This window comes from Hyphomonas sp., assembly GCF_013823385.1.
In the GTDB taxonomy this organism is placed as follows: domain Bacteria; phylum Pseudomonadota; class Alphaproteobacteria; order Caulobacterales; family Hyphomonadaceae; genus Hyphomonas.
In genome coordinates this window covers 1-54804 of the sequence record NZ_PNMA01000008.1, presented here as the reverse complement: position 1 = coordinate 54804, position 54804 = coordinate 1, and the positions used below count along the sequence as shown (strand labels likewise).

Sequence of the window (54804 nt, the reverse complement as noted above, 5' to 3'; positions counted from 1 at the left end):
GCTCCTGGGCTTCACATCGCCGCTACATTCGGGGTCTAAGGCGGAAAGATGTTTACCGATGGCGTGAAGGAGCAGGGCATGGGACGGTTGAGGACAGGGATAGTGTCGGCGCTTGCGGCGGTCCTGATGACGGCGTGCCAGTCGGCGCAGAATGAGGTGCCCCCGCCCGCGTCGCTCCTGTCGCCGCAGATTGTCGAGACAGACACCGCTGCCCCGGCTGCGGAGGCGCCGCTGGTGCTGATGATCGGGCTGGACGGCCTCAACCCGCCGATGATCGACCGCTGGGAGGCGCCAAATCTCAAGGCGCTGGCCGCGCGCGGCGTGCGCGCCGAAGCCATGCGCCCGGTGATGCCGAGCGTGACCTTTGTGAACTTCTACTCTCTGGCGACCGGGCTTTACCCCAAGCATCACGGGATGGTGGAGAACTATCCCTATGACAAGGCCGCCAATGAGCAGTTTGACCGCGCCACCGGCCCGCAGGAAGAGCGCTGGTGGCAGGGCGAGCCGATCTGGATCACCGCCGAGAAGCAGGGCCTGCCGACCTCGATCATGTTCTGGCTGGGCTCGGAAGTGCCCCATGACGGTGTGCGTCCGACCCGCTGGACGCCCTACGAACACAACAAGCCCTATCAGGACCGGGTAGACGAAGTGCTCGGCTGGTATGACGCGCCCGAAGCAGAGCTGCCCCGCTTTGCCGCGATCTATTTCGACCGCGTGGACACGGCCGCGCATTATTTCGGGCCGAGGTCTGAAAAAGCCAAGGAAGCGGTGGCCGAGGTGGACGGCTATGTCGGACAGCTGGTCGATGGGCTGAAGACGCGCGGCCTGCTGGAGCGCACGACGATCATTGTTGTGTCAGACCACGGCATGGAATGGATCGACCCGGAAAAGGTGCTCGATATCGGCGCCCATCTGGACCTGAAGGAACTGACGGTGCCGCAATTCAATGGCCCGTATGGTGGATCGAACCACACCTTCCTGCATATCTATGGCGAAGGCGCAGCGCTGGAGGCGGCGTATCAGGGCCTGAAGGATTTCGACGAGCACATCCATGTCTACAAGCGCGGCGAAATGCCCGCGCACTACCATTTCGACCACCCGACGCGCGGGCCGGACCTGTTCCTGGTGGCTGATCCGGGCTGGTCGGTGCGCAATGCCAATCTGGGCGGCTGGCGCGCGCCGATCCCCGGCCAGCATGGCTACGACAATCTCGACCCCACCATGGCGGCCACCTTCATCGCGGCGGGGCCGATCTTTCCGGAAGGGGAGATGGCCGCGCCGTTCGAGAATGTGAACGTCTATCTGATGATCGCCTGCGCGCTCGGCATCGAGCCGGCAGAGACCGATGGCGATCCGGCCGTGGTGGAGCAGGTGACGGGCGGGCGCTGCCCGGCGGCGCGCGCTCCGCAGTGAAGCGCGCCGGGCGGGGGCCTATTGCCCCAGCCGGTCTGTTTCCTCGCCGATGATTTCCATCAGCTCAGGATGCTCAGCCTGCAGCTGGGTGAGGGCTGTCATCATCCGCAGCTGGGCGTCGGCCAGTTGCTGATAGTTGCTGCCGAAGATCTGCATTGCCTTTATTCCGGAGATTTCTCCGCCCAGTTCTTCTTCCATATTCTTGAGGCCGTCGGCTGCCTTGCGGATGTCCGCGGCAGCGGCGCGGGCGCTGGCTTCATCTTCCACGGTTTCCAGCGCGTCGGCGATCCGGGTCAGCTCGGCGACATACGCTTTGCCGATATCCTTGGCCGATGATGAGGCGGAGATATCCTTGCCCTCAACTTTGCCCTGGCCGCATCCGGCAAGCAGGATCATGGCGCCGAAGAAAGCTGCGGCAACGGTTGCGTGTTTCATCTTGTGTCCTCCCATAAGGCGCCGTCCCCCAGCGCGCCTTCATGAGCGCAGTGGACCATGGACGAATGCGCAACGCAACGCTTAACGCCTCAGGAGTAGCGCGCCTCCACTTTCGGCGCCGTGTTGCCCGCCTTTACCGCCTCCAGACACGCGGCGAGGTCTCTGAGATAGTCATCGGCCACTTCGGCATGTTTGGGCGAGAGCATCAGGTGCAGGCTTGGCGGTTCGACCGTGAAAGAGGTGAACCAGCCGCGCTGGCGCATCGCGCTGTAGAGGGCGAGGGTGTCGGCGTCCGGATGGCGAAAGGCCACAAGGCCGAGGAGCGGCTTGCCCAGAACTTCAAAGCCCAGCGCCCTCACGCCTGCTTCGATCTTCTCGCGTGTCGCGCAGACGAGGCCCTGCTTCTCACGGTAGCCCGACACGCCGAGCACATTCATCACCGCCCAGGCTGCCGAGATCGCGCCGCCGGGGCGTGTGCCCGCCAGCGTCGGCGTTTTCATCGGCGCGCCGGACCAGTCGCTGAGGGAAAACGGCATGTGCTTGTAGAGATCAGCCGACCGGAAGAGGACGGTGGAGGCGCCTTTGGCGCAGTAGCCGTATTTGTGCAGGTCGGCGCTCATGGATTTGACCGCTGGAACGGCAAAGTCGAAATCCGGAACCGGCACGCCGTTCATCCGCGCAAAGGGCGCGAAGTATCCGCCCACGCAGGCATCGACATGCAGCCAGACGCCCTTGGCCTCAGCGACTTTGCCGAGATCGGCAATCGGGTCGATGATGCCATGAGGGAAGTTCGGCGCCGAGCCGACCATCATGATCGTGGCGTCATCGATTGCTGCCGCCATGGCGGCCGGATCGGCCTCATAACTGCCATCGGTCTTCAACGGCACGCTGCGGATATCGATGTCCATCAGCAGGGCCGCCTTGTGGAAGGCAAGGTGGCCGGAGCGGGGGATGACGATGTTGGCGCGGTCCTTGGGCCAGCCATGGGCGCGGGCATAGTCGCGTGCCGTCTTGATCGCCATGGTGATCGAATCGGTGCCGCCCGAAGTCATTGCGCCCGTCGACCCTTCCGGGCCGTGCAGCAGGCCGAGCGCCATGGAGATTACATCCTTCTCCATCTGTGCCAGCGAGGGAAAGGCGAGGGGGCCCAGGCCATTCTCCGCCATGAACAGGCCATAGGCCTCATGCTGGAGGGCGTGCACATCTTCCCCGGCATTGAAGACATAGACGGCCGTCTTGCCCTCCCTCCAGGCCACATCCCCTGCGCCGCGAGAGAGCATTTCGGCGCGTACATCACCCCAGGGGCGTCCTTCGGCGGGCATCTGCATGGCGGTCCTCCTCTGTTTTCAGGCAAGAGTAGAGGCGAAGTCCCCCGCTGGCCAGACGGGTGCAGGCTACCGGTTCGTGTCACCCGAAAAGCGCTGGGGAAAAGAAAAACCTCGCCCGTTGTGCGAAGCCCGTTGCGAGGCTAAAGCCACCGCCTTAGTTTGTACCTGAAACGAAAAATTAACGGGGATGCAGAGCGCCAGCATGACGGACTATATCGGTTACGAAGCGCTTTCCCAGGCTGCCATGCGCGGTGTCGTGCGCGAAGCGCTGCGCCGCGGGAAGACCAATGGCGGCCTGCCGGGCGAACATCATTTCTACATTTCCTTCCGCACCCGCGCGCCGGGCGTGAAGATCCCGCCGCAACTCGTGCAGCGTTTTCCAGAAGAGATGACCATCGTGATCCAGCACCAGTATTGGGATCTGGAAGTGCATGACGGGCATTTTGAGGTTGTGCTGAAATTCTCCGGCGTGCCGCAGCACCTGTCGATCCCGCTGGCGGCGATCACGCGCTTCGTTGACCCGTCCGTGAATTTCGGCATCGCGTTTGAAACGCAGGCCAAGGATGCCGGCGTCATTGCCCCGGCCACGGCTGCGCCGGTTGAAGAGCCTGCGCCGGCGCAGAAGGCCGCCGGTGAAACGGTCGTCAGCCTCGACGCTTTCCGGCGCAAGTAAAGCCGGGCGCGCGCGTTGAGCACTGAAGAAAAACCCCGCGTAACCGACGCCGAAATGCTGGCGCGGTTCCAGAACTCCAAGAAACGCCCGCCCTGTTCGGAAACCCTCGGCATGCGCCTGGCGAATCTGAACCAGGATCAGCAATGGGTGAAGATGGAGTTTGATGTCTCGCCGAGCTTCGCCAACCCCACTGGCGCGGTGCAGGGCGGCTTCATCGCGGCGATGCTGGACGAGGCCATGAGCACGGCGGTGATCATCGCCTCCAACGTGACCATGACGGCGCCAACGCTGGAGATGAAAACCAGCTATCTCAAGCGCCTGATGCCCGGCAAGGCGAGCGTCGAGGCGCGCATCCTGAAGCTCGGCAAATCCGCTGCCTTCATGGAAGCCGACTGTTTCGATGCAGACGGCGAACTGGTTGCGCGCGCCACAGCCACAGCGATTCCCATGGCGTTCAAGCGGCTCTGAGGCGCGCTGGCCGCTGACGCCGGGGCAGGGGCGAAATTCCTGATCATCGATGCTAGGTATTCCTCATAATTGCCGGCGCCAGACCGGCAGGGAGGAACATATGCCAGACGATCAGCGCCCCGCCGGCGCGGTGCAATCCGTGCTCGAGCTTTCAGCCTTCAATCCCGCCGCGCGGGCAGATCCGCATCCGATGCTGAAAACGCTGCGCGAGGACTGCCCGGTATTCCGCGATGAGGCGGCGAAGGTCTGGTTTCTTTCCCGCTACAGGGATGTGCGCGAAACGGTGAACGACCGCACATTCGTCCGCCATCCGACGAAAGCGGAGGAGGGCTCGCTCTCGGCGCGCTTCGTCGAGCAGCGCCAGGAGCGGGGCACGAGCATTCTCTTTCTCGACGATCCCGATCATGCCCGCATTCGCCAGCCGCTGGCCAAGGCGTTCTACGCCCGTATCAACCGGATGCGGCCCGAAATCGAGGCAATGATCGATGCGATCATTGATAAGGCGCCGGCTTCGGGCCCGTTCGACCTGATGGCTGAGATCGCTGTGCCGGTGCCCGTGCTAGTGATTGCGCGCATACTGGGCGTCGACGAGGCGCGCCTTGATGATTTCCGGCAATGGTCGGAGGACGTGATCCTCGGCCTCAACCCCGTGCGCACGCCTGAGGAAGACGAGGCGCTGATCCGGGGCGCATATGCGCTGGACGCGTATTTTGCCGAGCTGATGGAAGCCCGCCGCAAGGCGCCGCAGGATGATCTGGTCTCCGACATGGTGCAGCTGCAGGCCTCGGGCGAGGCGGAGATTTCCGATGGCGAACTGCGCAACAATCTCGAGGCGCTGCTCGTCGGCGGAAACCTCACAACCACGGACCTTATCGGCAATGGCGTGTGGCTGTTCCTGACTCATCCGGAACAAAAACAGTCACTCATGGACAATCCCGGCCTCGCCGCGCAGGCGGTGGAGGAAGTGCTGCGCTATGAGGCGCCCGTTTCGATCACCTCGCGCATCCTGCCGGATGACCGCGCCGTGGGCGGCTGCCCGATGAAGGCGCGCCAGCCGGTGTGGATGTCGCTGGCGGGCGCCAACCGCGACCCCGACGTGTTCGAGGACGCCGAAGCCTTTGACATCACCCGCAAGCGGGCAAGCCATGTCGCCTTTGGCGGCGGCCCGCACATCTGTATCGGCGCGCCGCTCGCCCGGATCGAGGCGCGGCATGTGTACCTGAAACTGTTCGAGCGCTATCCGGACCTGAAGCTGCCGGAACAGGAGATGGCCTGGCGCACGCTGCCGTTTTTCAGGGGGCTGGAAAAGCTGATCGTGGAGGGGTGAGCGCGGCTAGCGCTCGATCGCTTCGGCCAGCATCCAGATGCCATCGCGTTCGGCGCTGCGCCGCTCGACCAGCAGGCGGGCGACCTGATGGTCGTCCTCGAAGACATTGCCGCAGAGGCTGTCGAGCAGGGCCTTGGCCAGATTGTCGAGGTCCATCCAGGGCGCAGTGCCGGCATACTCCATCACGATATGCACGCTGTAATCACCATAGCCCGGCCGCAGGCGCGGGAAGTCCTTGCGGAAGAACTCCTTCAGCAGCGTCTTGTAATACTTCGTCTGCGTGGTGAGCCCGGTACACGTCACCTCCAGCGCGCCAGCCTCGGTAATGCGCGCGCGGACTTTGCCCGATTGGATCCAGTCTGAGATCATTCCGCCGCGCTCTCATCTTCAGGCGGGTATTTCTGGCGCGCGTCGAGAACGCGCTCGACATCCAGGTGGTAGGCGTCCGGCAGGGTGTAGATCAGGATCAGCGAGGTGCGCGGCACGACAAGTTCCCGTGTGCCGTCAACGCGGCCTTCCTTGCCAAGGAGCGGAAACCCTTCCAATTGCGCGATTGTTGTAAAGATGGCGGTCAAAAGCCGATCAAGCCCTTGCGGACTGCGCGGCCTGACCCATTCAGCAAGACGTTCCAGATCAGCTTCGGCGTCAGCCGAAAGCCTAATGTGCATCTGGGAGAAACCTGCGGGCCACGTCTTCCAGCGACCTGTAGGTCATCTGCCCCTCTGCCTTTGCCTTCAGCGTTTTGCCGATTTCAGCGCGCATCCACGTGTCATGTTCAGGCGCCACCGTGAAATCCGGCTCCAGGGCCTGGAAGGCAATCAGCGGATCATTCGAGGGAGAGGAAGTGTCAGCCATAGGGGCAGAATAGCTTTTAACCGCGGCGATGCCTAGCTACCCGCTTTGCGGGCCCTTTGGCGGCTTGATGGGGCGAGGTTCGGGGGCTACACCGCCCGGCGACATTGCTTCAGCTGAGCTTCAGGAGCCACCCCATGACCAATACCCGGACAGAATCGGACACTTTCGGCCCTATCGAGGTCGAGGCGGACAAGTATTGGGGCGCGCAGGCGCAGCGCTCGCTCGGGAACTTCAAGATCGGCTGGGAGAAGCAGCCCGCCCCGATCATCCGCGCGCTCGGCATCGTCAAGAAGGCCGCCGCCGAGGCCAATATGGCGCTGGGCAAGATGGACCCCGAGCTGGGCAAGGTCATCGTCAAGGCTGCCGAGGAAGTGATCGAGGGCAAGCTCGACGCGCATTTCCCCCTGGTCGTCTGGCAGACGGGCTCGGGCACGCAGTCCAACATGAACGCCAATGAGGTGATCTCCAACCGCGCCATCGAGATGCTGGGCGGCGAGATGGGCTCCAAGAAGCCGGTCCACCCCAATGATCACGTCAACATGTCCCAGTCGTCCAACGACACTTTCCCGACCGCGATGCACATCGCCTGCGCCGAAGAAGTGGTCCACCGCCTCATCCCGGCGCTGCAGGTGCTGCGCAATGCGCTGAACGACAAGGCGAACGCCTGGAAAGACATCATCAAGATCGGCCGCACGCATACGCAGGACGCAACCCCGGTCACCCTCGGCCAGGAATTCTCCGGCTATGCCCAGCAGATCGAGAACGGCATCAAGCGCATCGAGATGACGCTCCCGATGCTGATGGAGCTCGCCCAGGGCGGCACGGCGGTCGGCACGGGCCTTGCCTCGCCGGCCGGCTTTGCGGAAGCCGTGGCCCAGAAAATCGCCCAGATCACCGGCCTGAAATTCACCTCTGCCCCCAACAAGTTCGAGGCGCTCGCCGCCCATGACGCGATGGTGTTCACCCATGGCGCGATTACCACCGTCGCCATGAGCTGCTTCAAGATCGCCAATGACATCCGCTTCCTCGGCTCGGGTCCACGTTCTGGCCTTGGCGAACTCGCCCTGCCGGAGAACGAGCCAGGCTCGTCGATCATGCCGGGCAAGGTGAACCCCACCCAGTGCGAGGCGATCACCCAGGTCGCCGCTCACATCGCCGGCAACAACACCGCCATCGCCTTTGCCGGATCGCAGGGCCATTTCGAACTCAACGTGTTCAACCCGATGATGGCCTACAACTTCCTCCAGTCGGTCCGCCTGCTGGCAGACGCGGCGGTCTCCTTCACGGACAACTGCGTGGTCGGCATCGAGCCGCGCCTCGACAATATCCAGCGCGGCCTTGAGAACTCGCTGATGCTGGTGACCCCGCTGAAGGAGAAGTATGGCTACGACCTCGCCGCGAAAGTGGCGAAGACCGCTCACAAGAACGGCACCACGCTGAAAGTCGAAGCCCTCGCCCTCGGTATCTCCGAGGCTGACTTCGACGCCATCGTGCGCCCGGAGAAGATGATCGGGCCTGATCCGGCCTGAGCGGGCGAGGGCGGGCTTTCTGCGTATAGAAAATGCGTGTATATTATGCGCATTGCTTTGCGCAGAGGCCCACCATGACCCGTAAAACCCGCGTCAGTGTGACGATCGATGAGGCGCTGGTCGCCAAGGCCAAGGCCGCGGGCATAAACCTGTCGGCCGTGGCCGAAGAAGCCATCCGCTTCGAGACGCGCGCCGAGGAAATGCGGCGTTGGGCCGAGGAGAACCGGGCGGCATTGCAGGCCAAAGCCCGTTTGGTTGAAGATGAGGGCCTATGGTCTGATGGCCTCCGGCTGTTCTGACGCATGGATTACCTGGCGGTGTTCACCCTGAAGAACCGGCCCGAGCAGTTGGTGCTGGTCCTGAGCCATCCCCTGATCGCGGAGGCCGGCTCGGTTGTCGCGGCGCCCTTGCTGGATACGGCCAGGTTCGCGGTTGCGTCGACCTTGAATCCCGTCTTCGACTTCGGCGGTAGGCAGGTCGCGCTGGCGACCGAGCAACTCGCGGCAATTCCCTTGAAAGAGCTTGGCCAGCAGGTCACCTCGCTTGAGACCCACGAATACCCCATCGCCAACGCCATCAACCGCCTCTTTTTTGGCATCTGAGGAAGCGTGGATCGCCGCCGGGACTTATTGCAGCCCGGCTGTCCTTTGTTCATCCGCCGTTTGGCCCCGCGCTGATAAGAGGGGGCTGAAACTCGGGAGGACTTTGTCATGTCCAGGCTCCGGATACTTCTCGCAGCCCTTCTCATTGCGTCCAGTTCGGCCATGCCGGCGACTGCCCAGCGCGGCGGCGATGACCGGTCCTTTGCCGGATTTCAGGTCTCCCGCGCGACGGCGGTGGATATTGCCCGGGCGCAAGGCGTGCAGGATGTGCTGCGCGTGGAAGCCCGCCGGGGCGTCTGGCGCGTTGAAGGCCGCACCGCCCAGGGCCAGAAGATGACCGTCGAAGTGGACGGCATGACCGGCGCCGTCGTGCGCGTAGACCGGTCTGGCCGCTGAGGCGGCGGTATGTCCGGGCTGACGGGGCGCCGGGCCGGGGGTAGGATGCGGGAATAGAATCACCTGCGTCCAGAAAGGCCCAGCCATGTCCAAGTCGCCCGTCGGCTCGAAGTCCAATCCCTCCCAGTTCGATGTGCTGGGCAAGCTGGCCGAGGATGAGCCCTATTTCGTCATCCGCGCACACGACCCGCTCTCCTCCGCGCTGGTGGAGCTGCACGCCTATATCGGGGCAGGGCAGTCCGGCGCGGCGCACAACAAGCTGGCCGAGATCATGGCGATGACGGCAGTGCGCCCGCCGCGCCCCGCCTCCAGCCCGAAATACCGGGAAACCTTCGCCATTTCCCTGGCCATGGAACAATGGCGGGAAAGCCACAAGGAATGAACCTTGGCGCGCTGACGCTGGAAAACCGGTTCGTCCGCCTGCGGCCTTTTTCGGCCGGGGCGGACGGGCAGGCGCTTTACGGGCTGGCAGAGCGCGCGCCGGAAATCTTCCGGCTCTGGTCGTATCGGGGCCCCGGAGACTGGGTTGGCGGGTGGATCGCTTCCATCCGCCAGCGGACGGAAGCCGGCACAATGATCCCCTTCGCCGTGACCCGGCCAGAGGACGGCGCCTTCCTCGGCATCACCAGCTTCCTGGATCCTCACGAGGGCAACAAGAGTGTCGAGGTCGGCATGACCTGCTATGCCCCGGAAGCTCAGGGTACGGTCATCAATCCCTCCTGCAAGCGGCTGCTGATGGGCCATGCCTTCGAGGATTGGGGCGCGCGGCGGGTTCAGTATCAGGTTGATAACCGGAATGAACGCTCCAAAGCCGCCGTGCTGAAACTGGGCGCAAAGCTGGAAGGCGTGCTGCGCAACCACAAGACATTGGCCGACGGATTTGTGCGCGATACGGCCTTCTTCTCCATTCTGGATACGGAATGGCCAGAGGTGAAAGCCCGGCTGGACGCGCGCCTCATCGCAGGTGAGGCAGCGCGGGCATGAGCGATCCAGTCAACCTCAACAAGGTCCGCAAAGCCAGGGAGAAGGCCGAAAAGGAACAGCGCGCGAAGGAAAACCGCGCCAAATTCGGCCGCACGAAGGCTGAGAAATCGCTGGACAAGGCCCGCGCCGAGAAGCTGAAAAAGTTAACGGACGGGCACCAGCGGCAAGATCCTGGAAAGGATGGTTAAAAAAGCGTTGACAGGCCCGGAACTTGCACTGAAATCACCGGCTGTATCAGTGCGGGAGTGCCGTCCATGTTCAAGCGTGTCATGCTCAAGACGGCCTTTGCGCTTACGGCCTTTGGTTCAGGCGTGCTGTGGGGCATCGCCGCCGAAGCCAGCGCCGCCGGTATCCCGCTGATCGGTCTCTTCCAGGGCTGATCCTTTTCGGGAACCGGCCGGGGCCCGCTCAATATCTGCGCGGCTCCTTTACCTGATCAATCAGGCTGTTTTCATACCGTCCCTGCGAGATGCGCCCGAGCGCGTCGAAGATCGGCTGAGCATCCTTGTCCTTGAGCAGGGGAATGCCGCGCGCGATTTCGGCGGCCTGCGCATAGAGCAGATGCGCCTCGGCCAGATCGCCGCGCGCCTCGGTGCAGGCGGCAAGATTGTGCAGGATGCCGGGCGCCTTCGGATAAGCCGTGGCAAGCTCCTGCCACTGCGCGCAGGCGCCGATATACTCCCCGCGCCGGGTGGCTTTCACGGCCGCGGCAAAGCGCGGATCGCCGGCTTCTTCGGGCACCAGCGGCTTCTCGACGATCTCCGCCCGCAGCGTGGTTGTGTAGGGGGCGATGTCACGGCGGAAGCCGGGAATGGCCGCGGCGACAGCCTCGGCGATCATGCCGATCGGCGCGTCCCATTGGGGAAGGACCTCGCGGATGACCTCTCCGAAGGGGCCGGTGGATTGATCCGTATCGGGATATTCGGCCACATCATAGCAGTCTTCCCGCTCGGTGGCGCCGCCCTGCGCGGAGGTGAACACGGCCCGGCCCGTGTCAAAGTCCACCAGCGTGGCGCGGACGGTCACATCCACAACATCTTTCGGGCAGCGCATCTCGATCACGACATGGCGTTCGCAGTTGAACAGGCCCTTGTACTTGTCGCAGCGCCGCTCCCGCTTGAAGCTGGTCTCGCGGTGGAAGCCGGTGATCAGCACTTCGCCCTCATAGGTGCCCTGGGGGCGGCCCGGATCGATCACCGCAAACCAGGGCGCGCCGTCCAGCCAGGTATTGTCGATCAGCGCCTGGAACTCGGCCTCGGCAACATCCCCCGCCGGTCCCCGGAACCGGCCTACGCCTACATCGGTATAGTTCAGCGCTTCGGCATAGTTTGGCGCGGCGCGGGCGGCATAGTCATATCCCGGCGTCTGGCAGGCGGCCGCAGCGCCCAGAACTCCGGCCAGCAAAAACAGATGGCGCATTGTTATCCCCCCTAAACGGTCCCTTCAGGCGTGCCTGCGCATTCCCTTAACGTCAATGGTTGACGCAGACCGGACACTTCCCCAACTCATCGCCTGCAAAAGCGCAAGGATATAGCTGATGACCCGGACCCTGTTCACGCCCTTCCGGCTGAAAAACCTGGAACTGCCCAACCGTATCGTGATGGCACCGATGACGCGCTCCAGGTCTCCGGGCGGTGTTCCCGGCGAAGATGTGGCCGATTACTACGCCCGCCGCGCCGCTGCCGATGTCGGCCTGATCGTCACCGAAGGCACCACGGTGCGCCGGGGCGGTTCTTCCAACGACCCCAATGTTCCCAATTTTTACAAGGCTGACGCTCTGGATGGCTGGTCGCGCGTTGTCTCCAAGGTCCACGCCAACGGCGGCAAGATTGCCCCGCAGATCTGGCACCAGGGCATGGTGCGCAAGGCCGGCACCGGCCCGGAACCGGACGCCCCCACCGACAGCCCCTCCGGCGTCACCCATACCGGCAAGCAGATCCTTCCCGAGCCGACGACCGCAGAGGTCGAAGACATGGTGATGGCTTATGCCGATGCCGCCGCCGACGCCAAGCGCCTCGGCTTTGATACGCTGGAGATTCACGGCGCCCATGGCTATCTGATCGACCAGTTCTTCTGGGACGCGATGAACAAGCGCTCCGACAAGTATGGTGGCAGCCTCACCGATCGCGCCAGCTTTGGCGGCGACATCATCCGCGAAATCCGCAAGAAGGTCGGTCCGGACTATCCGATCATCCTGCGCTATTCCCAGTGGAAGCAGCAGGATTATACCGCCCGCCTCGCGCCTACGCCGCAGGAGCTGGAAGCTTTCCTGAAGGTCTTTGTGGATGCCGGCGTTGACTGTCTCCACGTTTCCCAGCGCCGCTATTGGGAGCCTGAATTCCCGGAAATCGATGGCGAAAACGGTCTCAATGGCGCCGGCTGGGCCAAGAAACTGACCGGCCTGCCCACCATCACGGTCGGCTCTGTCGGCCTCAACGGTGACTTCGAGAAATCCTTCGCCGGGGAAGGCGCGCCGCAGCGCTCGCTCGACGATCTGGAAGCGCGCCTCGACAAGGGCGAGTTCGATCTCGTCGCCGTCGGCCGCGCCGTCCTTCAGGACCCCGAATGGGCCAGGAAGGTCAAGGAAGGCCGCTTCGCCGACCTGCGCGACTATGACGGCAAGTCGCTCGCCACGCTTTACTGAGGCGGCTGCGCTGCTCTGACATCCAGTCCGGTCCGGTCTGCGTAAGGGAAGAACAAGTTCAACCCCGCAGACCGGACCTGACCCATGCCAAATGCCCGCCGTGTTGCGAATGTGCTGGCTGCCGGCGTTGCTTCGGCAACGGCCGCAGCCTGCGCCTCTTCCTCCTCCCTTGAGCAGTTTCAGGCCGCCCCCCGCCAGCTCGTGCTGGAGGAATACTTCCTCGGTGAGACAACCGCCTACGGCCTGTTCGAGGACCGGTTCGGCAAGGTCCGCCGCCAGTTCAAGGTGGACATTGTGGGCGAGCTGGAAGGCGACCGGCTGACACTCACCGAAGAGTTCTTCTATGATGATGGTGAGCGGGAAACCCGCATCTGGGAAATCGATGTGCTGGGCAATGGCCGTTATCGCGGCACGGCAGGGGACGTTATGGGCGTCGCCGAAGGGCAGGTCTCCGGCAACGCCTTCAACTGGAAATACAAGGTAGACCTGAAAGTCGGCGGCAGCACCTGGAATGTCGGCTTCAATGACTGGATGTTCCTGATGCCGGACGACGTGCTCCTCAACCGCGCCTATGTCACCCGCTACGGCATCGAGATCGGCCAGGTAACCATTGCGTTCAAGAAAGGCTGATCCTTTCAATCCCAGGGCTTGCAGGCAGGTCCGCTGCTGTTCTACTGCTTTCCGAGGCTGAAGGGGGCAGTATGTCGAGACGACCAAGATTTCGCAGCAGCGATGAAGCTGGCGCGGCAAGCACGCCGCGGGCGCGCACAATCGATGATGTTCTGGAAGACATCTCTCACGAACTGAAGCTTATCGACATAAAGCGGCGCATGATCGCGGACACCACGGCTCGCCTGCCATGGCTCTATATAGCCACTGCGGTCCTCGGCTTTTTCCTCTTGGGCTCCATTCTTTCTCTGAGCATTTTTTTCATCTTCATTTTCGGTTCCCTGTTTTCGGGCGCACTTGCCAACATCATCGGCCCCCTGGGTGCGCTCACGGCGCGCAAGCGGGCCTATCGCGAGGTGGCGGATATCAAGGAGAGGCTCTTTCCAAAGTTGCTGCACCTGACACCAGAAGTATCCACTGTGCTTGTCGGCGTATCCCATGTCGGCAAGGACGGTGTGCGGTTCAGCCAAAATAAGGTGAGTGTCACGGCGCTTCGCGAAGAAGACTTCGACATGCGCGGCGCTATGGCCTTTGGATACTACAAATATCTCGCCTTCCTGTTCAGGAACACAGCAGGAAGTATTGATCTGACGCATCCCGCAATCCGCCAGCAATACTGGTTGACTGAGGCAAGGCGGCGGGGGCTGGGAACGGACGCGCTTTCGCGTGCGGTCGCCGAGGTGGTTTGATCGCGCAGTTCTCAGGAGTTCGACGTTTTAGTTGGGCCAGTTAGTTGCTTGAGTTTCGGGCCACTCCGGACGGCTGGCGCCCCAGAGTGTCAGAAAGCCGCCGTCTCCTTGGGCGGCCTGCAACTGGCGCACAGGCACGCCGGCCGCCCTGGCCAGCGTATGGGCGGCCTCTTCCATCAGCGTGGTGTAGCTGGTTGTCTTCGGGATCGGCCGGTCTTCGCCCAGAAGGATCACGCCGCCGGCCATCAACCGCACGCCATAGACGCGGTTGATGGTCGTCAGCCCCAGGCTGGAGGTAATTTCCTCGCGCCATTCCAGCTGACGGATGGCGCCATAGCTCAGCGTCTCCGCCACGGCGGGGGCAGGTCCGAACAGCAGGCGTCCGGGCGGCAGAAACAGCGCCGCTTCCGCCTCGCCCAGTACAATCCGCCAGCGCCATCTCATCGTGCAGTCCCGCAGGATGATGGTGCCGAGCAGCACGAACAGGGCGGCCGCCACGCCGAGGGTGAGCGCCGCTGCCCCTTCGCCGCTGAGCAGGAGGACGGTCGCGGCCCATGCCATTCCCACCAGCATCAGCCAGATGAGCCCGGTGGCGAGCGCAATGCCCAGCCGGCCCGCGAGGCTGAAGCGGAAGTCTGTCCGGGAAGGGGAAGCATGCATCGCGCGGCCTGTGGGGTTGTTACCTCTACAAGCGTCCCATCTGCCGCAAAGAGGTCAATTCCCCTGAACGAGGGGGCAAGGCTCGCCGAAGGCTTTACTCCCTCGTCTCTTCCGCGCGGGCGATAATATCCGTACACGGCGCATCCGAGGCTTCGCCCAGTTCAATGAAAGGCAGGGCCGCCAAGCCTCCGGTGATACTCCCCAGAACAGCCGCCACCCCAATCTGCAACACGGTTTCCGGGCCAAGGGCGGAAAGCTCCGGCGACCGGAACGTGCCCCCCACCTTCACATCCACCGCAAGCGTCGCGAAAGACGGGTTCTTGGAGTCAGATTGCACGCTGAGATCGATGGTTTCGTTGCCGAGGTTCACGTCCCCGGTCACCACCACCAGCCGCTTCTCGGTATCAAAGAGCACCGGATCGGCCCGCCCGATGCCGTCCTGAAGGACGAGGGAGGCGACCGCGCAGCTTGTCGGCGCATAGGTCTTCTCGCCTTCGTTTTCATCCAGCAGGGCAAGCGTATTGGGAATGTCGAGGGCGGACGCTTCGGCGACCAGCGCCAGCAGCTGCGCGTCCTGCGACCAGAGCGATATGCGTCCGTCCAGGCTGGCCGCGGTCTCGCGGAAACCATCCCCGCGCCCTTCCAGCTTGAACTCCCCGAAGGCTGTGCCGCGCACATAAGGATCGGCGGCAAGATTGCTGAACGGCACACTGGTAAGCTCGCCCTCGGCAGTGGTCATCGCGGGCGATTGCGACCCGTCCAGCGTCACATAGGCGGCCAGCTGGCCTTCGGCGAAATTCAGCTCCAGCACCGGCGCGCGCACCACCCGGCCTTCGATCTCGAATTCCAGCTTCAGGCCCCGAATGTCAAAGATTGCGTCACTCACCTCATCGGCCACAAAAGTGACCGTGCCATCCACCGCGTCCAGCCGGGTGAAGTCGATGGTCGCGTCGGGGATCAGCCGCCCGCTGGCGTCGAGCGCGGCGCGGGCTTCTGCCTGTTCCTCATTCGCCGTCTCGTTCGCTCCCACGCCGATGGGGATGCCGAAGAGGATGCCCAGATCATCAAAATCGAGATTGGCAGAGCGCAGATCGGCCTCGATCACCGGCGTATCCCGGCCTGTGCGCACGGTCAGCGGCCCGGCAAGGTCGCTATCCCCGATGCGGGTTTCGGGCAGGAAATCGATGGTCCAGAGGTTCCGCTCGATGCGGATATCGGCCACCGCGTCATAGGGCGGGGTGCTCGGCGCGGCGAAGCCGGCCACCCAGGCGAAATCGGCAAAATTCTCGCCCCGCAGCCGCAACCGGCCAGCCAGGGCGTTCAAGGTGGAGGCTTCGGCGCTACCTGCAAACTCCAGCTCGGAACGGCCCCCGGACGCTTTCAGCTGCACAGAACCGGCGCGAAGCGAACCGGCCGCCTCACTTATGCCGATCACGCTGGTTTCGCCGCGCCGGGTGTAGCGCACATCAATATCGCTCAGCGCCACCTCATCGATCAGCCGCCGCACCTGCGGGATCGTGAGGCCCTCATTCCGGTCCGGCCCGCGCTCTACCGCGATGAACCCGTCGCCCGCCTCGGCACGGGAAATCCAAGCGACGGCAGGCAAAAACCCGAAGAAATTCAGCCGTACAGACCCCGACGCAATCTCGGCCCGGTCCGCTTCCAGCCCCTGAAAGACAACAGTGTTAACCCCCGGAAACCGCGTATGGGCGCGGCTCACCGAAGCCCCATCCGGCCCGGTGATGCGCAGTGCCAGATTGGTCACCGGCGTGCCGACGGCCGGAAAGGTCATCAACACCAGCAACAGCGCCAACGCCCCTGTCAGGGTAACGATCACGGAAAACGCAGCGGTAACGGCGCGGGGGAGCTTCAGGTCCGGCATCCTTCCCTAACGCGTCACATACAATCGGGTTCACAAAATGCAGTCCGGCCTGCCCATTATGTCAGGGCCTGCTATATGTTCCTGATGAGTTCCAATCCGAATCGTCTTTCGATCAGCCAGATGGCCGCCGCCCGTCCGCCCGCAGCGGCGGGGGAGGGCGCCGCCTATCTGAAAGGGCTGAACCCGGAGCAGCGCGAGGCCGTTCTGCACACCGATGGCCCGCTGCTCGTGCTCGCAGGCGCGGGCACCGGCAAGACGCGCGTGCTGACCACCCGCCTTGCCCATATCATCGCCACCCGGCTTGCCTTCCCCTCCCAGACGCTGACGGTGACCTTCACCAACAAGGCCGCGCGCGAAATGCGCGAACGCGCGCTCCACCTTCTGGGAGACGCCGGCGAGGGGCTGAGATGGCTCGGCACGTTCCACTCCATCTCGGCCCAGATCCTGCGCAAACATGCAGAGCTTGTTGGCCTCAAATCCAGCTTCACCATCCTCGATACCGACGATCAGATCCGCCTCTGCAAACAGATCGTCCAGGCCGAAAATCTCGATCCCAAACGCTGGACCCCGCGCTATCTGGCCGGCCTCATCGATGGCTGGAAGAACCGCGCGCTGACGCCGTCCAAAGTGCCGCCCGAAGAGGCCGAGCTTTTCGGCAATGGCAAGGCGATCAAATGCTACGAGATCTATCAGGCCCGCCTGAAGGTGCTGAACGCCTGCGATTTCGGCGATCTCCTCATCCACAACATCACGATCTTCCAGGAAAACCCTGATATTCTTAAGGAATATCACGACCGTTTCCGCTACATCCTGGTCGACGAGTATCAGGATACCAACGTCGCCCAGTATCTCTGGCTGCGCCTTCTGGCGCAGGGCTCGCGCAACATCTGCTGCGTGGGCGATGACGACCAGTCGATCTATGGCTGGCGCGGGGCGGAGGTCGACAACATCCTGCGCTTCGAGAAGGACTTCCCCGGCGCGAAGGTGGTCCGCCTTGAGCGCAACTACCGCTCCACCCGGCATATCCTGGCCGCCGCCTCCAGCATCATCGCGCATAATAAGGGCCGCCTCGGCAAGGCGCTCTATGTCGGCAATGACAGCGCGGTGAACGAGGATACGGACGCGCCCAAGGTCAAGGTGCGCGGCCTCTGGGATGGGGAGGCGGAAAGCCGCCTGATCGCCGATGACATCGAAAGCTGGGTCCGCGCGGGCGGCAAGCATGATGACTGCGCCGTGCTGGTGCGCGCCTCCTGGCAGATGCGCGCCTTCGAGGAACGGTTCATCCTCTTGGGCATCCCTTACCGCGTGATCGGCGGCCCGCGCTTCTTCGAGCGCGCCGAGATCCGCGACGCCCTCGCTTATCTGCGCCTCATCCGCTCGCCCGATGATGACCTGGCGTTTGAGCGCGTGGTCAACGAGCCCAAGCGCGGCGTGGGCGACGCCAGCCTCGCCAAGCTGCAATCCTACGCCCGCGCCGATGGGCGAAGCCTCTTCACCCTAACCCCGATGGTGCTGCAGACCGACGAGATCAAAGGCGCGGCCAAGCGCGGCCTCACCCAGTTCATCGACCAGATCAATATGTGGCGCGGCAAGCTCGCCGGCGGCATGCCTCATACCGAACTTGCCGAGATGATCCTGGAAGAGTCCGGCTATACCGACATGCTTCAGAAGGACCGCAGCCCGCAGGCGCAGGGCCGCCTCGACAACCTCAAGGAACTCGTCCGCGCGATGGGCGAGTTTGATTCGCTCGCCGGCTTCCTCGAACATATCGAGCTGGTGATGGACGCTGCCGCCGGCGGCAGCGGCGAGGATCAGGTGCAGATCCTCACCCTCCACGGCGCCAAGGGCCTTGAATGGCCGATGGTGTTCCTGCCCGGCTGGGAAGAGGAAGTCTTCCCCTCCCGCCGCAGCCTGGATGAAAGCGGCCTCAAGGGCCTTGAGGAAGAACGCCGCCTTGCCTATGTCGGCATCACGCGTGCCAGGCAGCGCTGCTACATCTCCTTCGTCGCCAACCGGCAGATCTATGGCCGCTGGCAGGCGGTGATGCCCAGCCGCTTCATTGACGAACTGCCGCCCGAACATGTCGATGCCGTCTCCGAAACCGGCTATTCCGGCCTCCCGGCAGGCGCAGACGCCTTCACCGGCACGATCGAGGATCTGGGCGAGCGGTCGGATTATCAGAGCCCCGGCTGGAAGCGCCTGAAGGAAAACGCCGGCAAACCCACCGGCGCCCCCCCGCGTGACGCCGCCGGTCTCACCGCCACGGCGTCGGGCACCTCCGGCTTCACCACCGGCGCCCGCGTCTTTCATGACAAGTTCGGCTATGGCCGCGTCGCCTTCTCCGAGGGCAACAAGCTCACCGTCGACTTCGACAAGACCGGCCGCAAGAAGGTCATCGCAACCTTCGTCACGAAGGCCTGATCCAAAGCTACAGGAAGTTTGCAGCGCCGGGAGGCTGAAGCCGGCGCCCGGGTCAGGGGCAGGGGGCGTCCGGCGATCACTCGCATTCCGGCTGGGAGAGGGGTTGAAGCGTGGTGCGCTTGCCTTCTCCGGCGCTGCAGGATCACCCTCCCACAGGCTGGGCAAACCGGACCCGAACGCGCCGTTCATCTTCCGCTCAGCTGACGAGACCCTCTGGCCGGCGGCCGCCAGAGGTTAACAGAACCGTGAAAACTGTTTACATTTGATGTACGGTTCGTTCCGTGCCTGCCCTTCAGGCACCGGGCAAATCAGCCGCCCGCGCCTTTGGAATCAGCGCAAGCCGAATGCAAGTACGGTTCGTTCCGATTATATGACGAGCGGACCTTGCTTTAAAGCGGCGTTAACGGCACATGATGTATGGGGCTGATATCAGGAATGCGCGCGTTGTCGGACGGAACGATCCGATCCGTTTCAGAAAGAGCTTGAGAACAGCATGATCGGTAGCCTCCTCGGCCTGTTGTCCACAGACATGGCCATTGACCTCGGGACCGCAAACACACTCGTCTATGTGAAGGGCCAGGGCGTTCAGCTCGATGAGCCTTCCGTCGTCGCCTACATGACACAAGGCGGACGAAAGATCGTTTATGCGGTCGGCGAGCAGGCGAAGAACATGCTCGGCAAGACGCCCGTGAACATGGAGGCCATCCGCCCCATGCGCGACGGGGTGATCGCCGACTTTGAAGTCGCCGAGGAAATGATCAAGCACTTCATCCGGAAGGTTCATAACCGCCGGGCGTTCGTGTCTCCCCTCATCATCATCTGCGTGCCCAGCTCCGCCACCAGCGTCGAGCGCCGCGCCATCCACCAGTCGGCCCTGGCCGCCGGCGCCCGTCATGTCGAGCTGATCGAGGAGCCCATGGCCGCTGCCATCGGCGCCGGCCTGCCGATTGACGATCCGGCCGGCTCCATGGTCGTGGATATCGGCGGGGGCACCTCGGAAGTGGCCGTCCTCTCCCTTGGCGGCATCGTCTATTCGCGCTCCGTGCGCGTGGGCGGCGACAAGATGGACCAGGCCATCGTCAACTATCTGCGCCGCGAGCAGAAAATCCTCATCGGCGAAATGTCGGCCGAGCGGATCAAGAAAGAGATCGGCACCGCCATGCCCCCGGAAAACGGCACCGGCATGGCGCTAACCGTGCGCGGCCGCGGCACGCTGGACGGCGTTCCGAAAGAAACCGAAATCACCGAAGCCATGATCGCCGAAGCGCTGAAGGAACCCGTCACCGACATCGTCGACGCGGTGAAGATCGCGCTCGAAGCCATGCCGCCGGAGCTCGCCGCTGACATCGTGGACCGGGGCATCGTGCTGACCGGCGGGGGCGCGCTCCTGCGCAATCTTGACGCCGTGATCCGCAATCAGGCCCAGCTGCCGGTGATGATCGCCGATGATCCGCTGAAATGTGTGGTCAATGGCTGTGGCCATGTGCTCGAAAATTATTCAAAAATGAAAAGCGTCCTCTGCCCGGAAGTCTGAGTCGCGGGCAGCGCGGACGGCGAGGGAGCCAGAATAGATGGCGCGCTTCGGACCATCAGGTCAGAAAACTGCGGCCCGCGGGGCGCGCCGGCTGACGCTTGGCGTGCTGATGGCGGCCGCGTTTGCGCTGGTGCTGGCCCAAACCGCGCCGCAGATTTCCGCCTTCTTCGTGCCCGCCCGCACCACGGTCAGCGACCGGCTGCGCGCCCCCAGCGAGATCAGCCTCTGGGCCCGCATCACCGGCCAGGCCGAGCGCGAGCGCCGCATCCGCGAGCTTGAAAACGAAGTCCGCGACCTTGCCCGCTACAAGGCCGCCGCCATCTCCATGGCAGACCGCCTTGAAGCCTATGAGCGCATCCTCAACCTGATGGGCGAGCCCCCGGAGAAGGGGGTCACCGCGCGCGTCACCACCGAAGTCGACGGGCCTTTCTCGCAGACGCTGCTGGCCAATGCCGGGCGCCTTCAGGGCGTTGAACCGGGCGCCGTCGCCGTCAATGAAGGCGGGCTTGTCGGCCGTGTCATTCATCTGGGCGAGCGGTCATCGCGCATCCTGCTGATCAGCGATTATTCCAGCCGCCTGCCGGTGCTGGGCGAGGTCTCCGGCGTGCGCGCCATCATGTATGGCCAGGACCGGGAAGGCGGCCGCCTCAGCGACCTGCCCGAAGACGCAGACTTCGTGGAAGGCGAACGCATCCTCACCTCCGGGGATGGCGGCGCCTATCCGCGCGGCCTCGTCGTGGGCTCTGCCCGCAAGGACACCAGCGGCTGGCGCGTCCGCCTCGCCATGCGCGATCATGGCGGCACCTATGTCCGCATGATCCAGCCGCCGGTCATCCTGGCGCCGGTCACCGAGCTGCCGCCCCCGCAGGAAACGCCTGCAGCCGCCACCATGCAGGCCACCCCGGCCCGCACCCCGCAAACACAGTCTCCGCAAACTCAGGCGCCGCAAACTCCGGCGCCCCAGACACAGCCTGCGCCGCAGCCTGAACCCTCTGCCTCCAGCCCTTCGCAGACCAATGCCGCGCAGGCTGAGCCTGCCGAGGCCAGCCCCACGCCGGGAGAGGAATAGGCATGGCCAGTGGAAAGCTCAGACGGCGGAAGAAATCCATCTGGAGCCAGACAGCGCCAAGTGCCCGGCTGGCCTTCGGCGCTTTCTTCATCGTGCTCACCGGCGCCATCGGCATGCTGCCGCGCGAGATCTTCGGCATTACCATTGCCTGGCCTTTTGCCGCCCTCTGGGGCGCGATGGGCTGGGGCAAGGTCGGGCTCGCCATTCGCCCGATGGTTCTCCTGCTGCTGTTCGGCCTGATGCAGGATATCGTATCGAATGCGCCGTTGGGCTGCTTTGCGGTCATCAATCTGGCGGTATACGGACTGAGCGCGGGCTTTACGCAGCAGACAGACGGCATGCGCGACGCCTTCGTGGCGGTGCTGGGCCCCGTGGTCATGCTGCTCGTGGCGCTGGTGATGATCTGGGTTTTCGCCAGCGTGACCAGCGATCATCTTGTCCGCTCCACACCCATCCTCGCCTCCATCATCACGACAGGCCTTGTCTATCTCGTGGGATATCGCATGTTTGATCTGGGGCGCAGGCCAGGTGAACCACCGGGGCAGACGACATGAGCCGCAAGACCAAGAATGCCGATGAGATGTTCGACCGCCGCATGTTCATGGCGGCCGGGGTCGGGGGTATTGTCTGGGCCACGCTGGTAGGCCGCCTGTTCCAGCTGCAGTTTCTGGAGGCCGAGCGCTACCAGGATCTTGCCGAAGCCAACCATGTGAAACTGGTGATGGCCCCGCCCGAGCGCGGCCAGATCCTCGACCGGTTCGGCCGGCCGCTCGCGTCCCAGCGCCAGGCAGGCCGCGTCTCCGTTATCCCCGAGCAGATGAAGGATCCCGAAGCGGTCCTCAATCGCATTTCCAATCTGATTGATCTGCCCGATACCCGCCGGGAAAGGCTGATCGAGGAAATCCGCAACGCCCGCCGCCGGAATGCGGCCTTCCTGCCGGTGATTGTCGCCCAAGAGCTGACCTTCGAGGAATTCTCCCGCATGCAGGTGCATGCCGTGGAAATGGCGGGCGTCGATGTGCAGATGGCCTCCACCCGCTCCTATCCGCGCGGGCGTGATTTCGGCCATGTGCTGGGCTATGTGGCGCGCGCCAGCGCCGAAGACCTTGACCGGCTGACCGAAGGCCTCGTGCCGGAAGACCGCCGCATCTATCAGGAAATGTTCCGCCATCCGGATATGCGCACCGGCCGTCAGGGCATGGAGCGGTTTGCCGAAGACTGGCTGCGCGGGCGCCCCGGCCGGCGGCGCGTGGTGGCCAACGCGCATGGCCGCCCGCTCTGGGAACTGGAACAGGATCCCAAACAGGCGGCTGTTCCGGGTAAGGATCTTTACATCACCATCGATGCCGAGCTTCAGCGCACGGCGATTGACCGGTTCGAGGGCGAAAGCGGCGCCGCCGTCGTGATCGACATCGAGAATGGCGACGTGCTCGCCATGGTCTCGACCCCGGCCTTCGATCCCAACGGTTTCGTCAACGGTATTTCCGGCGCCGATTATGCCGTGCTGCGCGATGATCCGCGCGCGCCGCTCTATCCGCGCGCCCATGGCGGGGTCTATCCGCCGGGGTCAACCTTCAAGATGGTTGTGGCCACCGCCGCGCTCGAAGCCGGGGTGATCAAGCCGGAAGATCATGTCCGCTGCCCCGGCCATTACCGGTTCGGCAACCGCACCTGGCACTGCTGGAAGCGCGGCGGGCACGGCGCCATGAACATGCACAACGCCATCAAACAGTCCTGCGACGTGTATTTCTACGAGATCGCGCGCAGGGCAGGCGTCCGGAAGATCGCGGAAGTTTCGCGCAAGTTCGGCTTCGGCCACACCTGGGTGCTGGGTATGACCGGCGCGCGGGGCGGCCTTGTGCCCGATCCCGACTGGAAACAGCGTGTCCGGAATGAGCCCTGGTTTGAAGGCGAGACGCTGAACTTCGGCATCGGGCAGGGCCAGCTTGGCACCACCCCGCTGCAACTTGCCCTGATGACTGCGCGGATCGCCGCCACCGGCGCGCCGATACGTCCCCGGATGATCGGCCTTGGCCCCAATGATGAAGATGATGCCCTGCTGGACGAGCCGCTCGATCCGGCGATCATGGAGCGGATGAAAGCCGGCATGTATGGCGTTACTTCCGAGGGCGGCGGCACGGCCACGCGCTCGGGCGATCTCGGTCTTGGCGGCCCGCGCCTCGCGGGCAAGACCGGTACGGCGCAGGTGCGGCGCATCACGGCGGAAGAACGCGCGCGCGGCGTGGTGCGGGGCGGCGACGCCATCGCGCGGGAGCTGCGCGACCATGCCCTGTTCGTCGCCTATGCGCCTGCCGATAATCCCAAATACGCCATCTCCGTCATCGTCGAGCATGGCGAAGGCGGCTCGCGCACGGCCGCGCCGGTGGCCCGCGATATTCTCGCCGCGGCCATCCGGATGAATAGCGGGCGCACGCCCACCTACGCCCAGCGCGCCGCCACCACGCCCGAACCCGAGGCAGGGGACCCGGCATGAGCCGTGACGGTTTTACCGGCTTTACCAGGGGCGAAGCGCGCGTGCGCACGGCCGCCTCGACCCTGCAATTTGCCGAGCTTGGCCCCTTCAGCAAGCTGGCGCGGATGCCCTGGGGCATTGTCCTTCTGATCTTCGGGGTCGGCCTTGTCGGCGTCGCCATGCTGTTTTCGGTCGGCTGGGATCCGGTAACCCAGGCCCCGTCTGCCAGGGAAGCGGGCCTCTGGCGCGAACAGCTGACGCGTCTCTCCGTCGGCGGCGTCCTGATGGTTCTCCTGGCGCTTCTGCCGCTCGGCGTATGGGCGCGGCTGTCCTGGCTTGCCTATCTCGGCGTTCTCGTGCTGCTGGTTCTGGTCGATTTCTTCGGCATCATGGGCGGGGGCGCGGCGCGCTGGCTCAAGGTCGGGCCGATCGTCCTGCAGCCGTCCGAGCCGGCAAAGCTGGCGGTGACGCTGGCCGTTGCCAGCTATTACCAGCGCATGATGCCGCTCAACGGGCGCAGCCTGCCGCTCTGGGTGCATCTGGGCGCGCTCGCCATCATACTCATTCCCGCCGCCCTGGTCTTCAAACAGCCCAACCTTTCCACCGCCCTGGCCCTCACGGCCTCGGGTATGATGATCGTGTTCTTCGCCGGCATCGGCTATCGCTATGTGCTCGGCGCCATCCTCGCCGGTATCGCGGCGGTGCCGGCCATCTACACCTTTGTGCTCGAGCCCTATCAGCGCCAGCGCGTCGATACGCTGATCGCCGGCATCACCGGGCAGACCACCAATGGCCTCGGCGAAAGCTACCAGATCGAGCAGGCCAAGATCGCCATCGGCGCGGGCGGCGTCAGCGGCAAGGGGTATCTGCAGGGCATCCAGTCCCAGCAGGAATATGTGCCCGAACAGCATACAGACTTCATCCTCACCGTGATCGCCGAGGAGTTCGGCTTCATCGGCACGGTGGGTCTGCTCACGGTGTTTGCCTTCCTGTTTGTCTGGTCCTTCCGGGTGGCGGCGCGCAATCGCAGCTGGTTCGGGCGCCTGGCCACCATCGGGGCCACCTCCACCATCGCCTTCTTCACCATCTTCAACAGCGGCATGGTGCTCGGCCTGTTGCCGGTGCTGGGCATGCCCCTGCCGCTCATCTCCTATGGCGGCACGGCGCTGATCACGGTCATGGCCTGTTTCGGCCTCATCCTGTCGGCGCATCTTCACCGGGATGAGAAGATGACCACCCACGGCCCCATTTGACCCCCTAATGCGCCAATTGCGTTGATTTCTCACCGCTTGCCGCTACGGTCCCGCCAAACATTTCCACGGGGAGCGGGATTCATGGCAGATATTGGCCGCAAATCAGATACTTTCAGCTCGCGGTTCGGCTTCATCATGGCTTCGGTCGGATCTGCCGTCGGGCTGGGGAACTTCTGGCGGTTTCCCTATACGGCCGGCGAGAATGGGGGCGGCGCCTTCATCCTCATCTACATTCTCTGCGTCCTGCTCATCGCGCTGCCGCTGCTGATGGCGGAATATGCGATGGGCCGTAAATCCGGCATGTCGGCCATCGAGGGCGTCCAGTCGCTCGCCCGCGCCGAAAGCCGCAGCCAGAACTGGGGCATCGTCACCTGGATCGGCTCGCTGACCGCCTTCTTCATCCTCAGCTTCTATGTCGTCATCTCTGCCTGGCTGCTGGCCTATCTCATCCAGGCCATCGGCGGAGACCTGCACGGCACCACCGCGGCCGAATCAGGCCAGAACTTCGCCAACACCATCGGGCAGGGCGAAGATCCCATGCCCTCCAAATGGTACATCCTCAGCCTGCTGGGCGTTTTCCTCGCCGCCAACGTCTTCATCGTCGGGCGCGGGGTGAAGGGCGGCATCGAACGGGCCGCCACCATCCTGATGCCGGCCTTCTTCGTCATGCTGATCGTCGTGGTCGGCTTTGCCGTCGCCACCGGCGATACTGCCCGCACGGTCGCCTTCATCTTCGAGCCCAAATGGGAGGATGTCGGCTTCAAGACCTTCCTTGCCGCGCTTGGCCAGGCCTTCTTCTCCATCGGCGTCGGCGTCGGCCTGATGATCACCTATGGCGCCTATCTCGACCGCGAGACCAACATTCCCAAATCCTCCGCCATCGTGGCGGGGTCGGATACGTTCGTCTCGCTGATCGCGGGCTTTGCGATTTTCCCCATCGTCTTTGCCGCCGGCCTGCCGGAAAATGCCGGGCCCAGCCTCTTCTTCGTCTCCATGCCGGTGGCATTCGAGGCGATCCCCGGCGGGGCGATCTTCGCCATCGTCTTCTTTGCCCTTGCCCTCTTTGCCGCCTTCACCTCCTCCATCTCGCTGATGGAAGTGTCGGTGTCGTGGCTGGAGGAACGCCAGGGCGTCACCCGGTTCGGCGCGGCCATCGGCGTCGGCTTCGTCCTCTTCATGGTCGGCGCCGCTTATGTCTTCTCGCTGGAATATCTCGACTTCATGGATTTCATGACCGAGGGCCTGCTGCTGCCGCTCGGCGGGCTTCTGGCCGCGATCTTCGCCGGCTGGATTCTCAGCCGCGACATGCTCACCTCCGAACTGGGGGAGGGCACGATCATGAACCTCTGGCGCTTCCTGATGCGCTGGTTCGTGCCGCCCTTCATCGGCCTCGTCCTGATCTTCGGCTTCCTCGACAAGATCCAGGACCAGTACCACGTCCAGCTCCCCGGCGCGCTCCAGATGCTGCTCGGCCCGAACTACGATCTGACGCTGCAGGAGTAGGTCCGCTTCAACCGGGCCTGTCTTCCTGCGGAGGATGGGCCCCGTGTTTTAGCCGAGGCGAGAGGCAGCTGATCGCCGGGAGCGAATATTATCTGAATGTATCAGACAGCGAATTTTCCGTGGCTTTCGATGCCTTGCTCAGATGCGCCCGCCGGAGAAAAATGAGCGGCCAATAGAGGGCTGAAAACGCGGCGATGGCGGCCAAGCCGTCCAGAACACCGCTGACCCAGAACAGCTCAATGTCTGAGACATGCCCATTCTCTATCTTGGCCTCGTAACCTGCGCGCCGTCTCAGGATGTAAATGAGCATGATCAGGAGCGAAATCGCTATATAGGCGGAGAGCGCCGAGACCTTCGGCTTCAACGCAACCAAAAATGCGATTTTGGTTCGTCCACCCTTATTCACTTTCTGCACTCACCTCACGGCGTCTAAGCCTTCGTCCGCGCGCCCAGCTTGTCCGCAAAATCATCGGTCGCCTGCACCAGCCGGTCGATGATGCCCGGCTCCATGGAGGAATGCCCGGCATCGGGCACCACATGCAGCTGCGCGGCGGGCCAGGCCTTGGTCAGCTCCCAGGCGGTCGACAGCGGCGTCACCACATCATACCGGCCGTGAACGATCACGCCGGGCACCCGGCCGAGCTTCAGCTTTGCCTGTTCCAGCAGCCAGCCATCCTTCTCGAAGAAGCCGCCATTGACGAAATAATGGCATTCGATCCGGGCGAAGGCGTCAACGAAGTCATCCTCATTGAAGCGCGGCGGCGTGGTCAGCGGGCCCTTGATCGAGAGGGTGTGGCCTTCCCATTGCGCCCAGGCGCGGGCCGCGTCGATCCGGGCGCGCGGGTTGCTGCCGGTCAGCCGCTTATGGAACGCATGCAGAAGATCGCCCCGTTCCTCATGGGGGATGGGGGCCACATAGCAATCATAAGCATCCGGGAACAGACGGCTTGCCCCGGACTGGTAGAACCAGTCGATCTCCGCCTTGGTGACGAGGAAAATCCCGCGCAGCACCAGGCCCAGCACGCGGCTGGTATGGGTCACCGCATAGGCCAGCGCCAGGGTTGAGCCCCAGGAGCCGCCAAATACCAGCCAGTTGGAGACGCCCACATGTTTGCGCAGGGTCTCCATATCGGCCACCAGATCCCAGGTCGTGTTCTCGCGCAGCTCCGAATGGGGCGTCGAGCGGCCACAGCCGCGCTGGTCGAACAGGAAGATGCGGTAACGGTCCGGATCGAAGAAGCGGCGCATTTCCGGGCTGGAGCCCCCGCCGGGGCCCCCATGCAGGGCGACCACGGGAATGCCCTTCGGATTCCCGGATTCTTCCCAATAGATTTCATGCAGATCCGAGACGCGAAGCCGTCCGGACGCATGAGGTTCATGTCTGTGATACAATATACGGCGAGACTGGCGTCTGTTCATGCGCTCTTCACTTATAGTCGGCCACAATGACTGACGTGACTGGACTTATCTTATTCACACCCATAGTGTTAACAACACTTGGGGAAACTGGCTTTTGGCGGTTGGCGAATTGATGCGTATCGTTCTCGTTTGTGTATCCCTAGGACTTCTGGCGGGATGCGCAACTGTTTCGGTTGTGCCGGGCGAAACCACGGTCGAGACCGCATTAACCAAGAGCCAGTCGGAGCTGCGCAAGGCATCTGACGCGTATTGCGACCATCTCGCCGCCAAGGGCTGGGCCGAGGCGGACAAGGGCCTCGCCGGATTCGCAGACCTGCTGATCCGGGGACGGAGCGCTTCCCAGCAATTGCCCCCCGCCTATGCCGCCGATATCGGCGCCGAGACGCGTGCCCCGGTTCTGGTGCTCGCCAAGATTTCCGCTGACAGCGAAGCAGCCCGCAAGGGGCTCGAAGGCGTCACGCTGGAAGCGCGCGAAGTGCTCGAAAAGTCGCGCAGCGATGCCTCCAACCGCAATGACGTGATCGCCTATGAGCGCGCGCTGATCCGTGCGCAGATGGCCCACCGCAATTTCCGCGAGGCGCTCGATATCGTCTCGGCCCGCGCCGATATGGATGTCAGCCCCATTGAGGCCGAGCTTGGAAACTTCTCCAATGCGATTGATGACGCCCGCCGCGTCGCCGATGATCTGGCCGAGCGCTATACCGGCGTTTACGGCACATCGTCCTGAGCGCTGCGGGCCGCTGCCAGCCCGCCCAGCCCGATCATCCCCCAGCCGGCCAGCAGGCTGATCCCGCCCACCGGCGTGATCGCCCCCAGCCAGCGCGGCGCGCCCAGCGCCATCGCATAGAGCGTCCCGGCAAAGATCACCGCGCCTGCCACGAGCATCCATCCGCCGGCGGCAATCTTCCCGCCCCGGCCTGACAGTCCGGCCGCCAGCGCCGCGCCCGCATGCGTCAGCCCGTACAGCGTCGCGGTATGCCACCACTCCGCGCCCTGCGCCGTCAGCCGGCCGTCCAGCGCATGGGCGCCAAACGCGCCCAGTGCAACCGACAGGAAACCGATAAGCGCCGCAGCAGGGATAAGCCGGTTCATCGCAAACCTTCGCAGGGATGGGTAGCGTTCACCCCTTCCGGGGAAGTGCATAGGTCACGATAGCGTGGCTCGCCGGCTTGTCAGCGTGCTCAATGCGCACATCCACCTCGATGATCGCCAGCGCCTGGCCAATCTTCATCAGCCGGCCTTCGGCAATCACCACCTTGCCGATGCACGGGCGCAGGAAATTGATGTTGAGATTGCTCGTCACGGTCATCGGCTCAAAGCCGGTCACTGTCATGATCGCCATATAGGCGGCGGTATCGCAGAGGCTCATCTGCGTCGGCCCGGAGATATAGCCGCCCGGCCGCAGATGCGTCTCGTCTGCCTCCAGCCGGATCACCGCCCGGCCGGTCTCCATCACCAGCACCTGGTTCTGATGCCCCCGGCCCGGAAAGGCCTTGGCCAGAAACGCATTGGCCTCCTCGGCGGTGAATTTTGTCATGGCGCCCTCCCGTCGCGGCACCGCTTGATCGGCGCGCCGCCTCGCGCAAACCTACCCCCTGAGACCCGCCCGCCAAGAGGTCACCCTAAGGAAGGACTACCCCCATGCTGACTGCCGGAGACGAATACCCCATCCACCAGACGCCCGAGCCCGTCGCTTTCTCAGGGTCTGACCGCAATTTCTACGACCGGTTTTTCTTCAACGGCTACAGCGCAGACGGCAAGACCTTCTTCGCCGCCGCCATGGGCGTCTACCCCCATCTCAACGTCATCGACGGCGCCGTCTCGGTCCTGCGCGATGGCAAGCAGTCCTCGGTCTTCTTCTCCCGCCCGCTAAATATGGAGCGGATGGACACCTATGTCGGCGGCCTCTCGGTCACCGTGCTGGAACCGCTCAAACGCATCCGCCTGAAGCTTGAGGAAACCGAAGGCATCGCGCTCGACGTCGAGTTCACCGGCCGCGCCTTCCCGATCGAGGAGCCGCGCTTCACCCGCCGCATCGGTCCGCGCATGATGATGGACCTCACGCGCATGACGCAGAATGGCAGCTGGTCGGGCAAGCTGCGCATCGATGGCCAGGAAATCGCGGTGAAACCAGACGACTTCACCGGCACGCGCGACCGCTCCTGGGGCGTGCGCCCCATCGGCGCGCCCGATCCCCAGCCGATGTACCCGCCCGTGCCCCCGCAATTCTACTGGATCTGGGTGCCAACGAATTTCCAGAACCTCTCGATGTTCTACCATGTGAACCATGATGAGCATGGCGAGCCTTGGAACACGCGCACCTCCATCGTCACCGATGGCGCGCCCCAGGGGGCGGGCATGCATCTGGGCGACGTCAACATGGACGTGCGCTACGCCAAGGGCACCCGCCGCATGGCCTCGGCCACGCTTACCGCGAAGGATCATGAAGGCCGTCCGCATACGGTAGAGTATGAGCCCATGGGCACCTTCCTGATGAAGGGCATCGGCTATAACCACGCCAAGTATCGTCACGGCGTTTTCCACGGCGATCAGCTGATGGTTGCCCGGGAAGACTATGACGTTGCCAAATCCCCCTGGCACGAGATCGAAAACCTGCACATCCAGGAAATCGTCCGGGCAACCCATAAGGGCCCGGATGGCAAATCCTCGGTCGGCGTCGCCGCCTATGAACAGCTCTTCCTCGGCAAGCACGCGCCCAGCGGCTTCAAGGACATTCTCGACGGCGCGGCCTGATAAACTCAGGCGCCGTGGTGATCTGACGGCGCGGGGGCCGGGGCAGGGCGCCTCGGTCCCAGCGCGTCGCGCAGATCGGCCAGCGCTTCGGGCGCCACCATCGTGTCCAGCCGCTCGGCCGCTGTTGCCGCATCAAACTCAAACGTCACCACCAGCCCGTCGCGCCCGGTCGCATGGCCGCCCATCGCCCGGAACAGACGGCGCGCCGCATTGTTCTCCGCCAGCGTATCGGCGGCAAAGCGGGTAATCCCGGCCTCGATTGCGTCCTGCACCACCGCCGCCATGAGCAGCCGCGCCAGCCCCTTGCCATGGTGGGCGTCCAGCACCCCCATCGCCAGATCGGCCACATCGCTCGTTCCCCGGCGGATCGCGCGCACCACGCCCATCAGCGGCGCGCCCGGCATTTCCAGGTCCAGCGCGCCCCAGGCGATATGATTGTAGCCATCCACATTGACCAGCTGGTCAATCACGGCCTCCGGCACGGTCTTGGCCCCGGTAAAGAAGCGCAGATACCGCGAATGATCCGAAAATCCGGCAATCAGGGCCACTTCACGGGCACGGTCGCGCGGCCCGATGGGCCGCAGATACACCGCATCCCCGGATTTCAGGCGGGTCGAGAAGGTGTGCGTGTTCATGAGGGGAATTTGTGCACTGCACAACGCCAATGGAAGTGCGGAACTGCACGTATGCGACGATATGGCTGCGTTGCAAAAACGGGGTGCCTTTTGCGCCCCGGCAGGCTAAAGCCCGCCCCATGCTTGAGATCAGGAACCTTGATTACCGGGTTGAGGCCCGCCCGCTGTTTGACGGCGCCTCTGCGCGCATCTCTGCCGGCTGGAAGGTCGGCCTCATCGGCCGCAACGGCACGGGCAAGTCCACGCTGCTGCGCCTCATCCGCGAGGAAATCGCCTCGCCCGGCAAGGACAGCGCCATCCGCCTGCAGAATGGCGCCCGCCTCGGCTGGGTCGCCCAGGAGGTTGCCCCCACCGATCAGACGATCCTCGACGTGGTCCTGGAGGCGGACGCCGAACGCCACGCCCTGATGATCGAGTCCGAAACCGCCACCGATCCCGACCGGATCGGCGACATCCATGCCCGCCTTCTGGACATCGACGCCTGGTCGGCCGAGGCGCGCGCTTCGGAAATCCTGATGGGCCTCGGCTTCACCCATGCCGATCTCTCCCGCGCCACGCGGGAGTTTTCCGGCGGCTGGCGCATGCGCGCGGCCATCGCCGGCGCGCTCTTCGCCCAGCCAGACCTCCTGCTGCTGGACGAGCCGACCAACTATCTCGACCTTGAAGGCGCCGCCTGGCTCGAAGGCTATTTGCGCCGCTATCCCAACACAGTCCTCATCGTCTCCCACGACCGGGAAATGCTCAACCGCTCGGTCACCCACACAATGGCGCTGGAACACCGTAAGCTGACGATCACGCCGGGCGGCTATGATGACTGGCTGAAGCTGCGCGCGGCAAAGCTTGCCCAGCTCGAGAGCCAGAAAACCAAGCAGGACAAGGACCGCGCCCACCTGCAATCCTTCGTCGACCGCTTCCGCGCCAAGGCCTCAAAAGCCCGCCAGGCCCAGTCCCGCATCAAGATGCTGGAGAAGATGCAGGAGATTTCGATTCCCCTGGAGGAGCGCACCGCGCCCTTCAATTTTCCCGCTTCAGACACCGTGCTCGCCCCGCCGCTGCTGGAGATTGAGGATGCGGATATGGGCTATGGTCCGCAGGCGGTCATTCTGCGCGGCGTTCGCCTGCGCATCGACCCCGATGACCGTGTCGCCATCATCGGCACCAACGGGCAGGGCAAGACCACGCTGGTCAAATCCATTGCCGAACGCCTGCCGCTTCTGGCGGGCAAGCGCCGGATGCCGAAAAAGGTCGAGATCGGCTATTTCTCGCAGGACCAGCTCGACGAGCTGACCATCGGCGACACCGTCCTCGAACACGTCATGCGCGCGCTCCCGGCCGACACGCCGGTCGCCAAGCAACGCTCGGTCGCTGCCCAACTCGGCTTTTCCCATGAGAAGGTCGAAACCAAGGTCGAAAAGCTCTCGGGCGGGGAGAAAGTCCGTCTCATCCTCGGTCTCATCGGCCTGCAGAAACCGCAGATCCTCATCCTCGACGAGCCGACCTCCCACCTTGATATCGACAGCCGCGAAGCCCTGATCTACGCGCTCAATGATTTCGCCGGCGCCGTTCTTCTGATCACGCACGATGTCTATCTCGCCGAGGCCACCGCCGATCAGCTCTGGCTCGTCAAGAATGGCAAGGTCTCCAATTATGACGGAGACCTCGCCGACTACCGTGTTCTGGTGATGAGTTCAGATCGCGAAAAGGCCGCCCCTGCCAAGGCGGCTGCGGCCGCCGAAGAAGCGCCCGCCGACAAGGCCGAGCAGCGCCGCCGCGCCTCCCAGGCCCGCGAAGCCGCTGCTCCCCTCAAGAAAAAGGCCGACGCCGCCGAGAAAGCCTTCGAGAAGGCAAACGCCCGTATAAAGACAATCGATGCCGAACTCTCGAAAACCGGCCTCAGCCCGCAGAAGGTGACCGAACTCTCCATCGAACGCGGCAAACTCGAAGCCGAAGCCGCCAAAGCCGAAACCGAATGGCTGAGCGCGCTGGATGCGTATGAGAGCGCGGTCAAAGAGGCCGTGAGCTAAGATACTCACCTCCTGGCCCGCCCATCCTTCGACTTCGCTCAGGATGAGCTTCTTGAGACCAGCGTTGTTTAGCTCATCCTGAGCGAAGTCGAAGGATAAGAGCGGGCTCGCAACGCCTATCCAACAAATCCCACCCCAAATCCAACCAAAATCCCCAATCCCTTCAACCCCTTACAAAAAATCTCCCCAAACCTTGTCCACCCCCTCCGCCACCCATCGTATCCTTCCCGCATGTTCAGCCTCGCCCGCCTCAGAAAGGAACCCGCGCTCGCGCAATATTTTGCGTTCGTGCACCCCTTTTTCTGGCCGGTGCTGATCTGGCAGCTCGGCCGCGCCGTGGCGCAAGTCCGCGCCGCCGGCCGCCAGGGCGCCTTGCTCCGCGTCATGTGGTGGGGCGGCGTCCGCATCGAATATCTCGGCGACGCTGCGCCCAGCCCCTCCGCCTACAGACCAGTAGAGCCGACGCGCAAAGCGTGGGATGATCCGGTATGGTCGTCAGACCTTCCGGCTGACCTGCTCACCGAAGCGCAACGCTCAATCTTCCCCTGCACTTGCGGGGGAAGTGGCAGGCCGCGCAGCGGACTGACGAAGGGGGCATCTGCCCTCTCGCCAATCACTGACACCTCCTAGCCATTCCCCAACGCCGAACCCAGCCCAAATCCCCCGGCCAGCCCCCGCTGCGTCCGGCCAAACCTGCTGCGTGAAACTCTTTCCCTCCGCCCACCCTCTTCGTCACCCTCGATGGCCGAAGGCCATCTGAGGGCCCAGCTCCCGCCCATCCCCTGGCACGCGCCTGACAGTCCGGAGATGGGCCCTCAGATGCGCTCACGCGCATCGAGGGTGACGCACCTTCTGAAGCTCCGGAAAACCCGAAAGGTCAGCCCACCCCAAAAACCCGCTCACCCCCAGAGCCCGGCCTCCGGCGGCGCCACCCGCCCGTCCGTATACGTCAGGCCGCCCTCGATATCGCCTGCCAGCCAGAGCGGCCCGTCAAGATCGGCTACATCCGCCAGCTGCGCCAGCAGCACCGCCGGCGCCATCGCCAGCGAGCCGGCCACCATACATCCCACCATCACGCCCAATCCCGCCCCGCGCGCTTCGCGCGCCATGGCCAGCGCCCCGGTCAGCCCGCCCGCCTTGTCGAGCTTGATGTTCACCGCGTCATAATAGCGGGCGAGGGTCTGGATATCGGCGCTCGTATGCGCGCTCTCGTCGGCGCAGAGGGCCACCGCGCCGGGCCGTTTCAGCAGCGCCTCGTCCTGGCCCGCGGGCAGGGGCTGCTCGATCAGCACCACGCCGAGGCCCGCGGCCGCCTTCATCAGCGCCGGCAGATCGGAAGGGGAGAGGCCTTCATTCGCGTCGGCGATCAGGCGCGCATCGGGCCGGGCCTCATGCACCGCCTGCAGCCGCGCCAGGTCGCCCGCCCCGCCGAGCTTCAGCTTCAGCAGCCGGCCCGGCGCCGTGCGCGCCGCTTCCGCCATCGCGCCGGGCGTGTCCAGCGTGATCGTTACGGCAGTCTCCACCGGCCTGGGCTCCGGCAGCCCCGCCAGCTGCCAGACCGGCTTGCCCGTCTGCTTGGCCTCCAGATCCCACAGCGCGCAGTCCACCGCGCAGCGCGCCGCCCCCGGCTTCATCAGGGTCTGCAGCGCCGCCCGGCTGATCCCGGCCTCGATCGCCCCGCGCGCGGCCTCGATCTCGGCAAGGACCGAGCCCACCGTCTCGCCATACCGGCCATAGGGAACGCTTTCCCCCCGTCCGGAGTTAACCCCATCCGTGAGGTGCACGCGCACGGTCTCGGCGCTGGTCTTGGCGCCGCGGGAAATGGCGAAGGCGGCGCTCAGGGGCGTGGAAACATGAACAGCTTCAAGCCGGAAATGACCCATGGGTTAATCCTCACAGACGAATTGTCTTGGTTTGGCACACGCCGTCCTTAAGCATGTTTTGCTATGGAGGTCAGTCAGGACCCGAAGAATGCTGAACCTTACCGCCCCCAGCTTCACGCTTGAAGAGAGTGATGAAGGCCGCGTCCTCCGCCTCAGCGGAGACTGGACGGTGGCGACGATCAACCCGCTGGATGCAGAGCTGCGCGCGCTGCCGGGTGATGTTCCGGCCTGTCTCGATGTGTCCGCTCTGGGCCGCCTCGATACCTCGGGCGCCTATCTGATTGACCGCACCCTGCGCGAAAAGGGCGCGGCCTGGCCGCCCCGCATCCTGGGCGACCATGCTTCGGTGGAGAGCCTGCTGGAACAGGTTCACGCCCATGCCGAGCCTGCCCCCCCGGCCGAGAAGCCGGATACCGGCCTCCTCGCCCTGCTGGAGCGTACCGGCAAGGGCAGCATTGATTTCATGAAGGAAATGCTGGCCAGCCTCGCTTTCCTCGGCGAAACCCTGGTCACGCTGGCCCGCCTCGCCACCCAGCCCTGGAAGCTGCGCTGGACGTCCATCGTCTCGGTGATGGAAGAGGCCGGCCTCAATGCGATGCCGATCATCGCCTTCCTCTCTTTCTTCGTCGGCCTCGTCATCGCCTTCATCGGCGCCACCCTGCTGAGCGATTTCGGCCTGGAGGTCTTCACCGTCCAGCTGATCGGCTTTGCGGTGCTGCGCGAATTCGGCGTGGTGCTGACCGGCATCGTGCTGGCGGGCCGCACGAACTCCTCCTTCACCGCCCAGATCGGCTCGATGAAGATGCGTCAGGAAATCGACGCGATGCAGACCCTTGGCCTGAAGCCCATGGATGTCATCGTCGCGCCGCGTGTCCTCGCCATGGTGGTGATGACGCCGGTGCTCACCTTCGTCGCCACCGTCTCCGGCATCGCGGGCGGCATGGCCGTCTGCTGGGCCACGCTGGATATCACCCCGGCCGTCTTCCTGGAGCAGATGCGGGCGGCCGTGACGCTTGACCAGTTCTGGGTCGGCATGTCGAAATCCCCGGTCTTCGGCCTGGTCGTGGCGCTGATCGCCTGCCGCCAGGGCCTGCAGGTCGGCGGCAGCGTCCAGTCGCTCGGCAAGGCCACCACCACATCGGTGGTTCAGGCGATCTTCGCCATCATCGTCATCGATGCGATGTTTGCCATCTTCTACATGGAGATGGGCATATGAGCGCCGAGCCCGTCATCCGCATCCGCGATATGAAAGTCGCCTATGGGCGCAATGTCGTGCTCGATGGATTTGATCTCGATATTCCGCGCGGCGAAGTCATCGGTATCATCGGTCCGTCCGGGGGCGGAAAGTCAGTCACGCTGCGGGCCGTCGTCGGCCTCAAGCAGCCCGAATCCGGCACCGTCGAAGTCTTCGGCGAACAGCTCGGCCTGCTGAACACCGAGGAGCGCACCGCGCTGGAGCGCCGCTGGGGCATCATGTTCCAGGATGGCGCCCTCTTCTCGAACCTCACCGTGCGGGAAAACGTCATGGTGCCGATGCGCGAGCATACCGATCTCAATCCGGCCCTGCGCGCCCAGCTGGCCGACATGAAGATCCAGATGGCGGGCCTTGCCCCCAGCGCCGGTGACAAATACCCCTCAGACCTTTCCGGCGGCATGCGCAAGCGCGCGGCGCTCGCCCGCGCCCTGGCGCTCGATCCGGAACTCCTGTTCCTCGACGAGCCGACCGCCGGCCTTGACCCCATCACCGCGGCCGCCTTCGACAAGCTGATCCGCGATCTTCAGCAGGCCCTCGGCCTCACCGTCTTTCTCGTCACCCATGATCTCGACACGCTGCACGCAGTCTGTGACCGGATCGCGGTGATCGGCGAGAAGCGCGTGCTGGCCGTCGGCACGATGGACGAGCTGCGGCGCGTCGATCACCCCTGGATACAGGAATACTTTGGCGGGCCGCGCGGACGTGCGGCCTCGGCAGGCTATTAGGAGCGTTTGGACCCATGGAAACCCGGGCAAACTATGCATTGATTGGCGGTCTGGTGATCCTCGCCGCCGCGCTGGTTGCCGGCTTTGTTCTCTGGCTCGGCCAGTCGGAATTCAGCCGCGACTACAAGGCCTATGACATCGTGTTCGATGGGCCGGTCTCTCTGGAGGAGGGGGCGGCCGTGCGCTATATCGGCATCAAGGTGGGGGAGGTTGCGACCGTCCGGGTGGATCGCAGCGACTCCTCCAAGGTGCGGGCGCGCGTCCGGGTCTCGCGGGAAACCCCGGTGCGGGAAGATTCCAGCGCCTCGATCCAGCTGGCCGGCATCACCGGCACAACCTTCATCCAGATCACCGCCGGCACCGGCCGCCCGCTCGAAGCGCGCGCCGGCGAGCCCGTGCCCGTCATCCGGTCGGAGCGCACCCTGGTTGACCAGATCGTGGCCGGCGGCGCCCAGGCGCTCGGCCGCGCCAACCTCACCTTCGACAATATCAACAAGATGCTGACCGACGAGAACATCGCCTCGGTCAATGCCACGCTGAAGAATATCGAGATCGCCACCGCCAAGCTCGCTGCCGAGGATGGCCTGATCGACAAGGCCACCGCCGCCGTCGATGATGTCTCCCGCGCGGCTGTCGCCTTCGAGAAGGCCTCGGTCGAGTTCCAGGAGTTTGGCGATTCGGCCGATACCAATCTGGCGGCCGCTGCCGAAGATCTCAAAATCCTCGTCGCCGATCTGCGCACCGTCGCCAAATCGGCCAGCGGCACGCTGGATCGCAGCGCCGAGGCCGTCGCCGCCGCCACCGCCATCATCGAGGGCCCGGCCACCGAGACCTTCCAGAATGCCGGTGTTGCCAGCAAGGAGCTGCGCATCATGCTGAACCGGTTTGACCGGTTCCTGAGAGAGCTGGAAAGCAATCCCCAGTCGCTGCTGGTCGGCGAAGCTGTGCCCTATGAGGAGAAACGCTGATGTTCCGCCCCCTGATCCTGGCTGCTGCCGCGCTGTCGCTTGGTGCCTGCGCAAGCATCATCCCGCAGCGTGAACCGGCCAACGCGCTCTACCGGCTGAGCCCGCTGGACCCGGCCTATGAACTCTCTGCTTCCGTCACCGTGCGCGAGCCGGAAGCCTCCCGCCTGCTCGCGGGCCGGTCCATCGCCGCTGAAGACGAAACCGGCGCCATGCGCTATGTGCGCACCGTTCAGTGGACGGACCGCGCCACCAGCCTGATGCAGGAAGCGCTGCTGGACCTGCTGAGCGGGGAGGGCGCCAATGTGGCCCTGCCGGCGCAGGCGGGCGCCTTCACCGATTTCGAATTCTCCTGGCGCATTTCCGATCTCACCCTGAAGGGCGAAACGGCCCGCTGCCGCCTGGAAGGCACGATCCTTCGCGGCAAGGAACGCAGCGTCTTCCGGCAGACCTCGATTGCCACCTCCGCCGAAGCCCGCGGCCGCACCGATGCGGCGCGCGCCGAAGCGCTGGTGGCTGCCGGCCGCGCCTGCGCGCGCGAAGCGGCCGCCTTCATCGCCGACGCCACCCGCCAGCCCTGAAAAGCCTTCCCGCCAAATGAAAACGCCGGCCCCGTCTGACGCGGCCGGCGTTCCTGTTTCTTGAAGGGGACGGCCGATCAGCCGGACTTCATCTCGTCAAAGGCCAGGTCCTTGTCGACGCGCACATCCTGGGGCAGGCCCAGAACGCGCTCGGCGATGATGTTCTTCAGGATCTCGTCGGTGCCGCCCGCAATGCGAAGGCCCGGCGCCCACATGAAGCTCTGCTGGAAGATCGCATCGGCCGGCATCCGGTCGGTCTCGGTGATGATGCCGTAATGGTCCTGCATCTCGATGGCCGAGTTGCAGATGTCCTGCAGATGGTTGGCGGTGATGATCTTGCCGATCGAGTTTTCCGGGCCCGGCGTCTGGCCGCGCGACAGGGCCGTCTGCGTGCGGAATTTCGTCAGCTTGTAGCCCTGGGCGGCGACATACCAGTCGGCCAGCTTCTCGCGGAAGGCCTGATCGTCCATAGAGCCCGCCTCTTTGGCATAGGCCATGATCTCACCCCAGTCGGGACCGGGCGAGCCGCCCACGGCCAGACGCTCGTTCATCAGCGTCACGAGCGCCACTTTCCAGCCCGCGCCCACTTCTCCGAGACGGTCGCTGTCAGGAATGCGCACATCGGTGAAGTACACCTCGTTGAACTCGCGGCCACCGGAGGCCTGGTGGATCGGGCGGACTTCCACGCCGGGCTGTTTCATGTTCACGATGAACATGGTGAGACCCTTGTGTTTGGGTACTTTCGGGTCGGTGCGGACCAGCAGAATGCCGTAGTCGGAATAGTGGGCGCCCGAGGTCCAGACCTTCTGGCCATTGATCACCCAATGGTCGCCGTCTTTCACCGCGCGGGTCTTCAGGCCCGCCACGTCAGAACCGGCCGAGGGTTCGGAGAACAGCTGGCACCAGATTTCCTCACCGAAGAGGGCTTTCTGGACATACTTCTTCTTGTGCTCGTCCGAGCCGAACGCGATCACGGTCGGGATGCACATGCCCAGGCCGATGGCGAACGGGCCGGTCGGCGCGTCATACTTGGCCTCTTCCTGGCCCCAGATGACAGCTTCCATCGAGGTGCCGCCGCGGCCGCCCCATTCCTTGGGCCAGGTGATCTGGGCGAACTTGTTCTCCGCCTTGGTCTTCTGCCAGGCTTTCGCGCGGGCAAGGGCAGACTCGTTGGCCTGGCGCGGCTTGGCGCCGGCCTTCAGCTCAAGATGCTTGGAGAGGAAGTCATTGGCCTCCTTGCGGAAGGCGGCTTCTTCGGGGGTATCATTGAAGTCCATGGGGCACTCCGTTCGTTGTCGTCTGAGTTTTCTGTTCTGATTATCGGATGGGGTAGGGCGGGGAGGGGCTGTCCCCGGATGGGTTGGCCCCGGATTTTTTTGCCGTGTGCGGATGCTGCCAGCGTGTTGCCATATTCCATCCGGAATTGCGGCGTCCTATGACACGCAGGCGCCGGGGCGATTCCGCCGGGGGCGCTAAAAGAAAAAGGGACGGATACTCATGTCGCAAGTCGTTACGAAATCTCGCAGGTTCATCGGTGCCGCAGCGGCTTCTCTGCTGATCGCAGGGCTCGCCCATGCCGGTATCGAGATCGATGTCGGCGGAACCAAGATTCCGGCCACCAACCTGACCTTCAGCGTCTCGCAGCAGCCGGTCTATGATCCGGAAACCTACATGCCGGTCGAGCCCAAGCGGTCCGAACTCTACACCGGCTCGCTCTACGTCACGCGCAGCTTCGACACCTCGTCCGTCAAGGTTCTGAGCCACGTCATCAACGGCACCAGCGTTCCGTCCCTGCAGATCACGATGACCACCGATGGCGCGCCGGGCCGTCAGGTCTGGAAGCTGACGAACGCCACGCTCAACAACTACTCGACCTATTCGGGCGAGGGGAATGCCGTGATCGAGAACTTCGACATCTCCTACGACACCGCAACGCTGCAGGTCTTCACCGGCCCCGGCAACACCCCGGCTGATACGCTCACCTGGAAGTCTGCCGGCACGAACACCTATCCGGGCGTTCCTGCCGCCGCTGTGGCAGAATAATCCGGGCGCCGGGCGGCGGGACATCTCCTGCCGCCCGGTCCTTCCGTAAGAGGCAGATGCCTCAGGCCGCATTCTTGGCCTCAAGTGCACGCACCAGCTTTTCCTTCCAGACCTTCGGCGCGCCGGCCTGAACGTTCAGCAGCTTGGCGCGGCGATAGAAGAGGTGGCAGTCGACTTCCCAGGTGAAGCCCATGCCGCCATGCGTCTGGATGTTCTCCTTCGAGGCAAACCAGTAGGCTTCCGACGCGGCGACGCGGGCGGCTGCGGCCGCTTCCGGCAGCTCGGCGGCGCCGGTGGAAAGCGCCCAGGCGCCGTAATAGCAGTTGGACCGCGCCACTTCGTTCTTCACATACATGTCGGCCAGCTTGTGCTTGATCGCCTGGTTGCCCCCGATCGGGCGGCCGAAGGCGTAGCGGTTCTTGGCATAGTCATTGGCCATCTCGAGGCAGACGGACGCGCCGCCCAGCTGTTCAAAGGCCAGCAGAACCGCCACGCGGTTGAGCAGCTCATCGTTCAGCGTCTCGCCTTCGCCCTTGCCGCCAAGGCGCTCTGCCGGGGTGCCGGAGAAGGTGATCTCGGCATGGCTGCGCGTCGGGTCGAGCGTCTGGACGGTCTTGCGGGTAACGCCGGGGCCGGAAAGGTCGACCAGCACCAGCGAGGCGCCCGAGCCTTCCTTGGCCAGAACAACCGCATGGGTGGCGATGTCGCCATCGGTCACCGGGATCTTGGTGCCGGTCAGGGTCTTGCCGTCGAAGGTGGTCTTGAGGTTGGCGGCGTCCGGATGGCCGGGGCCTTCGCTGGCCGCATAGGCGCCGATCACTTCGCCCGCGGCGATCTTCGGCAGGATAGCGGCTTTCTGGCCGTCATTGCCGGCCAGCTTCACCGCTTCGGTGAGGTAATAGGCGGTGGAGGCAAACGGCACCGGCGCAATCGCGCGGCCCATTTCTTCGGCCAGCACGCACATCTCCAGCATGCCGAGGCCGAGGCCGCCATGTTCTTCCGGAATGGCCGCGCCCAGCCAGCCCATCTCGCCGATCTTGCCCCACAGCTCCTTGTGATAGGCTTTCTTGTCGTCGTTCAGAACCGTGCGGACGACCGCCGTGGTGCATTCCTGCGAAAGGAACTTCCGGGCTTCGTTGGCAAGGAACTTTTGGTCTTCGGAAAAATCGAAATTCATGGCGCGTCAGGCTCCCAATCGCCCTTGCGGGCGTGTCTCGTTTATCGCTGATGAGGAACCATAGCGCGCTTTACGCACACGGAAAGCCGTGACCCAAGGGAAACAAAATCGCCTGTGACTTCGGGGAAATTTGATCGATTGTGCTTACCTCAGGGACATACTCCTCTGGCATGTATAGGGGTTGATCGAGGTGGGGTCTGTCATGGCCAAGGCGCTGTTTCACAAGTCTCAGCGGGTCTACGTAAAGCCCGTGGGCACCTGGGTGCCGATCGAGCGCGTGGTGCCCCAATGGGTGAAGGGCGTCGATGAGCCCCTGCGCATCACCTATGATTGCGGCCTCGGCCGGCTGTTTCAGGCGCATGAGCTTGTGTCCGAAGAAGCCATGCTGCGCCTGGAGCGCAGCGAGGACGATGACGAGGATGACACGCTGATCGAGCAGTGGCGGGTCGTCCGGCGCCTGATGAAATGGCGCTCCGGCGAGGGGCAGGTGTCCCTCGGCGTGCAGCCGGGCACCTATCCGGCCGTTGCCACCGATGACGGCGCCAATAGCGGCTGGCGGGTGCCGGCCACCGAATATGACCGCGACCCCGCCCGTGTCGAACACCAGGCCCGGATGATCGCCCATACGCCCGATCTGTTCCGCGTGGCCCGCAAGATTGCCGAGTTTGCCGCGGCCAATCCGAAAAATGTGCCCGAGGAGCTGCGCCCGGTCGCGGCGCGCTGCGCCAAGATCCTGCGGTCTGTTTATCGCCTCGAAGAAGAAACCGCCGCCGCCGAGTAATTCAGGGCCGCACGCCCGCTGCGAAACGGATCAGCGCCGCGCCGGCCAGCGCGCCCAGGAGGTTGGCCACCGCGTCGAGCACCGAGCCTTCGCGGCCCGCATCCCCCATGGCCTGGGCAAATTCGAGGCCGATCCCGTACACCGTGGCCACGATCACCGCCCTCAGCCAGCGCTTGGGATGCAGGGCAAGCGTCAGCGGCGCGGCAAGCCCTGCATAGGCCAGGAAATGGTTCACCTTGTCGGTGAAGACCGGCGCCGGGCCCTCATCCACCGGCATCAGCGACAGATAGGCAATGACAATGGCAACCATCAGGGCGGCAAAGGCTGCCAGCCTGCGGATCAGCAGCAAGGAGGGAGGAGAACGCATGGCCTCCCTTTGCCAGAGGCCTGCCGCGTGGGCAACGGGCCTCGACGGCGCAGGCCTGCTCCGGTATCCCTGCAGCCCTGTCACCTCTCCCGGAGACCCGATTGATGCGAACTGAAACCCCTGTCGCCATCCGCCTTGCCGATTATACGTCCTATCCCTTCTCGATCGATGAGGTCCGCCTGGAGTTCCGGCTGGACCCCGCCGCCACGCAGGTGCGCGCCACGCTGAAGGTGACCCCGGCAGGCAGCGGCCCGATGCGGCTCGATGGGGAGGCCCTGACGCTCAAATCGATCCGGCTGGCTGCCGAAGGGGCCGCCCTCTCGATCCTGCCGCCGTCAGACTATGCGCTGGACGATCACGGCCTGACGCTTCTTGCGCCGCCCTCCGGCCCGTTCACGCTGGAAACGGTGGTGGAGATTTCGCCGGAGAAGAACACCGCCCTTTCGGGGCTTTACATTTCCGGCGGCCGCTTCTGCACCCAGTGCGAAGCCATCGGCTTCCGCCGCATCACCTATTATCCTGACCGTCCCGACGTGATGAGCAGCTTCCGTGTGCGGATCGAAGCGGAGAAGGCGACCTATCCTCATCTCCTCTCCAACGGCACGCCGGGGGAGGCGGGTGATCTGGAGGGCGGTTGGCATTTTGCCGAATGGGACGATCCCCATAAAAAGCCTGCCTATCTCTTCGCCCTCTGCGCAGGGGATTATGATGTGCTGACGGGCAGCTTCACCACCGCCAGTGGGGCCCATGTCGATCTCGGCATCTATGTGGACAAGGGCGAGGCCGCCCGCGCCGCCTGGGCCATGGACAGCCTCAAACGCTCCATGCGCTGGGACGAGGAAGCCTATGGCCGCGAATACGATCTCGGCGTGTTCAACATCGTGGCCGTGCGAGACTTCAACTTCGGCGCCATGGAAAACAAGGGCCTCAACATCTTCAACTCCGCCTATGTGCTGGCGGATGAAGCCACCGCCACCGACCTTGATTTCGAAGCCATCGAATCCATCGTGGCGCATGAATACTTCCACAACTGGACCGGCAACCGCATCACCTGCCGCGACTGGTTCCAGCTCTGCCTGAAGGAAGGCCTCACGGTCTTCCGGGATCAGAACTTCTCTGCCGACATGCGCTCGCGCCCGGTGCAGCGCATCAAGGATGTGATCAAGCTGCGCGCCCGCCAGTTTGCCGAAGATGCCGGCCCGCTCGCCCATTCGGTGCGCCCGGACAATTACGCCGCCATCGACAATCTCTACACCGCCACCGTGTATGAGAAAGGCTCCGAGCTGATCGGGATGCTCCGCAGGCAGATCGGCACGCAGGATTTCCGCAAGGGCATGGACCTCTATTTCGAGCGCCATGACGGCCAGGCGGTGACGATCGAAGACTTCTACGCCTGCTTTGAAGAGGCGACGGGGCAGGACTTTTCCCAGTTCCGCCGCTGGTATGCCCAGGCCGGCACGCCGGAAATCACGGTGGAGGAAAGCTGGGACGAGGCAAGCTCCACCCTGACGGTGAAGCTCTCCCAATACACCCGCCCCACCCAGGGCCAGCCGGTGAAAAAGCCGGTGCCCGTGCCGCTGCTCTCCGCCCTGCTGGACGGCAAGGGCGGGCATGTCGCCGCCAGCGACCGCGCCGCAGAACCCTTCCTCTATGTGCTCGATACCGAGCGGGCCGAAATGGTGTTCCGCCTGCCGGCCGGCAGCGCCCGCCCGCTTGTCTCGCTCAACCGCGATTTCTCTGCGCCCGTGCGCCTCAAGCGCGCGCTCAGCCGGGATGACCGGCTGGCGCTTGTCCGGGCCGAGACAGATCCGTTCAACACCTGGGACGGTCTGCAGACCCTGATCAAGGAAGAGATCCTCACCCTGGCAGATGGCTCGCAGACCGCGCCCGATACCGAACTCGTGGGTGCCATCGGCCAGGCCGTTCGCGGCGCGATGGGCGACCCGGCCTTCGCCGCACTGCTGACCCGCCTGCCGGATGTGGGCGAGCTGTTCCTGGAGCGGGAGCCTGCCGATCCGGTTGCCCTCTCGGCGGCCCGCCGCAAGTTGCAGGCAGCCATTGCCGCCGAGCTGGCCCCGGAAATCACCCAGACCATCGCGCAGCCGTCTCCGGCGCCTTACAATCCGGGCGCGGAGCAGGCCTCCATCCGCGCGCTGCGCTCGGCCTTCATCATGCTGCTGGGCGGGCGCGGCGACGCAGGCGACACCCTGCTCGGCCTTTACCGCAACGCCCCGAACATGACCGAGCAGCTCTCCGCCCTGCGCGCGCTGACCGTTTCGGCCGGGGCAGGCAAGGACGAGGCGCTGGCCGATTTTGAAGCCAGATGGAAGCAGAATGCCCTCGTCATGGACAAATGGTTCTCGGTTCAGGCCGCCCTTGGCACGGCCGAAGATGTCCGCCGCCTGATTGCCCATCCGGACTTTGACCTGCGCAATCCCAACCGGGTGCGCTCGGTGGTCGCCGCCTTTGCGATGCAGAACCTCGCCGCCTTCCATGCCCCCGATGGCTCGGGCTACCGGGCGGTGGAAGAGACGATCCTGGCTGCCGACAAGGCCAACCCCGCGCTGGGCGCGCGCCTGATGACGGCGTTCGAGCAATGGCGCCTGCTGGAGCCCAAGGCGGGCGCGGAGGCGCAGGCCTGCCTCAAACGCCTGATTGCGGCAGGGCTTTCGCCCAATGCCATGGACATTGCCAGCCGCGCCCTCGACGAGGACGCCAAAGGTTAATTCCACAGCTAACTTTGTTAACGAGCGGTCAATGTTTCGGGCGGAAAAGGTAGGCTGACTGTTTCCCGGAAGTAGCAGGCGTCAGGCTCTACCTTGGCAAGATCGCAGGCCCGTTCTCAGCTGAAACCAGCTGCTGCCGCAGACAATGCTGCAGCAAAGGCTGAGGCGCGCCGGCTTCGCGTTCTGGTTCCGCTGATCCTCGGCCTCCTGGCGCTCGCCCTTGGCCTCAAGGCCTGGCATGAGCGCCAGACCGCCGAAGCCAGCCGTCTTGCCCAGATCGAGAGCGAAGCCCGCCACCTTGCCGCGCGGATCGAGGCGGCGGCGAATGTCGCCATCACGGCCATTTCCATTGCCGAAGGTGGCAGCGTTCCGCGCGCCGAAACGGCCAGCCTCACGCCCGGCATCGATGCCATCGTTTCGCTGAGGGATGCCTCCCAGTCGCCTGAAACCTCGCGCCTCGGCGCCGGCGTGGCGGCAGCGCGCCAAATGATGGAAGAAGGCGCCCTGATCGGCCTTTCGTCCCACGGAGACATCGTCTTCCTGTCGGCGCTGGATGAGCGCAACCCGGTGATGGCGCTGACGCAGGCTGCCCGCCTCCTGCCGGCGCCCGCTGAGGGGGGCCGCATCACGCTGCACGGCGAAGGCAATACGCTGGGCCTCGGCGACGGGACGCTGGCGGCGGCCGCCGCCGCTGCGGGCACGGCACGTTCCCGGATCATCTCCGCCGGCGGCACACGCGCGGCCACGGCCTGCGCCCCGGCGGGCAGCGGTGCGCTGTCGGTCTGTGTCGCGGTCCGCCAGCCCCTCATCACCCGCGCCGATCTTCTGAGCTTTGCCATCTTCGCGCTTTTGGTGGCCGCGCCGACCTTCACGCTGTTCGGCCTCTCGCGGCGCCTTTCCCAGCGGCAGCGCGAAATTGCCATCCAGGAAACCCGCAATGAGGAGTCCGATCGTATCCTCGGCCTCGTGATGCGCGGCGCGCGGGCGGGCTATTGGGAATGGTATCAGGGCCCCGGCGCCCTGTTCCTCAGCGAAGGGGCGGCAGACCTTGTCGGCATTGCCAGCTCGGGCCGGGTGGCGCTTGAGGAACTGCTCGACCGTGTGCCGGTCGAAAGCCGCAGCTATGTGAAGGAGGGTTTCTCCAAGGCCCGCAGCATCGGCTGGGTTCACCTGACCTTCATTGCCCAGACGAGCCCGCTGCGCTGGATCGAGATGCGCGGCAGCGTCTCCACCGATCCTGTCAGCGGCACCACCGTCTTCGGCGGCATCATGATGGACGCGACCGAGCGCAAGCAGGCCGAAGACCGGGTGAAGACCGCCGAGCGCCGCCTGCGCAACGCCATCGAAGGCTTCAACGGTCCCTTCGCCCTCTGGGACACGCGCAAGCGGCTGCTCTACTGGAACCGCGCCTTCGCGCTGGATTTCGGCCTGCAGGATACGCTGCGGCCGGGTATGAGCCATGACACCGTGCTGATCGCGCGGGCAGGGGCGGTGGCCAGCGAGCGCCGGTCCGAGGAGGACATGCGCACGACGCTGCTCGCCCTGCGCAATGGCCGCTGGCTGAAGATGGTGGAACGCAGCACGCCGGATGGCGGGCTGATCACCGTCGGCATCGATGTGACCGAGAATGTCCGCAATGAGGACGAACTGAAGAAGCAGAAGGAAAAACTGCGCCGCGCCGCGCTCGATCTGGAACGCTCCGAGGGTTATTTAAGTGAGCTCAGCCGGAAATATTCCGAAGAGAAGGAAAAGGCAGAGCGCGCCGCCCTCGCCAAGTCTGCCTTCCTGGCCAATATGAGCCATGAGCTGCGCACGCCGCTGAATGCCGTCATCGGCTTCTCCGAGATCATGACCAATGAGCTTGCCGGCCCGCTGGGAGATCCGTCGTACAAGGAATATGCCAAGGACATTCTCATGTCCGGCCAGCACCTGCTCGACATGATCAACGACATCCTCGACATGGCCAAGATCGAAGCGGGCAAGATGACCATCAGCCCACAGCCGATTGATCCGATTGACCCGGTGGACGCCGCAATGCGCATGATCCGCCGCAAGGCCGAGGAGAAGGCGATCAACCTTGTGCTGGAGGCTGAAGACAACCTGCCCGACATTGACGCCGATCACCGCGCCATCCGGCAGATGATGCTGAACCTTCTCTCCAACGCCATCAAGTTCACCGACAGCGGCGGCACCATCACGGTGCGTGTCGAGCAGCGCGGCACCGACATCTATTTCGGCGTCACCGACACCGGTATCGGCATTCCGGCCGAGGATCTGCCGCGCCTTGCCCAGCCTTTCGAGCAGGTGGCCGAATCCAAGGATCGCAACCATCAGGGCACCGGCCTTGGCCTTGCCCTGACCAAATCCTTCGCCGAAATGCATGGCGGGCGGATGCTGCTCTCCTCCATCTATGGCGAGGGCACGACGGTCGCCTTCGTGCTGCCCATCGGCGGGCCTGCCGCGATCCGGTTTGACATCCAGCGGGATGTTGCCTGAAGCCTAGGGCCGCTGGTTCCAGGTGAGCAGCTGGCTGCGCGCCGGCGTCACGATCAGCTCCCCCCAGGCGCCGGTCTTCAGTTTCCGGTCAAGGCCGCCGGGCATTTCGTCCACCACATCGGGCAGGAAGCGCGCGATGCCGTTGGAGGTGACGACCAGCGCGTTGGCGTCTTCCGGCAACCCTGCCGCCCGCGCCAGCAGGGCGCGCCAGCCGTCACGGATCGCGCCGGGGTCAACCTGCCAGCCAGGCGGCGGCGTGCCGTCCCGGTCCCAGGCCTCCAGTGCCGGTCCAAGACGCGCGGCAACCGCGTCCTCCGGCTGGTTTTCGTCCGGGCCGTAGTCAATCTCGGTGAGGAAAGGCGCAATCAGCAGGGCAGGGCTGTCGCTCCGCTGGCGGAGGATCGCCCGGGCCGTCTGCCGGGTGCGGACAAGCGTGGAGCAGAGAGCGGCGATGAACGCCGTCCCGGCAAAGTGGTCCGCCAGAAGGCGGGCCTGCTCGCGGCCAGAGACCGACAGTGGCAGATCCGTGCGAGCGCCCACGCGGGTGACGGTATCACCCTTGTCGAAGGTATTGCCATGGCGGACGACGAACAGGCGGGCCATGGGTCAGGCGATGTCCGGCTCGCCGAGTTCGGCAACGAGCCGTTCGGCTAGGGCAATGTCCTCGGCCGTGTCGATGCCGGGAATGGCGATCCGGCCGGGCTTTACCTCGACGGCCTGAACGGTGAACCCGTTCTCGATCAGGCGCAGCTGTTCGAGCCCCTCAAGGCGCTCATAATAGCTTTCGGCGATGGCGCAGTAGCGGCGCAGCGTGTCGAGGCGGAAGCCATAAAGGCCGACATGCTGGCAGACCGGGGAGAGATCGTTCAGCTTACGGAGCTCGGGTTCCTTGCGGATGGCCGGCAGGATGTTCTTGGAAAACCAGATCGCCTGGCCCTTGGGATTGCGCACCAGCGTCGTGCCGGAGAAGGGGGTCTCCGCCTTGTGGGCGCGCAGCTGGTCGAGCGCGGCCCAGCTCAGCTGGATATAGGGCGTGGCCGCATCGGCGCCGGACTTCTCCAGTGCCTTGACCACGGCCACCACATGGGAGACCGGCGTGAAGGGCGCGTCGCCCTGCAGGTTCACTACGAAATCCGGGCTCATGCCGAGCCCATCGACCGCGGCGAGGGCCCGGTCAGACCCTGAAGGCAGGGCCGGGTCGGTCATCACGACACTGATGTTATTGTCGCGGCAGTATTCAAGGATGCGTGTGTCATCGGTGGCGACGACACATTCGGTGCCCTTGCCGAGTTGGGCGGCGGCGCGGCGGGCAAGGTCTGCCACACGGCTCACCATCGTCTTGCCGGCGATCTTGGCCAGCGGTTTGCCGGGCAGCCGGGTAGAGCCATAGCGGGCGGGAACAACGATCAGGGTTTGCATGTCTGTCCTCCGCAGATCAGGGGCGCGGGGAGGATTGGAGCTGCCCGTCCGCCTGCATCGCCTGGACGATCGCCAGGATCGGGCCGATCCATTGCAGGGAGGCTTCCGGCACGCCTTCATTGCGGAGGAACTGAGTGAAGGCCGGCACGAAATTCTCATGCCGCCCGCACTGGGCGATGGCCGAGTTCAGTTCCGGCACGACGACGGTTTCAAAGCTGCGGGCAAAGCGCTGAATGTCTTCGGTCTTGGCGGCGAGGATCACGCTTTGCACCGGATCAACCCGGCCGTCTTCCCGGGTCAGGCGGCGCAGGTCGTTGACGAGGCCGCGATTCTCCATGGCGAATTTGCCGAGGATGCGGTCGGTGCGGTACTGCACCCATTCGGTGGTGCAGGGCTCAGGCTGAGTGGCGCAGGCGCCGAGCGAGGCAAGCGCCATGGCAGCCAGGGCAAAGCGGATCATCATGCAGGTGGGCCTCCGGAGGGGGGTGAGCTTTTGCTCGACCCTAGCCGCAACTGCCGGGCGCGGGAAGCGCTGGTTCAGGCCGCGCCGCAGCTGTCCTCATTCAGGCGCAGGGCCGGGGGGAAGGGGAAGAGGCTCGTATGCTTCTCCTCTCCGAGCAGATCTGCTGGGACTTCAGGCGGCGCCGGAGGGATAGGCGCAGCCTTTGTCTTACCGGTGCTGGTCTTGGTGGAGTAAGTGAAGGTGTGCTTGTCGCTGGCCGAGGATTGCTTGCGGAACTTGGCCTTTTCCGCTTCGCTGAGGCCGGCATTCGAGTTGATGAAGCCTACCGTCTTTTCAGTGCGCAGCACGTCCTTGCCCCCGGCGGCGCAGGCGATCTTCACGCTCAGGCCGTCATCGGTCTTGCGCTCGACGATCCGGGTTTCGCCTTCGGCCAGGTTGAGCTTGACGCACTCCTCGACCAGTTCCGGGATCACCGCTGCGCGCGCTTCGATCCGGGCCTCGAAATCCTTGCCATAATGGCGCTCGACTTCAGCTTCGATGCGCGCAGCATCCGCTTCGATCCGGGCGGCGTTGGCCTCTATGCGGCGCTCGAGTTCGGCGGCGCGCGCTTCGGAGGCCCGGTCCATCCGCGCTTCCAGAACGGCGGAGCGCTGCTCCATCTTCGCTTCCATCTCGGCGGCGCGCGCTTCGATTTCGGCAGCTTTGGCTTCCATGCGGGCTTCAAAGGCTTCCGACCAGGCTTCGATTTCGTCTTCCGACATGCCGGCGAAGTTCATCGACATGCTCTCGAGGGCCGCTTGCGTGCCGAGGCTGGCGCCCATCATTGCCAGCTCTGTGCTGAGGCGGGTGATCTCCATGAAGTCGGGATCCTTGCTCATGTTGATCGCATCGCCGAGCATTTCCGGGCCGGTCAGCTCCGCCACATCGGCGGCGATGCGGGCTGAGAGCTGCTCAACTTCCGGCGGCACCGGCGGATTGGGCATGATGTCCTGCACCGGATCGGTCAGCAGCACGATCTGGCGGTTGTCGATCTTCTCGCCATTGAGCCAGAGCGTGCCGTTCTGGATCTTGAGGTCCTTGCGGTGGTTTTCACCAGCGGCAGCCACGGAGGCGGTGCCAACCAGGGCGGTGGTGCCCAGGAGCACGGCGGCGCCAAAACCGATCCAGCGGCGGCGGGAGTCAGGGGCCGGGTAGGACATCAGCTTCAGCCTTTCCTTGAGGGCGTGGGTGAGGGGCAGGCTGGTGGTCAGCGCAATGCGGGCGGGCATCTGCATCCGCACGGCTTTCACCAGCGTCGAGCCATAGGCATGGGGGCTCGCATGGCCGCGGCGCAGCACATCGGCGTCGCAGGCCGCTTCCTGATCGGTGCGGAAAGCCTGGCGGGCGATATAGGCCAGCGGATTGAACCACATCAGCGCGAGGAAGATTTCGGACGCCTGCAGCGCCCACAGGTCGCCGCGCTTCACATGGGTCAGTTCATGCGCAATGGCGGCGCGGGCTTCGGTACGGGAATAGTCCTCGGCAAACCAAGCAGGCAGCACCACAGCCGGGCGGAAGAGGCCGGTAACGAAGGGGCCGCTGGAGATCAGGCTGGTGACAATGCGGGGCATCCGCTTCAGGCCGGCCTCGCGGGCGATCTCGATCGAGAGCGCTTCGAGCGCGCCGGTCACCGGCTGGCCTTCACGTTCCACCACAGTCATGAACTGACTGTGGGTGTAGAGGCTCCGGGCGAGCAGGTAGAGCGCGCCGGCGAGCCAGACGGCAAGGACGGTCATGCCGGCATAGAACAGAAGGTCTGGCGTTTCGATGAGGCGCTGCAGAGGGGCAGGCGCTTCCGCGATAACCGGCTGGGCAGCGGGCAGGATGTCGGCCGGGATCGCGGGTCCAGTGCTGGCCAGCGCCGGGGAGGAGGTGGCCGTTTCGCGGGCCGCGCCGGTGATGGCGGAGACAGGGCTCACATCGCTGACCGGGGGAAGCCGGAACCAGCTGAAGAGGGACGTCTGCACATCATGGGGCAGGGGCGGCAGCACCAGCCGGGCCACCGGCAGCAGCCAGAGGGCGTAGGCGGTGCCGGCGCCGAAATGCCGGGCCACCGGCTTGCGGACAGCAAGCACCAGGATGAGCAGCAGCGTGACGGCGATCACCGTCTCGAGGGCGTGGGCCAGATAGGTATCCGGAAGCTGGACAATCATTTCTTCAGCTCCCCCAGAAGCTTTTCGAGTTCGGCGATATCGTCATTGGTGAGGCCGCGCGTGTCGGCGAGGTGGGCCACCAGCGGCGCGGCGCGGCCGGAGAAGACCCGGTCCACGAACTGGCCGGCGGCCTTGGCCTTGTATTCGGCCTCGTCGATGGCGGGGAAATAGAGATAGCGGCGGCCATCCTCGCTGGTGGTGAGGGCGCCTTTCTCGACCAGGCGGGCGAGGAAGGTCTTGACCGTGCGGACATTCCAGTCTCTCCCGTCGCCCAGTTTCTCATGGACATCGGACGCGGCGAGGCCAGGGGTTTCCCAGAGGACCCCCATGACTTCAAGTTCGGCGGCGGAGATCTGCATCATGGCGGGAACCCTATCGACTACACACGTGGTCAATACTTCTGACTACAAGCGTGGTCAATAGGGGGATCATGAAATCGGCGTAAGATGCTTCCTGTAGGGGCGGCGCGGCTTCCCGTCCCTTCATTTCCGCGAAACGCTCTTGTAGAGTTTCCAAAGCCGGCGTGTTTCTGCTGGCGAGTCACGGGGAGTAGAGTAACGTGAAGAAACCCGGCCAGTTGGTTGCGTCCTCCGCCGATATGCGGAAAGTCAGCAGAGGAGTGGCCGCAGGGCACGGTCCATCGGTGAAGAGAGAAGAAAACCGGGAGGCGCGGGTGCTGGGATGTTGTGAAGCGGCGGCGGCGCGCGGCGGGGATCGCTGCTGATGCGCCGGTTCCGCGAAGAGATGAAATCCGGCGGCGAGATGACCGGGATCGAGTTCGGCGATCCGATCAAGCCGTTTGCCGCCATCTGGATCCATGCGACCGGCTTCAATGCCATGACCTACCAGTCCCTGCTGGCGCCGCTGGGCCTGCGGGCGCGGATCGGCGCGCTGGACATGCGCGGGCATGGCCGCACCACGATCCCGACCAAGGGCGGGCTTTCCAGCTGGAACCGCTACCGCGATGATGTGATCGAGTTTCTTGAGAAGGAAGCGCCGCAGGGGGTTGTTCTCGGTGGGCATTCGATGGGCGGATGCGTGGCCCTGCTGGTGGCGGGCAAGCGGCCCGACCTGGTGAAGGGGCTGGTGCTGGCCGATCCGGTGATCCTTTCACGGAAGACCTATTTCTGGAACCATGTGTTCCCGCCTTTCAACTGGCTGTTTGCGCGCAACAAGATGGCGTCGCGGGCGAAGAAGCGCCGGGGCGAGTTCGGATCGTTCCGCGAGGCGCTGACCTCTTATACCGGGCGCGGGGCTTTCCAGTCCTGGCGCGAGCCTTTCCTGGCCGACTATCTGCTCGACGGGATCGACGGGGTGGACAGCGGCGCGCAGGACGCTGAAACCCAGCGCTGGGCGCTGACCTGCACGCCGAAATGGGAAGCCAAGACCTTTGGCGCCCAGCGCCATGCGCCCTGGGCCGCGCTGAAAAAGGTCCGCAAGAAGAAGATCCCCATCGTTATCATGCGCCCGACCCGGGATTCGGTGATCTCCGACAAGGTGCGTGCCCAGATCATCCAGCAGAACCCGTCGCTGATGATGCGGGCGGTGCGCGGCACATCCCATTTCCTGCCGATGGAAGCGCCGTATGAAGTGCGCGACCAGCTGTCGGCCTTCATCGCCCGGCTGGTGGAGCGCTTCACGCTGGAGGAAGACGCGCCGGTGGCCCGCGGCCTGCGCCAGAGACGGCGCCGGGCGGGGTAACCGGGTTTTTGCCAGCGGGTTTGGCCGGAACGCGCGGGGGGGCGCGGCCGGGTGGGCGTGTTTTTTACCGAGAGCGGCCCCACCCCATCCCTCCCCGCTTGCGGGGAGGGATGGGGTGGGGCTGCTGGAGGCTAGGAGGTGTCGGGATGTGGGGCTCCCCCCTCCGCCCCTGCGGGGCACCTCCCCCGCAGGCGGGGGAGGAGAACAGTGCCGGATGGAGAGATTTCGTCCGTTGGAGGAGTTTTGGACTCTTCTAGAAAAACGCCAGCGAGGTTTGGCGCAGTGTGGCTTTCCCAGACAGGATCATCCCAGCTCGGTTTGATGGCCTTGGGTTTCTTGTAGGCGCGCCAATGGTCGCCGACATGGACGATGTGGACATGGCCCCATTTGG

57 protein-coding genes and 1 pseudogene are annotated in these 54804 nt (G+C 64.5%); 35 read left to right on the top strand and 23 right to left on the bottom strand.

The window, feature by feature from the left end; genetic code table 11:
- The first annotated feature begins 48 nt into the window (after positions 1–48).
- Positions 49–1413, top strand: coding sequence for an alkaline phosphatase family protein (locus tag C0456_RS07100; RefSeq protein WP_291050034.1), 1365 nt, complete (start codon positions 49–51; stop codon positions 1411–1413).
- Between the two features lie 18 nt (positions 1414–1431).
- On the opposite strand, the gene C0456_RS07095 is transcribed toward C0456_RS07100, so the two are convergent.
- Positions 1432–1848 carry a hypothetical protein gene (locus tag C0456_RS07095; protein ID WP_291050033.1) on the bottom strand — a complete coding sequence of 139 codons (417 nt, stop codon included), beginning with the start codon at positions 1846–1848 and terminating at the stop codon, positions 1432–1434.
- Between the two features lie 89 nt (positions 1849–1937).
- Positions 1938–3176, bottom strand: a complete 1239-nt coding sequence (locus C0456_RS07090; protein ID WP_291050031.1) for an aminotransferase class V-fold PLP-dependent enzyme — start codon at positions 3174–3176, stop codon at positions 1938–1940.
- Between the two features lie 187 nt (positions 3177–3363).
- Here C0456_RS07090 and C0456_RS07085 point away from each other — a divergent pair, with 187 nt between their 5' ends.
- From C0456_RS07085 to C0456_RS07075, 3 genes are all read left to right on the top strand, one after another.
- Positions 3364–3849: an SspB family protein gene (locus C0456_RS07085; RefSeq protein ID WP_291050029.1), complete on the top strand. Its 486-nt coding sequence runs from the start codon at positions 3364–3366 to the stop codon at positions 3847–3849.
- 15 nt (positions 3850–3864) lie between these two features.
- Positions 3865–4317 (top strand): PaaI family thioesterase, encoded by a 453-nt coding sequence (locus tag C0456_RS07080; RefSeq protein ID WP_291050027.1) that lies wholly within the window; start codon positions 3865–3867, stop codon positions 4315–4317.
- A 100-nt stretch (positions 4318–4417) separates the two neighbouring features.
- Complete coding sequence (locus tag C0456_RS07075) at positions 4418–5644, top strand: cytochrome P450 (RefSeq protein ID WP_291050025.1); 1227 nt, start codon at positions 4418–4420, stop codon at positions 5642–5644.
- Positions 5645–5650: 6 nt separating this feature from the next.
- On the opposite strand, the gene C0456_RS07070 is transcribed toward C0456_RS07075, so the two are convergent.
- From C0456_RS07070 to C0456_RS07060, 3 genes are read right to left on the bottom strand one after another with little or no spacing between them, the layout of a single operon-like run.
- Positions 5651–6013, bottom strand: coding sequence for a RusA family crossover junction endodeoxyribonuclease (locus C0456_RS07070; protein ID WP_291050023.1), 363 nt, complete (start codon positions 6011–6013; stop codon positions 5651–5653).
- The gene (locus C0456_RS07065) at positions 6010–6312 is read right to left on the bottom strand and encodes a type II toxin-antitoxin system RelE/ParE family toxin (protein WP_291050021.1); all 303 of its coding nucleotides are present in this window, start codon (positions 6310–6312) and stop codon (positions 6010–6012) included. Before C0456_RS07065 ends, C0456_RS07070 begins: the two co-directional genes overlap by 4 nt.
- Positions 6302–6499, bottom strand: coding sequence for a hypothetical protein (locus tag C0456_RS07060; protein ID WP_291050020.1), 198 nt, complete (start codon positions 6497–6499; stop codon positions 6302–6304). Before C0456_RS07060 ends, C0456_RS07065 begins: the two co-directional genes overlap by 11 nt.
- A 134-nt stretch (positions 6500–6633) precedes the next feature.
- Between C0456_RS07060 and fumC the strand changes: the two genes are divergently transcribed.
- The 8 genes from fumC (at position 6634) to C0456_RS07020 (ending at position 10390) form a co-directional block, all read left to right on the top strand.
- Positions 6634–8028, top strand: a complete 1395-nt coding sequence (gene fumC, locus C0456_RS07055) for a class II fumarate hydratase (protein WP_291050018.1) — start codon at positions 6634–6636, stop codon at positions 8026–8028.
- A gap of 74 nt (positions 8029–8102) precedes the next feature.
- Positions 8103–8327, top strand: a complete 225-nt coding sequence (locus C0456_RS07050) for a type II toxin-antitoxin system CcdA family antitoxin (RefSeq protein WP_291050016.1) — start codon at positions 8103–8105, stop codon at positions 8325–8327.
- Positions 8328–8330: 3 nt separating this feature from the next.
- Complete coding sequence (locus C0456_RS07045) at positions 8331–8630, top strand: CcdB family protein (protein WP_291050014.1); 300 nt, start codon at positions 8331–8333, stop codon at positions 8628–8630.
- A 108-nt stretch (positions 8631–8738) separates the two neighbouring features.
- A complete protein-coding gene (locus C0456_RS07040; RefSeq protein WP_291050012.1) occupies positions 8739–9026 on the top strand; it encodes a PepSY domain-containing protein in 288 nt (95 codons plus the stop codon).
- Positions 9027–9111: 85 nt separating this feature from the next.
- Positions 9112–9408 carry a hypothetical protein gene (locus C0456_RS07035; protein ID WP_035593107.1) on the top strand — a complete coding sequence of 99 codons (297 nt, stop codon included), beginning with the start codon at positions 9112–9114 and terminating at the stop codon, positions 9406–9408.
- Positions 9405–10010, top strand: a complete 606-nt coding sequence (locus C0456_RS07030) for a GNAT family protein (RefSeq protein ID WP_291050008.1) — start codon at positions 9405–9407, stop codon at positions 10008–10010. Before C0456_RS07035 ends, C0456_RS07030 begins: the two co-directional genes overlap by 4 nt.
- Complete coding sequence (locus tag C0456_RS07025) at positions 10007–10198, top strand: DUF4169 family protein (RefSeq protein ID WP_291050007.1); 192 nt, start codon at positions 10007–10009, stop codon at positions 10196–10198. The genes C0456_RS07030 and C0456_RS07025 overlap by 4 nt, the downstream gene beginning before the upstream one ends.
- 66 nt (positions 10199–10264) lie before the next feature.
- Positions 10265–10390, top strand: a complete 126-nt coding sequence (locus C0456_RS07020) for a hypothetical protein (RefSeq protein WP_291050006.1) — start codon at positions 10265–10267, stop codon at positions 10388–10390.
- A gap of 28 nt (positions 10391–10418) precedes the next feature.
- Here C0456_RS07020 and C0456_RS07015 read toward each other — a convergent pair whose 3' ends face one another.
- A complete protein-coding gene (locus C0456_RS07015; RefSeq protein WP_291050004.1) occupies positions 10419–11429 on the bottom strand; it encodes a hypothetical protein in 1011 nt (336 codons plus the stop codon).
- Positions 11430–11547: 118 nt separating this feature from the next.
- Here C0456_RS07015 and C0456_RS07010 point away from each other — a divergent pair, with 118 nt between their 5' ends.
- From C0456_RS07010 to C0456_RS07000, 3 genes are all read left to right on the top strand, one after another.
- Positions 11548–12654 (top strand): NADH:flavin oxidoreductase, encoded by a 1107-nt coding sequence (locus C0456_RS07010; RefSeq protein WP_291050002.1) that lies wholly within the window; start codon positions 11548–11550, stop codon positions 12652–12654.
- 84 nt (positions 12655–12738) lie between these two features.
- A complete protein-coding gene (locus tag C0456_RS07005) occupies positions 12739–13284 on the top strand; it encodes a DUF3833 domain-containing protein (RefSeq protein WP_291050000.1) in 546 nt (181 codons plus the stop codon).
- Positions 13285–13355: 71 nt separating this feature from the next.
- Positions 13356–14012 carry a hypothetical protein gene (locus C0456_RS07000; protein ID WP_291049998.1) on the top strand — a complete coding sequence of 219 codons (657 nt, stop codon included), beginning with the start codon at positions 13356–13358 and terminating at the stop codon, positions 14010–14012.
- A gap of 27 nt (positions 14013–14039) precedes the next feature.
- Here the strand turns inward: C0456_RS07000 and C0456_RS06995 are convergent, their stop codons facing one another.
- Both C0456_RS06995 and C0456_RS06990 read right to left on the bottom strand, forming a co-directional pair.
- Positions 14040–14672, bottom strand: coding sequence for a hypothetical protein (locus C0456_RS06995; protein ID WP_291049996.1), 633 nt, complete (start codon positions 14670–14672; stop codon positions 14040–14042).
- 94 nt (positions 14673–14766) lie between these two features.
- Positions 14767–16554 (bottom strand): AsmA-like C-terminal region-containing protein, encoded by a 1788-nt coding sequence (locus C0456_RS06990; RefSeq protein ID WP_291049994.1) that lies wholly within the window; start codon positions 16552–16554, stop codon positions 14767–14769.
- A 75-nt stretch (positions 16555–16629) separates the two neighbouring features.
- Between C0456_RS06990 and C0456_RS06985 the strand changes: the two genes are divergently transcribed.
- The 7 genes from C0456_RS06985 to C0456_RS06955 all read left to right on the top strand — a co-directional run bounded on the left by C0456_RS06985 (position 16630) and on the right by C0456_RS06955 (position 26807).
- On the top strand, positions 16630–18975 hold the full coding sequence (locus C0456_RS06985; protein WP_367179223.1) for an ATP-dependent helicase: 2346 nt from the start codon (positions 16630–16632) through the stop codon (positions 18973–18975).
- A 493-nt stretch (positions 18976–19468) separates the two neighbouring features.
- Positions 19469–20509 (top strand): rod shape-determining protein, encoded by a 1041-nt coding sequence (locus C0456_RS06980; RefSeq protein ID WP_035593124.1) that lies wholly within the window; start codon positions 19469–19471, stop codon positions 20507–20509.
- A 37-nt stretch (positions 20510–20546) separates the two neighbouring features.
- On the top strand, positions 20547–21578 hold the full coding sequence (locus C0456_RS06975; RefSeq protein ID WP_291049990.1) for a rod shape-determining protein MreC: 1032 nt from the start codon (positions 20547–20549) through the stop codon (positions 21576–21578).
- A 2-nt stretch (positions 21579–21580) separates the two neighbouring features.
- Positions 21581–22132: a hypothetical protein gene (locus C0456_RS06970; RefSeq protein WP_291049988.1), complete on the top strand. Its 552-nt coding sequence runs from the start codon at positions 21581–21583 to the stop codon at positions 22130–22132.
- Positions 22129–24072, top strand: coding sequence for a penicillin-binding protein 2 (mrdA, locus tag C0456_RS06965; RefSeq protein ID WP_291049987.1), 1944 nt, complete (start codon positions 22129–22131; stop codon positions 24070–24072). The genes C0456_RS06970 and mrdA overlap by 4 nt, the downstream gene beginning before the upstream one ends.
- Positions 24069–25304, top strand: coding sequence for a rod shape-determining protein RodA (gene rodA, locus C0456_RS06960; protein ID WP_291049985.1), 1236 nt, complete (start codon positions 24069–24071; stop codon positions 25302–25304). The genes mrdA and rodA overlap by 4 nt, the downstream gene beginning before the upstream one ends.
- Before the next feature lie 81 nt (positions 25305–25385).
- Positions 25386–26807 (top strand): sodium-dependent transporter, encoded by a 1422-nt coding sequence (locus C0456_RS06955; RefSeq protein WP_291049983.1) that lies wholly within the window; start codon positions 25386–25388, stop codon positions 26805–26807.
- Positions 26808–26895: 88 nt separating this feature from the next.
- Here C0456_RS06955 and C0456_RS06950 read toward each other — a convergent pair whose 3' ends face one another.
- Together C0456_RS06950 and pip are read right to left on the bottom strand one after the other, a co-directional pair.
- Complete coding sequence (locus C0456_RS06950) at positions 26896–27222, bottom strand: hypothetical protein (protein WP_291049981.1); 327 nt, start codon at positions 27220–27222, stop codon at positions 26896–26898.
- Positions 27223–27236: 14 nt separating this feature from the next.
- Positions 27237–28226 (bottom strand): prolyl aminopeptidase, encoded by a 990-nt coding sequence (gene pip / locus C0456_RS06945; protein WP_291049979.1) that lies wholly within the window; start codon positions 28224–28226, stop codon positions 27237–27239.
- A gap of 112 nt (positions 28227–28338) precedes the next feature.
- On the opposite strand from pip, the gene C0456_RS06940 reads away from it, so the two are divergent.
- Positions 28339–28953 (top strand): hypothetical protein, encoded by a 615-nt coding sequence (locus C0456_RS06940; RefSeq protein ID WP_291049977.1) that lies wholly within the window; start codon positions 28339–28341, stop codon positions 28951–28953.
- Here the strand turns inward: C0456_RS06940 and C0456_RS06935 are convergent.
- The gene (locus tag C0456_RS06935; protein WP_291049975.1) at positions 28935–29318 is read right to left on the bottom strand and encodes a DUF423 domain-containing protein; all 384 of its coding nucleotides are present in this window, start codon (positions 29316–29318) and stop codon (positions 28935–28937) included. The genes C0456_RS06940 and C0456_RS06935 overlap by 19 nt on opposite strands.
- A 28-nt stretch (positions 29319–29346) precedes the next feature.
- Positions 29347–29763, bottom strand: a complete 417-nt coding sequence (locus C0456_RS06930; protein ID WP_291049973.1) for a PaaI family thioesterase — start codon at positions 29761–29763, stop codon at positions 29347–29349.
- Between the two features lie 104 nt (positions 29764–29867).
- Between C0456_RS06930 and C0456_RS06925 the strand changes: the two genes are divergently transcribed.
- Positions 29868–30980, top strand: coding sequence for a hypothetical protein (locus C0456_RS06925; RefSeq protein WP_291049971.1), 1113 nt, complete (start codon positions 29868–29870; stop codon positions 30978–30980).
- Between the two features lie 5 nt (positions 30981–30985).
- Here the strand turns inward: C0456_RS06925 and C0456_RS06920 are convergent, their stop codons facing one another.
- Entirely contained in the window at positions 30986–31615 is a 630-nt protein-coding gene (locus C0456_RS06920; protein ID WP_291049969.1) for a GNAT family N-acetyltransferase, read from the bottom strand.
- 119 nt (positions 31616–31734) lie between these two features.
- Between C0456_RS06920 and C0456_RS06915 the strand changes: the two genes are divergently transcribed.
- Positions 31735–33639: an ABC-F family ATP-binding cassette domain-containing protein gene (locus C0456_RS06915; protein WP_291049967.1), complete on the top strand. Its 1905-nt coding sequence runs from the start codon at positions 31735–31737 to the stop codon at positions 33637–33639.
- A gap of 288 nt (positions 33640–33927) precedes the next feature.
- Positions 33928–34269 carry a hypothetical protein gene (locus C0456_RS06910; protein WP_291049965.1) on the top strand — a complete coding sequence of 114 codons (342 nt, stop codon included), beginning with the start codon at positions 33928–33930 and terminating at the stop codon, positions 34267–34269.
- A gap of 269 nt (positions 34270–34538) precedes the next feature.
- Here the strand turns inward: C0456_RS06910 and dgcA are convergent, their stop codons facing one another.
- Positions 34539–35522, bottom strand: coding sequence for an N-acetyl-D-Glu racemase DgcA (gene dgcA / locus C0456_RS06905; RefSeq protein ID WP_291049963.1), 984 nt, complete (start codon positions 35520–35522; stop codon positions 34539–34541).
- Between the two features lie 88 nt (positions 35523–35610).
- Here dgcA and C0456_RS06900 point away from each other — a divergent pair, with 88 nt between their 5' ends.
- The 4 genes from C0456_RS06900 to C0456_RS06885 are packed head-to-tail and all read left to right on the top strand — an operon-like array spanning position 35611 to position 39048.
- Positions 35611–36738 carry an ABC transporter permease gene (locus C0456_RS06900; RefSeq protein ID WP_291049961.1) on the top strand — a complete coding sequence of 376 codons (1128 nt, stop codon included), beginning with the start codon at positions 35611–35613 and terminating at the stop codon, positions 36736–36738.
- Positions 36735–37502, top strand: coding sequence for an ABC transporter ATP-binding protein (locus tag C0456_RS06895; protein WP_291049959.1), 768 nt, complete (start codon positions 36735–36737; stop codon positions 37500–37502). The genes C0456_RS06900 and C0456_RS06895 overlap by 4 nt, the downstream gene beginning before the upstream one ends.
- A 14-nt stretch (positions 37503–37516) precedes the next feature.
- Positions 37517–38470, top strand: coding sequence for an MlaD family protein (locus C0456_RS06890; RefSeq protein WP_291049957.1), 954 nt, complete (start codon positions 37517–37519; stop codon positions 38468–38470).
- Entirely contained in the window at positions 38470–39048 is a 579-nt protein-coding gene (locus tag C0456_RS06885) for an ABC-type transport auxiliary lipoprotein family protein (RefSeq protein ID WP_291049955.1), read from the top strand. The genes C0456_RS06890 and C0456_RS06885 overlap by 1 nt, the downstream gene beginning before the upstream one ends.
- A 77-nt stretch (positions 39049–39125) precedes the next feature.
- Here C0456_RS06885 and C0456_RS06880 read toward each other — a convergent pair whose 3' ends face one another.
- Positions 39126–40325, bottom strand: coding sequence for an acyl-CoA dehydrogenase family protein (locus tag C0456_RS06880; RefSeq protein WP_291049953.1), 1200 nt, complete (start codon positions 40323–40325; stop codon positions 39126–39128).
- Positions 40326–40545: 220 nt separating this feature from the next.
- Between C0456_RS06880 and C0456_RS06875 the strand changes: the two genes are divergently transcribed.
- Complete coding sequence (locus tag C0456_RS06875) at positions 40546–41091, top strand: type VI secretion system tube protein Hcp (RefSeq protein WP_291049951.1); 546 nt, start codon at positions 40546–40548, stop codon at positions 41089–41091.
- A 61-nt stretch (positions 41092–41152) separates the two neighbouring features.
- Here C0456_RS06875 and C0456_RS06870 read toward each other — a convergent pair whose 3' ends face one another.
- The gene (locus C0456_RS06870) at positions 41153–42268 is read right to left on the bottom strand and encodes an acyl-CoA dehydrogenase family protein (protein ID WP_291049949.1); all 1116 of its coding nucleotides are present in this window, start codon (positions 42266–42268) and stop codon (positions 41153–41155) included.
- Positions 42269–42470: 202 nt separating this feature from the next.
- On the opposite strand from C0456_RS06870, the gene C0456_RS06865 reads away from it, so the two are divergent.
- A complete protein-coding gene (locus C0456_RS06865) occupies positions 42471–43049 on the top strand; it encodes a hypothetical protein (RefSeq protein ID WP_291049947.1) in 579 nt (192 codons plus the stop codon).
- A 1-nt stretch (position 43050) separates the two neighbouring features.
- On the opposite strand, the gene C0456_RS06860 is transcribed toward C0456_RS06865, so the two are convergent.
- Positions 43051–43416 (bottom strand): VanZ family protein, encoded by a 366-nt coding sequence (locus C0456_RS06860; protein ID WP_291049945.1) that lies wholly within the window; start codon positions 43414–43416, stop codon positions 43051–43053.
- A gap of 104 nt (positions 43417–43520) precedes the next feature.
- On the opposite strand from C0456_RS06860, the gene pepN reads away from it, so the two are divergent.
- Both pepN and C0456_RS06850 read left to right on the top strand, forming a co-directional pair.
- Positions 43521–46142, top strand: coding sequence for an aminopeptidase N (gene pepN, locus C0456_RS06855; protein ID WP_291049943.1), 2622 nt, complete (start codon positions 43521–43523; stop codon positions 46140–46142).
- Between the two features lie 93 nt (positions 46143–46235).
- Positions 46236–48638: a PAS domain-containing sensor histidine kinase gene (locus C0456_RS06850; protein ID WP_291049941.1), complete on the top strand. Its 2403-nt coding sequence runs from the start codon at positions 46236–46238 to the stop codon at positions 48636–48638.
- A gap of 3 nt (positions 48639–48641) precedes the next feature.
- Here the strand turns inward: C0456_RS06850 and C0456_RS06845 are convergent, their stop codons facing one another.
- The 5 genes from C0456_RS06845 to C0456_RS06825 all read right to left on the bottom strand — a co-directional run bounded on the left by C0456_RS06845 (position 48642) and on the right by C0456_RS06825 (position 53074).
- Entirely contained in the window at positions 48642–49241 is a 600-nt protein-coding gene (locus C0456_RS06845) for a histidine phosphatase family protein (RefSeq protein ID WP_291049939.1), read from the bottom strand.
- A 3-nt stretch (positions 49242–49244) separates the two neighbouring features.
- The gene (locus C0456_RS06840) at positions 49245–50057 is read right to left on the bottom strand and encodes a manno-octulosonate cytidylyltransferase (RefSeq protein ID WP_291049937.1); all 813 of its coding nucleotides are present in this window, start codon (positions 50055–50057) and stop codon (positions 49245–49247) included.
- Positions 50058–50073: 16 nt separating this feature from the next.
- Positions 50074–50520 carry a hypothetical protein gene (locus tag C0456_RS06835; RefSeq protein WP_291049935.1) on the bottom strand — a complete coding sequence of 149 codons (447 nt, stop codon included), beginning with the start codon at positions 50518–50520 and terminating at the stop codon, positions 50074–50076.
- Positions 50521–50594: 74 nt separating this feature from the next.
- On the bottom strand, positions 50595–52712 hold the full coding sequence (locus tag C0456_RS06830; RefSeq protein ID WP_291049933.1) for a M56 family metallopeptidase: 2118 nt from the start codon (positions 52710–52712) through the stop codon (positions 50595–50597).
- Positions 52709–53074: a BlaI/MecI/CopY family transcriptional regulator gene (locus C0456_RS06825; protein ID WP_291049931.1), complete on the bottom strand. Its 366-nt coding sequence runs from the start codon at positions 53072–53074 to the stop codon at positions 52709–52711. The genes C0456_RS06830 and C0456_RS06825 overlap by 4 nt, the downstream gene beginning before the upstream one ends.
- Positions 53075–53435: 361 nt before the next feature.
- On the opposite strand from C0456_RS06825, the gene C0456_RS06820 reads away from it, so the two are divergent.
- Positions 53436–54413 carry an alpha/beta hydrolase gene (locus tag C0456_RS06820; protein ID WP_291049929.1) on the top strand — a complete coding sequence of 326 codons (978 nt, stop codon included), beginning with the start codon at positions 53436–53438 and terminating at the stop codon, positions 54411–54413.
- Between the two features lie 131 nt (positions 54414–54544).
- Here the strand turns inward: C0456_RS06820 and C0456_RS06815 are convergent.
- Positions 54545–54804 (bottom strand): annotated as a pseudogene (locus C0456_RS06815) (hypothetical protein); the annotation flags it as partial.

What these genes read in the sequence shown, in the direction of transcription:
- C0456_RS06940 (WP_291049977.1), top strand. Translation starts at nt 28,339, where the DNA reads ATGCGTATCGTTCTCGTTTGTGTATCCCTAGGACTTCTGGCGGGATGC.
- C0456_RS06880 (WP_291049953.1), bottom strand. Translation starts at nt 40,325, where the DNA reads ATGGACTTCAATGATACCCCCGAAGAAGCCGCCTTCCGCAAGGAGGCC.
- C0456_RS06925 (WP_291049971.1), top strand. Translation starts at nt 29,868, where the DNA reads ATGCTGACTGCCGGAGACGAATACCCCATCCACCAGACGCCCGAGCCC.
- C0456_RS06825 (WP_291049931.1), bottom strand. Translation starts at nt 53,074, where the DNA reads ATGATGCAGATCTCCGCCGCCGAACTTGAAGTCATGGGGGTCCTCTGG.
- mrdA (WP_291049987.1), top strand. Translation starts at nt 22,129, where the DNA reads ATGAGCCGCAAGACCAAGAATGCCGATGAGATGTTCGACCGCCGCATG.
- C0456_RS07060 (WP_291050020.1), bottom strand. Translation starts at nt 6,499, where the DNA reads ATGGCTGACACTTCCTCTCCCTCGAATGATCCGCTGATTGCCTTCCAG.
- C0456_RS06990 (WP_291049994.1), bottom strand. Translation starts at nt 16,554, where the DNA reads ATGCCGGACCTGAAGCTCCCCCGCGCCGTTACCGCTGCGTTTTCCGTG.
- C0456_RS06900 (WP_291049961.1), top strand. Translation starts at nt 35,611, where the DNA reads ATGCTGAACCTTACCGCCCCCAGCTTCACGCTTGAAGAGAGTGATGAA.
- C0456_RS06955 (WP_291049983.1), top strand. Translation starts at nt 25,386, where the DNA reads ATGGCAGATATTGGCCGCAAATCAGATACTTTCAGCTCGCGGTTCGGC.
- C0456_RS06920 (WP_291049969.1), bottom strand. Translation starts at nt 31,615, where the DNA reads ATGAACACGCACACCTTCTCGACCCGCCTGAAATCCGGGGATGCGGTG.
- C0456_RS07035 (WP_035593107.1), top strand. Translation starts at nt 9,112, where the DNA reads ATGTCCAAGTCGCCCGTCGGCTCGAAGTCCAATCCCTCCCAGTTCGAT.
- C0456_RS07100 (WP_291050034.1), top strand. Translation starts at nt 49, where the DNA reads ATGTTTACCGATGGCGTGAAGGAGCAGGGCATGGGACGGTTGAGGACA.
- dgcA (WP_291049963.1), bottom strand. Translation starts at nt 35,522, where the DNA reads ATGGGTCATTTCCGGCTTGAAGCTGTTCATGTTTCCACGCCCCTGAGC.
- pip (WP_291049979.1), bottom strand. Translation starts at nt 28,226, where the DNA reads ATGAACAGACGCCAGTCTCGCCGTATATTGTATCACAGACATGAACCT.
- C0456_RS07005 (WP_291050000.1), top strand. Translation starts at nt 12,739, where the DNA reads ATGCCAAATGCCCGCCGTGTTGCGAATGTGCTGGCTGCCGGCGTTGCT.
- C0456_RS06870 (WP_291049949.1), bottom strand. Translation starts at nt 42,268, where the DNA reads ATGAATTTCGATTTTTCCGAAGACCAAAAGTTCCTTGCCAACGAAGCC.
- C0456_RS06970 (WP_291049988.1), top strand. Translation starts at nt 21,581, where the DNA reads ATGGCCAGTGGAAAGCTCAGACGGCGGAAGAAATCCATCTGGAGCCAG.
- C0456_RS07090 (WP_291050031.1), bottom strand. Translation starts at nt 3,176, where the DNA reads ATGCAGATGCCCGCCGAAGGACGCCCCTGGGGTGATGTACGCGCCGAA.
- C0456_RS07095 (WP_291050033.1), bottom strand. Translation starts at nt 1,848, where the DNA reads ATGAAACACGCAACCGTTGCCGCAGCTTTCTTCGGCGCCATGATCCTG.
- C0456_RS06840 (WP_291049937.1), bottom strand. Translation starts at nt 50,057, where the DNA reads ATGCAAACCCTGATCGTTGTTCCCGCCCGCTATGGCTCTACCCGGCTG.
- C0456_RS07075 (WP_291050025.1), top strand. Translation starts at nt 4,418, where the DNA reads ATGCCAGACGATCAGCGCCCCGCCGGCGCGGTGCAATCCGTGCTCGAG.
- C0456_RS06865 (WP_291049947.1), top strand. Translation starts at nt 42,471, where the DNA reads ATGGCCAAGGCGCTGTTTCACAAGTCTCAGCGGGTCTACGTAAAGCCC.
- C0456_RS06820 (WP_291049929.1), top strand. Translation starts at nt 53,436, where the DNA reads ATGCGCCGGTTCCGCGAAGAGATGAAATCCGGCGGCGAGATGACCGGG.
- C0456_RS06890 (WP_291049957.1), top strand. Translation starts at nt 37,517, where the DNA reads ATGGAAACCCGGGCAAACTATGCATTGATTGGCGGTCTGGTGATCCTC.
- C0456_RS06930 (WP_291049973.1), bottom strand. Translation starts at nt 29,763, where the DNA reads ATGACAAAATTCACCGCCGAGGAGGCCAATGCGTTTCTGGCCAAGGCC.
- C0456_RS06830 (WP_291049933.1), bottom strand. Translation starts at nt 52,712, where the DNA reads ATGATTGTCCAGCTTCCGGATACCTATCTGGCCCACGCCCTCGAGACG.
- C0456_RS07070 (WP_291050023.1), bottom strand. Translation starts at nt 6,013, where the DNA reads ATGATCTCAGACTGGATCCAATCGGGCAAAGTCCGCGCGCGCATTACC.
- C0456_RS06980 (WP_035593124.1), top strand. Translation starts at nt 19,469, where the DNA reads ATGATCGGTAGCCTCCTCGGCCTGTTGTCCACAGACATGGCCATTGAC.
- C0456_RS06915 (WP_291049967.1), top strand. Translation starts at nt 31,735, where the DNA reads ATGCTTGAGATCAGGAACCTTGATTACCGGGTTGAGGCCCGCCCGCTG.
- C0456_RS06860 (WP_291049945.1), bottom strand. Translation starts at nt 43,416, where the DNA reads ATGCGTTCTCCTCCCTCCTTGCTGCTGATCCGCAGGCTGGCAGCCTTT.
- C0456_RS06935 (WP_291049975.1), bottom strand. Translation starts at nt 29,318, where the DNA reads ATGAACCGGCTTATCCCTGCTGCGGCGCTTATCGGTTTCCTGTCGGTT.
- C0456_RS06835 (WP_291049935.1), bottom strand. Translation starts at nt 50,520, where the DNA reads ATGATGATCCGCTTTGCCCTGGCTGCCATGGCGCTTGCCTCGCTCGGC.
- fumC (WP_291050018.1), top strand. Translation starts at nt 6,634, where the DNA reads ATGACCAATACCCGGACAGAATCGGACACTTTCGGCCCTATCGAGGTC.
- C0456_RS06985 (WP_367179223.1), top strand. Translation starts at nt 16,630, where the DNA reads ATGTTCCTGATGAGTTCCAATCCGAATCGTCTTTCGATCAGCCAGATG.
- C0456_RS06895 (WP_291049959.1), top strand. Translation starts at nt 36,735, where the DNA reads ATGAGCGCCGAGCCCGTCATCCGCATCCGCGATATGAAAGTCGCCTAT.
- C0456_RS07015 (WP_291050004.1), bottom strand. Translation starts at nt 11,429, where the DNA reads ATGCGCCATCTGTTTTTGCTGGCCGGAGTTCTGGGCGCTGCGGCCGCC.
- C0456_RS07030 (WP_291050008.1), top strand. Translation starts at nt 9,405, where the DNA reads ATGAACCTTGGCGCGCTGACGCTGGAAAACCGGTTCGTCCGCCTGCGG.
- C0456_RS07040 (WP_291050012.1), top strand. Translation starts at nt 8,739, where the DNA reads ATGTCCAGGCTCCGGATACTTCTCGCAGCCCTTCTCATTGCGTCCAGT.
- C0456_RS07085 (WP_291050029.1), top strand. Translation starts at nt 3,364, where the DNA reads ATGCAGAGCGCCAGCATGACGGACTATATCGGTTACGAAGCGCTTTCC.
- C0456_RS06975 (WP_291049990.1), top strand. Translation starts at nt 20,547, where the DNA reads ATGGCGCGCTTCGGACCATCAGGTCAGAAAACTGCGGCCCGCGGGGCG.
- C0456_RS06995 (WP_291049996.1), bottom strand. Translation starts at nt 14,672, where the DNA reads ATGCATGCTTCCCCTTCCCGGACAGACTTCCGCTTCAGCCTCGCGGGC.
- rodA (WP_291049985.1), top strand. Translation starts at nt 24,069, where the DNA reads ATGAGCCGTGACGGTTTTACCGGCTTTACCAGGGGCGAAGCGCGCGTG.
- C0456_RS07020 (WP_291050006.1), top strand. Translation starts at nt 10,265, where the DNA reads ATGTTCAAGCGTGTCATGCTCAAGACGGCCTTTGCGCTTACGGCCTTT.
- C0456_RS06885 (WP_291049955.1), top strand. Translation starts at nt 38,470, where the DNA reads ATGTTCCGCCCCCTGATCCTGGCTGCTGCCGCGCTGTCGCTTGGTGCC.
- C0456_RS07045 (WP_291050014.1), top strand. Translation starts at nt 8,331, where the DNA reads ATGGATTACCTGGCGGTGTTCACCCTGAAGAACCGGCCCGAGCAGTTG.
- C0456_RS07025 (WP_291050007.1), top strand. Translation starts at nt 10,007, where the DNA reads ATGAGCGATCCAGTCAACCTCAACAAGGTCCGCAAAGCCAGGGAGAAG.
- pepN (WP_291049943.1), top strand. Translation starts at nt 43,521, where the DNA reads ATGCGAACTGAAACCCCTGTCGCCATCCGCCTTGCCGATTATACGTCC.
- C0456_RS07050 (WP_291050016.1), top strand. Translation starts at nt 8,103, where the DNA reads ATGACCCGTAAAACCCGCGTCAGTGTGACGATCGATGAGGCGCTGGTC.
- C0456_RS07000 (WP_291049998.1), top strand. Translation starts at nt 13,356, where the DNA reads ATGTCGAGACGACCAAGATTTCGCAGCAGCGATGAAGCTGGCGCGGCA.
- C0456_RS06875 (WP_291049951.1), top strand. Translation starts at nt 40,546, where the DNA reads ATGTCGCAAGTCGTTACGAAATCTCGCAGGTTCATCGGTGCCGCAGCG.
- C0456_RS07010 (WP_291050002.1), top strand. Translation starts at nt 11,548, where the DNA reads ATGACCCGGACCCTGTTCACGCCCTTCCGGCTGAAAAACCTGGAACTG.
- C0456_RS07065 (WP_291050021.1), bottom strand. Translation starts at nt 6,312, where the DNA reads ATGCACATTAGGCTTTCGGCTGACGCCGAAGCTGATCTGGAACGTCTT.
- C0456_RS06845 (WP_291049939.1), bottom strand. Translation starts at nt 49,241, where the DNA reads ATGGCCCGCCTGTTCGTCGTCCGCCATGGCAATACCTTCGACAAGGGT.